General features: G+C 63.1%; 62 protein-coding genes, 1 tRNA gene and 8 pseudogenes (1 of these 71 running past the window's edge). 20 read left to right on the forward strand and 51 right to left on the reverse strand.

All coding sequences use genetic code 11. The annotated features are described in order from the left end of the window. Both clpA and clpS read right to left on the reverse strand, forming a co-directional pair. A pseudogene (gene clpA / locus NVV79_RS09435) lies at window positions 1–2,199 on the reverse strand (ATP-dependent Clp protease ATP-binding subunit ClpA); the annotation flags it as partial. A gap of 9 nt (window positions 2,200–2,208) precedes the next feature. Beyond that, complete coding sequence (gene clpS, locus NVV79_RS09440; protein WP_303988586.1) at window positions 2,209–2,559, reverse strand: ATP-dependent Clp protease adapter ClpS; 351 nt, start codon at window positions 2,557–2,559, stop codon at window positions 2,209–2,211. Window positions 2,560–3,020: 461 nt separating this feature from the next. Between clpS and NVV79_RS09445 the strand changes: the two genes are divergently transcribed. Both NVV79_RS09445 and NVV79_RS09450 read left to right on the forward strand, forming a co-directional pair. Then, window positions 3,021–4,616, forward strand: coding sequence for a serine hydrolase (locus NVV79_RS09445; RefSeq protein WP_303988410.1), 1,596 nt, complete (start codon window positions 3,021–3,023; stop codon window positions 4,614–4,616). Between the two features lie 82 nt (window positions 4,617–4,698). Beyond that, window positions 4,699–4,968: a hypothetical protein gene (locus NVV79_RS09450; protein ID WP_303988412.1), complete on the forward strand. Its 270-nt coding sequence runs from the start codon at window positions 4,699–4,701 to the stop codon at window positions 4,966–4,968. Between the two features lie 126 nt (window positions 4,969–5,094). Here NVV79_RS09450 and NVV79_RS09455 read toward each other — a convergent pair whose 3' ends face one another. Then, window positions 5,095–5,997 carry a division plane positioning ATPase MipZ gene (locus NVV79_RS09455; protein WP_303988414.1) on the reverse strand — a complete coding sequence of 301 codons (903 nt, stop codon included), beginning with the start codon at window positions 5,995–5,997 and terminating at the stop codon, window positions 5,095–5,097. Window positions 5,998–6,241: 244 nt separating this feature from the next. Here NVV79_RS09455 and NVV79_RS09460 point away from each other — a divergent pair, with 244 nt between their 5' ends. Beyond that, the gene (locus NVV79_RS09460; RefSeq protein ID WP_303988416.1) at window positions 6,242–7,501 is read left to right on the forward strand and encodes a hypothetical protein; all 1,260 of its coding nucleotides are present in this window, start codon (window positions 6,242–6,244) and stop codon (window positions 7,499–7,501) included. Between the two features lie 47 nt (window positions 7,502–7,548). Here the strand turns inward: NVV79_RS09460 and NVV79_RS09465 are convergent, their stop codons facing one another. The 7 genes from NVV79_RS09465 to mgtE form a co-directional block, all read right to left on the reverse strand. Beyond that, window positions 7,549–7,683: a hypothetical protein gene (locus NVV79_RS09465; protein ID WP_303988418.1), complete on the reverse strand. Its 135-nt coding sequence runs from the start codon at window positions 7,681–7,683 to the stop codon at window positions 7,549–7,551. Then, complete coding sequence (locus NVV79_RS09470) at window positions 7,655–8,386, reverse strand: division plane positioning ATPase MipZ (RefSeq protein ID WP_303988420.1); 732 nt, start codon at window positions 8,384–8,386, stop codon at window positions 7,655–7,657. Before NVV79_RS09470 ends, NVV79_RS09465 begins: the two co-directional genes overlap by 29 nt. A gap of 107 nt (window positions 8,387–8,493) precedes the next feature. Beyond that, the gene (locus NVV79_RS09475; protein ID WP_303988422.1) at window positions 8,494–9,084 is read right to left on the reverse strand and encodes a DnaJ domain-containing protein; all 591 of its coding nucleotides are present in this window, start codon (window positions 9,082–9,084) and stop codon (window positions 8,494–8,496) included. Between the two features lie 103 nt (window positions 9,085–9,187). Next, entirely contained in the window at window positions 9,188–9,907 is a 720-nt protein-coding gene (locus NVV79_RS09480) for a VWA domain-containing protein (RefSeq protein WP_303988424.1), read from the reverse strand. Between the two features lie 113 nt (window positions 9,908–10,020). Then, complete coding sequence (locus tag NVV79_RS09485; RefSeq protein WP_303988426.1) at window positions 10,021–10,446, reverse strand: DUF1489 family protein; 426 nt, start codon at window positions 10,444–10,446, stop codon at window positions 10,021–10,023. Beyond that, entirely contained in the window at window positions 10,443–11,120 is a 678-nt protein-coding gene (locus tag NVV79_RS09490) for a glutathione S-transferase family protein (RefSeq protein ID WP_303988428.1), read from the reverse strand. Before NVV79_RS09490 ends, NVV79_RS09485 begins: the two co-directional genes overlap by 4 nt. A 406-nt stretch (window positions 11,121–11,526) precedes the next feature. Then, on the reverse strand, window positions 11,527–12,942 hold the full coding sequence (gene mgtE / locus NVV79_RS09495; protein WP_303988431.1) for a magnesium transporter: 1,416 nt from the start codon (window positions 12,940–12,942) through the stop codon (window positions 11,527–11,529). 107 nt (window positions 12,943–13,049) lie between these two features. Between mgtE and NVV79_RS09500 the strand changes: the two genes are divergently transcribed. Beyond that, a complete protein-coding gene (locus NVV79_RS09500) occupies window positions 13,050–13,421 on the forward strand; it encodes an MmcQ/YjbR family DNA-binding protein (RefSeq protein WP_303988433.1) in 372 nt (123 codons plus the stop codon). 88 nt (window positions 13,422–13,509) lie between these two features. Continuing rightward, window positions 13,510–13,668, forward strand: a complete 159-nt coding sequence (locus NVV79_RS09505) for a hypothetical protein (protein WP_303988435.1) — start codon at window positions 13,510–13,512, stop codon at window positions 13,666–13,668. Window positions 13,669–13,740: 72 nt separating this feature from the next. On the opposite strand, the gene NVV79_RS09510 is transcribed toward NVV79_RS09505, so the two are convergent. Together NVV79_RS09510 and NVV79_RS09515 are read right to left on the reverse strand one after the other, a co-directional pair. Continuing rightward, a tRNA-Leu gene (locus NVV79_RS09510) sits at window positions 13,741–13,825 on the reverse strand. Window positions 13,826–13,959: 134 nt separating this feature from the next. Further along, window positions 13,960–14,193, reverse strand: a complete 234-nt coding sequence (locus NVV79_RS09515) for a FliM/FliN family flagellar motor switch protein (protein WP_146289219.1) — start codon at window positions 14,191–14,193, stop codon at window positions 13,960–13,962. A 78-nt stretch (window positions 14,194–14,271) separates the two neighbouring features. Between NVV79_RS09515 and lipB the strand changes: the two genes are divergently transcribed. Both lipB and NVV79_RS09525 read left to right on the forward strand, forming a co-directional pair. After that, window positions 14,272–15,021 (forward strand): lipoyl(octanoyl) transferase LipB, encoded by a 750-nt coding sequence (lipB, locus tag NVV79_RS09520; RefSeq protein WP_303988439.1) that lies wholly within the window; start codon window positions 14,272–14,274, stop codon window positions 15,019–15,021. Window positions 15,022–15,056: 35 nt separating this feature from the next. Continuing rightward, window positions 15,057–15,611 carry a DUF4282 domain-containing protein gene (locus NVV79_RS09525; RefSeq protein WP_303988441.1) on the forward strand — a complete coding sequence of 185 codons (555 nt, stop codon included), beginning with the start codon at window positions 15,057–15,059 and terminating at the stop codon, window positions 15,609–15,611. Between the two features lie 60 nt (window positions 15,612–15,671). Here NVV79_RS09525 and NVV79_RS09530 read toward each other — a convergent pair whose 3' ends face one another. After that, window positions 15,672–16,049: a DoxX family protein gene (locus NVV79_RS09530; RefSeq protein ID WP_303988443.1), complete on the reverse strand. Its 378-nt coding sequence runs from the start codon at window positions 16,047–16,049 to the stop codon at window positions 15,672–15,674. A gap of 158 nt (window positions 16,050–16,207) precedes the next feature. Continuing rightward, window positions 16,208–16,585: a DoxX family protein gene (locus NVV79_RS09535; protein ID WP_303988445.1), complete on the reverse strand. Its 378-nt coding sequence runs from the start codon at window positions 16,583–16,585 to the stop codon at window positions 16,208–16,210. A gap of 255 nt (window positions 16,586–16,840) precedes the next feature. Between NVV79_RS09535 and rimO the strand changes: the two genes are divergently transcribed. From rimO to cysW, 5 genes are all read left to right on the forward strand, one after another. Beyond that, window positions 16,841–18,172 carry a 30S ribosomal protein S12 methylthiotransferase RimO gene (gene rimO, locus NVV79_RS09540; RefSeq protein ID WP_303988447.1) on the forward strand — a complete coding sequence of 444 codons (1,332 nt, stop codon included), beginning with the start codon at window positions 16,841–16,843 and terminating at the stop codon, window positions 18,170–18,172. Window positions 18,173–18,320: 148 nt separating this feature from the next. Continuing rightward, window positions 18,321–18,572: a GlsB/YeaQ/YmgE family stress response membrane protein gene (locus NVV79_RS09545; RefSeq protein WP_303988449.1), complete on the forward strand. Its 252-nt coding sequence runs from the start codon at window positions 18,321–18,323 to the stop codon at window positions 18,570–18,572. A 205-nt stretch (window positions 18,573–18,777) separates the two neighbouring features. Further along, window positions 18,778–19,761 (forward strand): sulfate ABC transporter substrate-binding protein, encoded by a 984-nt coding sequence (locus NVV79_RS09550; protein ID WP_303988451.1) that lies wholly within the window; start codon window positions 18,778–18,780, stop codon window positions 19,759–19,761. A 64-nt stretch (window positions 19,762–19,825) separates the two neighbouring features. After that, a complete protein-coding gene (gene cysT / locus NVV79_RS09555) occupies window positions 19,826–20,662 on the forward strand; it encodes a sulfate ABC transporter permease subunit CysT (RefSeq protein ID WP_303988453.1) in 837 nt (278 codons plus the stop codon). Beyond that, entirely contained in the window at window positions 20,659–21,483 is an 825-nt protein-coding gene (cysW, locus tag NVV79_RS09560) for a sulfate ABC transporter permease subunit CysW (protein WP_303988455.1), read from the forward strand. Before cysT ends, cysW begins: the two co-directional genes overlap by 4 nt. Here cysW and NVV79_RS09565 read toward each other — a convergent pair. Next, a complete protein-coding gene (locus NVV79_RS09565) occupies window positions 21,480–22,394 on the reverse strand; it encodes a phosphotriesterase (RefSeq protein ID WP_303988457.1) in 915 nt (304 codons plus the stop codon). The genes cysW and NVV79_RS09565 overlap by 4 nt on opposite strands. Before the next feature lie 166 nt (window positions 22,395–22,560). Here NVV79_RS09565 and NVV79_RS22615 point away from each other — a divergent pair. The 5 genes and pseudogenes from NVV79_RS22615 to folK all read left to right on the forward strand — a co-directional run. Continuing rightward, window positions 22,561–23,190 (forward strand): annotated as a pseudogene (locus tag NVV79_RS22615) (SLC13 family permease); the annotation flags it as partial. A 148-nt stretch (window positions 23,191–23,338) separates the two neighbouring features. Continuing rightward, window positions 23,339–24,289: an SLC13 family permease gene (locus NVV79_RS22620; RefSeq protein WP_369684716.1), complete on the forward strand. Its 951-nt coding sequence runs from the start codon at window positions 23,339–23,341 to the stop codon at window positions 24,287–24,289. 2 nt (window positions 24,290–24,291) lie between these two features. Further along, window positions 24,292–25,143, forward strand: a complete 852-nt coding sequence (folP, locus tag NVV79_RS09575) for a dihydropteroate synthase (RefSeq protein WP_303988459.1) — start codon at window positions 24,292–24,294, stop codon at window positions 25,141–25,143. 3 nt (window positions 25,144–25,146) lie between these two features. Next, entirely contained in the window at window positions 25,147–25,533 is a 387-nt protein-coding gene (gene folB, locus NVV79_RS09580) for a dihydroneopterin aldolase (RefSeq protein WP_303988461.1), read from the forward strand. Beyond that, window positions 25,530–25,967, forward strand: a complete 438-nt coding sequence (gene folK / locus NVV79_RS09585) for a 2-amino-4-hydroxy-6-hydroxymethyldihydropteridine diphosphokinase (protein WP_303988463.1) — start codon at window positions 25,530–25,532, stop codon at window positions 25,965–25,967. Before folB ends, folK begins: the two co-directional genes overlap by 4 nt. 119 nt (window positions 25,968–26,086) lie before the next feature. Here folK and NVV79_RS09590 read toward each other — a convergent pair whose 3' ends face one another. From NVV79_RS09590 to NVV79_RS09615, 6 genes are all read right to left on the reverse strand, one after another. After that, window positions 26,087–26,866: an ATP12 family chaperone protein gene (locus tag NVV79_RS09590; protein WP_303988465.1), complete on the reverse strand. Its 780-nt coding sequence runs from the start codon at window positions 26,864–26,866 to the stop codon at window positions 26,087–26,089. Beyond that, on the reverse strand, window positions 26,850–27,533 hold the full coding sequence (locus NVV79_RS09595; protein ID WP_303988467.1) for an HAD-IA family hydrolase: 684 nt from the start codon (window positions 27,531–27,533) through the stop codon (window positions 26,850–26,852). The genes NVV79_RS09590 and NVV79_RS09595 overlap by 17 nt, the downstream gene beginning before the upstream one ends. Then, on the reverse strand, window positions 27,530–28,516 hold the full coding sequence (locus NVV79_RS09600; protein ID WP_303988469.1) for an RluA family pseudouridine synthase: 987 nt from the start codon (window positions 28,514–28,516) through the stop codon (window positions 27,530–27,532). The genes NVV79_RS09595 and NVV79_RS09600 overlap by 4 nt, the downstream gene beginning before the upstream one ends. After that, window positions 28,513–28,893 (reverse strand): fluoride efflux transporter CrcB, encoded by a 381-nt coding sequence (gene crcB, locus NVV79_RS09605; protein WP_303988471.1) that lies wholly within the window; start codon window positions 28,891–28,893, stop codon window positions 28,513–28,515. Before crcB ends, NVV79_RS09600 begins: the two co-directional genes overlap by 4 nt. Before the next feature lie 229 nt (window positions 28,894–29,122). Next, complete coding sequence (locus NVV79_RS09610) at window positions 29,123–30,436, reverse strand: replication-associated recombination protein A (RefSeq protein ID WP_303988473.1); 1,314 nt, start codon at window positions 30,434–30,436, stop codon at window positions 29,123–29,125. 165 nt (window positions 30,437–30,601) lie between these two features. Further along, the gene (locus NVV79_RS09615) at window positions 30,602–32,062 is read right to left on the reverse strand and encodes a Do family serine endopeptidase (RefSeq protein ID WP_303988474.1); all 1,461 of its coding nucleotides are present in this window, start codon (window positions 32,060–32,062) and stop codon (window positions 30,602–30,604) included. A 178-nt stretch (window positions 32,063–32,240) separates the two neighbouring features. Between NVV79_RS09615 and NVV79_RS09620 the strand changes: the two genes are divergently transcribed. From NVV79_RS09620 to NVV79_RS09630, 3 genes are all read left to right on the forward strand, one after another. Beyond that, window positions 32,241–33,422 carry a hypothetical protein gene (locus NVV79_RS09620; RefSeq protein ID WP_303988476.1) on the forward strand — a complete coding sequence of 394 codons (1,182 nt, stop codon included), beginning with the start codon at window positions 32,241–32,243 and terminating at the stop codon, window positions 33,420–33,422. A 137-nt stretch (window positions 33,423–33,559) separates the two neighbouring features. Beyond that, window positions 33,560–35,821 carry an LLM class flavin-dependent oxidoreductase gene (locus NVV79_RS09625; RefSeq protein WP_303988477.1) on the forward strand — a complete coding sequence of 754 codons (2,262 nt, stop codon included), beginning with the start codon at window positions 33,560–33,562 and terminating at the stop codon, window positions 35,819–35,821. A 13-nt stretch (window positions 35,822–35,834) separates the two neighbouring features. Continuing rightward, window positions 35,835–36,398, forward strand: a complete 564-nt coding sequence (locus tag NVV79_RS09630) for an AAA family ATPase (RefSeq protein ID WP_303988479.1) — start codon at window positions 35,835–35,837, stop codon at window positions 36,396–36,398. Here NVV79_RS09630 and NVV79_RS09635 read toward each other — a convergent pair. The 30 genes and pseudogenes from NVV79_RS09635 to tuf all read right to left on the reverse strand — a co-directional run. Then, the gene (locus NVV79_RS09635) at window positions 36,361–37,401 is read right to left on the reverse strand and encodes an NAD-dependent epimerase/dehydratase family protein (protein WP_303988481.1); all 1,041 of its coding nucleotides are present in this window, start codon (window positions 37,399–37,401) and stop codon (window positions 36,361–36,363) included. The two genes, NVV79_RS09630 and NVV79_RS09635, sit on opposite strands and share 38 nt — an antisense overlap. Window positions 37,402–37,464: 63 nt before the next feature. Next, on the reverse strand, window positions 37,465–38,310 hold the full coding sequence (locus NVV79_RS09640) for an ABC transporter substrate-binding protein (protein WP_303988483.1): 846 nt from the start codon (window positions 38,308–38,310) through the stop codon (window positions 37,465–37,467). Window positions 38,311–38,554: 244 nt separating this feature from the next. Next, entirely contained in the window at window positions 38,555–38,980 is a 426-nt protein-coding gene (gene rplQ, locus NVV79_RS09645; RefSeq protein WP_146289241.1) for a 50S ribosomal protein L17, read from the reverse strand. 30 nt (window positions 38,981–39,010) lie between these two features. Then, a complete protein-coding gene (locus NVV79_RS09650) occupies window positions 39,011–40,036 on the reverse strand; it encodes a DNA-directed RNA polymerase subunit alpha (protein ID WP_303988588.1) in 1,026 nt (341 codons plus the stop codon). A gap of 101 nt (window positions 40,037–40,137) precedes the next feature. Continuing rightward, the gene (gene rpsK, locus NVV79_RS09655) at window positions 40,138–40,530 is read right to left on the reverse strand and encodes a 30S ribosomal protein S11 (protein ID WP_086469598.1); all 393 of its coding nucleotides are present in this window, start codon (window positions 40,528–40,530) and stop codon (window positions 40,138–40,140) included. A gap of 78 nt (window positions 40,531–40,608) precedes the next feature. After that, a complete protein-coding gene (gene rpsM / locus NVV79_RS09660) occupies window positions 40,609–40,977 on the reverse strand; it encodes a 30S ribosomal protein S13 (protein ID WP_056232669.1) in 369 nt (122 codons plus the stop codon). Window positions 40,978–41,155: 178 nt separating this feature from the next. Next, window positions 41,156–41,725, reverse strand: a complete 570-nt coding sequence (locus NVV79_RS09665) for an adenylate kinase (RefSeq protein ID WP_303988491.1) — start codon at window positions 41,723–41,725, stop codon at window positions 41,156–41,158. Next, on the reverse strand, window positions 41,722–43,062 hold the full coding sequence (secY, locus tag NVV79_RS09670; protein WP_303988493.1) for a preprotein translocase subunit SecY: 1,341 nt from the start codon (window positions 43,060–43,062) through the stop codon (window positions 41,722–41,724). The genes NVV79_RS09665 and secY overlap by 4 nt, the downstream gene beginning before the upstream one ends. A 125-nt stretch (window positions 43,063–43,187) precedes the next feature. After that, window positions 43,188–43,689 (reverse strand): annotated as a pseudogene (gene rplO, locus NVV79_RS09675) (50S ribosomal protein L15). A 16-nt stretch (window positions 43,690–43,705) separates the two neighbouring features. After that, entirely contained in the window at window positions 43,706–43,894 is a 189-nt protein-coding gene (gene rpmD, locus NVV79_RS09680; RefSeq protein WP_108459106.1) for a 50S ribosomal protein L30, read from the reverse strand. 21 nt (window positions 43,895–43,915) lie between these two features. Beyond that, a complete protein-coding gene (gene rpsE, locus NVV79_RS09685) occupies window positions 43,916–44,449 on the reverse strand; it encodes a 30S ribosomal protein S5 (RefSeq protein WP_146289247.1) in 534 nt (177 codons plus the stop codon). A 22-nt stretch (window positions 44,450–44,471) separates the two neighbouring features. Continuing rightward, window positions 44,472–44,834: a 50S ribosomal protein L18 gene (rplR, locus tag NVV79_RS09690; RefSeq protein WP_303988499.1), complete on the reverse strand. Its 363-nt coding sequence runs from the start codon at window positions 44,832–44,834 to the stop codon at window positions 44,472–44,474. A 12-nt stretch (window positions 44,835–44,846) separates the two neighbouring features. Beyond that, window positions 44,847–45,380 carry a 50S ribosomal protein L6 gene (rplF, locus tag NVV79_RS09695; RefSeq protein ID WP_303988502.1) on the reverse strand — a complete coding sequence of 178 codons (534 nt, stop codon included), beginning with the start codon at window positions 45,378–45,380 and terminating at the stop codon, window positions 44,847–44,849. Between the two features lie 54 nt (window positions 45,381–45,434). Then, on the reverse strand, window positions 45,435–45,833 hold the full coding sequence (gene rpsH / locus NVV79_RS09700) for a 30S ribosomal protein S8 (protein WP_146289250.1): 399 nt from the start codon (window positions 45,831–45,833) through the stop codon (window positions 45,435–45,437). A gap of 13 nt (window positions 45,834–45,846) precedes the next feature. Then, complete coding sequence (rpsN, locus tag NVV79_RS09705; protein ID WP_303988505.1) at window positions 45,847–46,152, reverse strand: 30S ribosomal protein S14; 306 nt, start codon at window positions 46,150–46,152, stop codon at window positions 45,847–45,849. 30 nt (window positions 46,153–46,182) lie between these two features. Then, entirely contained in the window at window positions 46,183–46,740 is a 558-nt protein-coding gene (gene rplE, locus NVV79_RS09710; RefSeq protein ID WP_303988507.1) for a 50S ribosomal protein L5, read from the reverse strand. After that, on the reverse strand, window positions 46,733–47,044 hold the full coding sequence (gene rplX / locus NVV79_RS09715) for a 50S ribosomal protein L24 (protein ID WP_303988510.1): 312 nt from the start codon (window positions 47,042–47,044) through the stop codon (window positions 46,733–46,735). The genes rplE and rplX overlap by 8 nt, the downstream gene beginning before the upstream one ends. Further along, a complete protein-coding gene (gene rplN / locus NVV79_RS09720) occupies window positions 47,044–47,412 on the reverse strand; it encodes a 50S ribosomal protein L14 (protein ID WP_056251235.1) in 369 nt (122 codons plus the stop codon). The genes rplX and rplN overlap by 1 nt, the downstream gene beginning before the upstream one ends. 67 nt (window positions 47,413–47,479) lie before the next feature. Next, complete coding sequence (rpsQ, locus tag NVV79_RS09725; protein WP_056251234.1) at window positions 47,480–47,728, reverse strand: 30S ribosomal protein S17; 249 nt, start codon at window positions 47,726–47,728, stop codon at window positions 47,480–47,482. 12 nt (window positions 47,729–47,740) lie between these two features. After that, the gene (rpmC, locus tag NVV79_RS09730) at window positions 47,741–47,935 is read right to left on the reverse strand and encodes a 50S ribosomal protein L29 (RefSeq protein ID WP_056232645.1); all 195 of its coding nucleotides are present in this window, start codon (window positions 47,933–47,935) and stop codon (window positions 47,741–47,743) included. Window positions 47,936–47,947: 12 nt separating this feature from the next. Beyond that, on the reverse strand, window positions 47,948–48,361 hold the full coding sequence (rplP, locus tag NVV79_RS09735; RefSeq protein ID WP_146289254.1) for a 50S ribosomal protein L16: 414 nt from the start codon (window positions 48,359–48,361) through the stop codon (window positions 47,948–47,950). Window positions 48,362–48,377: 16 nt separating this feature from the next. Next, window positions 48,378–49,121: a 30S ribosomal protein S3 gene (rpsC, locus tag NVV79_RS09740; protein WP_303988521.1), complete on the reverse strand. Its 744-nt coding sequence runs from the start codon at window positions 49,119–49,121 to the stop codon at window positions 48,378–48,380. Beyond that, complete coding sequence (gene rplV / locus NVV79_RS09745; RefSeq protein WP_303988524.1) at window positions 49,121–49,501, reverse strand: 50S ribosomal protein L22; 381 nt, start codon at window positions 49,499–49,501, stop codon at window positions 49,121–49,123. The genes rpsC and rplV overlap by 1 nt, the downstream gene beginning before the upstream one ends. A gap of 1 nt (window position 49,502) precedes the next feature. After that, window positions 49,503–49,782: pseudogene (rpsS, locus tag NVV79_RS09750) on the reverse strand (30S ribosomal protein S19). 3 nt (window positions 49,783–49,785) lie between these two features. Continuing rightward, a pseudogene (rplB, locus tag NVV79_RS09755) lies at window positions 49,786–50,629 on the reverse strand (50S ribosomal protein L2). A gap of 18 nt (window positions 50,630–50,647) precedes the next feature. Further along, window positions 50,648–50,943: pseudogene (locus NVV79_RS09760) on the reverse strand (50S ribosomal protein L23). Beyond that, window positions 50,940–51,561, reverse strand: a pseudogene (gene rplD / locus NVV79_RS09765) (50S ribosomal protein L4). The pseudogenes NVV79_RS09760 and rplD overlap by 4 nt, the downstream one beginning before the upstream one ends. Then, a pseudogene (gene rplC, locus NVV79_RS09775) lies at window positions 51,562–52,258 on the reverse strand (50S ribosomal protein L3). An 87-nt stretch (window positions 52,259–52,345) separates the two neighbouring features. Then, complete coding sequence (gene rpsJ, locus NVV79_RS09780) at window positions 52,346–52,654, reverse strand: 30S ribosomal protein S10 (protein ID WP_035080820.1); 309 nt, start codon at window positions 52,652–52,654, stop codon at window positions 52,346–52,348. A 67-nt stretch (window positions 52,655–52,721) separates the two neighbouring features. Next, window positions 52,722–53,780, reverse strand: the 3' portion of a protein-coding gene (gene tuf / locus NVV79_RS09785; RefSeq protein WP_303988545.1) for an elongation factor Tu. It continues 132 nt past the right edge of the window; the window shows 1,059 of its 1,191 coding nt (coding positions 133–1,191); its start codon lies beyond the right edge, outside the window; the stop codon is at window positions 52,722–52,724.

Raw genomic sequence — 53,780 nt, forward strand, 5'->3', positions numbered from 1 at the left:
AGTTCGCCGAACAGCACCTGGTCGGCCAGGGGCTTCTTGATGTGTTCCTGGATCACGCGGCCCAGCGGGCGGGCGCCCATGCGTTCGTCATAGCCGTGCTCGGCCAGCCAGTCGGCGGCTTCGGGCGGTCAGGTTGATCGTGACGCCGCGCTCGGCCAGCTGGCCTTCGAGCTGCAGCACGAACTTTTCGACCACGCGGCGGACCACTTCGCGCGCGGCAGCGGCGCGAAGGAGATGATCGCGTCGAGACGGTTGCGGAATTCGGGCGAGAAGGTGCGGTTGATCGCCTCTTCGTCGTCGCCCTGCTCGCGCTTGCGGCCGAAGCCGATCGGGCGCGCGAGCAGTTCGATGGCGCCCACATTGGACGTCATGATCAGGATGACATTGCGGAAATCCACCGACTTGCCATTGTGGTCGGTCAGCTTGCCGTGATCCATGACCTGCAACAGGATATTGTAGAGGTCCGGATGGGCCTTCTCGATTTCGTCGAGCAGCACCACGCAATGCGGATGCTGGTCGACGCCATCGGTCAGCAGACCGCCCTGGTCGAAGCCGACATAGCCCGGCGGCGCGCCGATCAGGCGGCTGACCGTATGGCGCTCCATATATTCGGACATGTCGAAGCGCAGCAGTTCCACGCCGAGCGTATCGGCGAGTTGCTTGGCCACTTCGGTCTTGCCGACGCCAGTCGGGCCGGTGAAGAGGTAGGAGCCGATGGGCTTTTCCGGTTCGCGCAAGCCGGCACGGGCCAGCTTGATGGCCGACGACAAAGCCGTGATCGCCTGCGTCCTGGCCGAACACCACGGTCTTGAGGCTCTGTTCGAGGCTCGACAGCAGTTCGGCATCGGACTTGGAGACCGATTTGGGCGGAATGCGCGCAATGGTGGCGATGGTCGCCTCGATATCTTCCACGTCGATGATCTTCTTGCGCTTGTCCTCGGGCACCAGCATCTGGCTGGCGCCGGTTTCGTCGATCACGTCGATGGCCTTGTCGGGAAGCTTGCGGTCGTTGATGTAGCGCGCGCTCAATTCCACGGCGGCCTTGAGGGCGTCATCGGTGTACTTGATCTTGTGGAAGTCCTCGAAATAGGGCCGCAGGCCCTTCACGATCTCGATCGCGTCGGGAACGGACGGCTCATTGACGTCGATCTTCTGGAAGCGACGGACCAGAGCCCGGTCCTTCTCGAAGAACTGGCGGTATTCCTTGTAGGTGGTCGAGCCGATACAGCGGATCGCGCCGGAAGCCAGGGCGGGCTTCAGCAGGTTGGATGCATCGAGCGCGCCACCCGACGTGGCGCCGGCGCCGATCATGGTGTGGATCTCGTCGATGAACAGCACCGAATTGGGGAGCTTTTCCAGTTCCTTCATCACGGCCTTGAGGCGTTCCTCGAAGTCGCCGCGATAGCGGGTGCCGGCCAGCAGCGAGCCCATGTCGAGCGCATAGATGACCGCTTCCTTGAGCACTTCGGGCACGTCGCCCTCGACGATCTTGCGGGCCAGGCCCTCGGCAATCGCCGTCTTGCCCACGCCGGCATCGCCGACATAGATCGGGTTGTTCTTGGAGCGACGGCACAGCACCTGGATGGTGCGGCGCAGTTCGGCATCGCGGCCGATCAGCGGATCGATCTTGCCGGCCCGGGCCTTCTCGTTGAGGTTGACGCAGAAATCGGCCAGAGCCGAGCTCTTCTTGGCCTCGGCGCCGCCTTCGCCATGGTTCTCGCCGTCCTCGGCACCGCGCACCTTGCGCTCCTCGCTGGGACCGGACTTGGTGATCCCGTGGCTGATGAAATTGACCGCGTCCAGCCGGCTCATGTCCTGCTGTTCGAGGAAATAGGCGGCATGGCTCTCGCGCTCGGCGAAGATGGCGACGAGCACATTGGCACCCGTGACCTCTTCTCTACCGGATGACTGGACGTGGATCACGGCGCGCTGGATCACGCGCTGGAAGGCGGCGGTGGGCCGCGCATCCTGGCCGCTGGCCACGATCAGGCTGTCCAGTTCTTCATTGATGAAATCTTCGAGGTCGCTCCTGAGCGCGTCGATATCGACATCGCAGCCGGTGAGCACGGCGATCGTTTCACGGTCGTCGGTCAGGGCCAGCAGCAGGTGCTCGAGCGTAGCGAACTCATGGTTGCGCTCGCGCGCCAGGTTCATCGCCTGATGCAGAGCCTTTTCAAGTCCGCGGGAAAATGAGGGCATATGATGTTCCTATTGCTTTTCCATCACGCATTGCAGCGGATGCTGGTTCTTGCGTGCCGTATCCATGACCCGTGTGACCTTGGTCTCGGCCACTTCGTATGGATATACGCCGCACTCACCCACCCCCTTTTGGTGAACGTGCAGCATGATCTGCATGGCTTCTTCACGCGATTTGTTGAAGACATCCTGCAGGACCAGAACGACGAATTCCATCGGCGTGTAGTCGTCGTTGAGTAGTAGCACCCGATAAAGGCTCGGGCGCTTGGTTTTGGGACGGGTCTTGGTGATCGTCCCGGTTTCGGTGCCGCCTTTGCCGCCCTTGTCGGAATCGTCCCCGTCTGGCCCGGCATGGGCAGGCATGGCCACCAGACGCAACGCGGCTGGGGCCTCATCGGTCAGAACGAGGAGGTCATTGAGATTCATGGCAGTACATCTGTCGCAGAGAAAACGAAGCAGCATGGTGAGGACCATTATGTAGGCAAAAGATCGCCGGTGTTAAGGGGCATGATGTCTCGAATTCGTGACCGGCAAAAATAGCGCCACGCCGTCGTGGTTCGAGGCGCTGAAGAAGCGCACCTCACCATGAGCTACTGGGGGTGCTGAGTTTATAGTGGCCCTCATGGCCTTCTCCCCCTCACCCATCCGTGACCGCTCTTCCACACCTGCGCCAAATTCGTTCGCATTTTACGGAATGGTAACGGCAGGTGGCTATCTTCCTCCAATAATGGACTTTTCGGGGGCGTGGGGCTCACCCGGGATCATCCAGCCAGTTGTGTTGCGTACGGACGCAGAAGCGTCCGGGAGTAAAGTTGGAGTAACGGGTGGCTTCCCAGGCGAAAACCCCATGGCGCGTCGTGTTCGTTCGCGCCTTTGCCGCAGTTCTTGTCGCCCTCGCGGTCAGCGCCCATACGGTGGCGCCCGCCCAGGCCATTGAAAACCTGCGCAAATATGCCGGCATCGTGGTCGACGCCAAGTCTGGCCAGGTGATGTATGAGGAAGCTGCGGACAGCAAGCGCTATCCCGCCTCCGTCGCCAAGGTGATGACGCTCTATATCCTGTTCCAGGAGTTGAGCGCGGGCAATATCAAGCTCTCCACCAAGATGAACGTCTCGGCCCATGCCGCGGCCGCCGTGCCCACCAAGCTGGGCCTGCGCGCCGGCGCCACCATCACGGTGGAAGATGCCATCAAGTCGCTGGTGACGCTGTCGGCCAATGACATGGCCCGCGTCATCGCCGAGCACATTTCGGGCACCGAATCCAAATTCGCCGAGCGCATGACGGCCACGGCCCGGGCGCTTGGCATGCGCAACACCACCTATCGCAACGCTTCGGGCCTGCCAGATGGCGGCCAGTTGACCACGGTGCGCGACCAGGCGATCCTGGGTATCGCCATCTACCAGCACTTCCCCAGCTATTACGAATTCTTCCAGACCAAGAGCTTCAGCTACGGCAAATCCACCTATGGCAACCATAACCGCGTGCTCGGCTATATGGGCGCCGTGGACGGCATCAAGACCGGCTATATCAATGCTGCCGGCTCCAACCTGCTGACCGCCGCCCGCAAGGACGGCCGCCATATCGTGGTCGTCGCCTTCGGCTTCAACACTGCCGGTGCCCGTGACCAGAAGGTGCGCGATCTCGTGGCCACCTACCTGCCCAAGGGGCGTCGCGGCGATTATCTGCAGACCGCCATGATCCCGGTGCCCGGCCGCCAGGGCAATGTGCAGGTGGCCGTGGCCCAGCCCAGCCAGCCGGTCTTCGTCATGCCCATGCCCCTGCCCGGCTTCCGCCTGGCGCAGCTCGTCGCTGCCAATGGCGCCCAGCCCCAGGCGCCGGCCATCCAGCCCATGCCCGACGTGGCCGTGGCCAGCGCACCGGTGCCCGCCCCCATGCCGGCCGATCTTGGTCTGCAGCCGGCCGTGCAGGCCGCCAATATTCTCGCCGCGCCCAGCCAGGCGCCGCAGCCCGCTTATCCCAGCCAGGACATTATCGGCGCTTGGCTGAGCGAAAGCTACAATCTCGGCGCGCCGCCGGCCGCCCTCGGCCAGACCGTGCCGTCTGCCCCGCTCGGTTTCCAGCCCCCGCCGGCCGATATCGGCACGCAGCAAGGCGGCCAGCCGGTGGACCTGCTGACTTCGGGCGCTGTGGACACCGCCGATACCGGCGTGACGCCGGGCGGCTGGGTGGTGCAGATCGGCGCCGGCCCCTCGGAAGACAGCGCCCGCGCCATGCTGGCCGATGCCGCCGGCAAGGTCGGTACGCTGGGCGATTTCCGCTCCTATGTGGAACGCTTCGAAAAGAACGGCCAGATCTTCTTCCGCGCCCGCTTCATCGGCTTTGGCGGACGCGACGATGCGACGGCCATGTGCAACCAGCTCAAGCAGCAGGATATGAGCTGCCTGGCCATGCAGAGCTGACGACGCAAAGAAGAACGAGCTGGCGCCGCAAGAGCGCCGGCCATCCGGGGAAGCAAATTGGTGCCTGTGTTGGAGTAGCCCAATGAGCGAAAATACTGCCCTTACCGAGCTGGCCAATTTCGTCGGCCGCTCCAGCCTTGCCTCGGAAGACATGGCCGTGCGCAACCGCGCTTTGGCCGGCATGACCCAGCGCATGCTGCCGAAGAAGCGCGGCGTCGGCGACCTGCTGGGCGTGGTGCTGGCCCTGTCGTCCCGCACGCGGCGCATGGTGCAGGAGCCCGTGCGCATCGACCTCGACGTCTTCGCCCCCGGCGGCAGCCGCGCGGTGGACCTGATCTTCGGGGATCGCTAGGCCACTTCTGCAGTAGCCCTCATGGTGAGCCTGCCGAACCACGAGAGCGTGGCACGATGCTCCACTCGCCCAACCTCGTGGTTCGACAAGCTCACCACGAGGTTTCCCTGACATTCCCACGGCCGCCTACGGATCGATCTGCATCATGTGAATGAAGCGGCGGACGGGGTCGTCGTCATCGGGACCGGCCACCGCCTGGCGGGCCGCCATGATCTCGTTGGTCGGCAGATGCAGGGCGGCCACCAGATTGCGGTATTCCTGCCGCGCGCTCATATGCGACATGGACGGCAGCCCGCCCAGCAGGTCCTCGTCCAGCGGATCGAACACCGTCATGCCTGACGGAAACAGCGAGCGGAAGATCACGCGCTCGGCAATGCCGTCGGCGACCCGGCAGCCCAGCCGCAGGGCGATACGCTCCAGCATGGTCTGCACCTGCCGCATATTGCGCGAGGACAGCATGGAAATGCGGTTGCGCACCAATATCCAGTCAATGGTCCTGCCATCGATGGAGAGGCGCTCGGACCGGGCGCGCTGCACCAGACGGGCATAATGGCTCATCTCGCGCGGCTCGCCGGTCACCGGATCGAACTGCGCCATGACATTGAGGTCGATCAGGCTGTCATTGACCGGGGTGACCAGCGTATCGGCCAGCGAATGGGCGAGGCGCGTGAGGTTGGTGTCGAAGCCTGGCGTGTCGATGACGAGGAAATCGGCATCATGCTCCACCTCGGCCACCGCCTGCCGGAACAGGTCGAACTCGGCCCGGTGGTTCTCCTTGACGGAGTCGCCGCGCGACAAAAGCAGGTGGAAATGGGTGGTGTGGGGAATGCGCAAGCCGCGGTTGCGCGCCCAGTCGCGGCGGTTGCGCACATACCAGGTCAGCGTCTGCTGGCGGCTGTCCACATCGATGGACGCCACCTTGAAGCCCTCGTAGAGCAGGTAGATGGCCAGATGGAAGGCCGTGGTCGACTTGCCTGACCCGCCCTTCTCATTGCCGACAACGATGACATGCACACCCTGCCGAGCCATCGCCCCACCCGTTTACGCCTGCGCGCGATTCTCGGGGCTCGGGCAGACACTGGCAAGGGTACTTATGGTGAATAATTGTTAAAGGCTTAATGCCAGAATTAATATGAGAATCTTACTCATATATTCTTGAGCGACGTTACGCAAGGCACTGCCGGGCGATAAATCATGATAATCAGACTCAACTTTTGTGCCCCGAAGGTCCATGGGGAGGAGGTCAACTCCTTCCTGTCTTGGGGCAATAATAATGCGACTACCAATCATCCTGATGGCGACGACAGTCCTGGCGCTGCCGGCCGCCGGCGCAGATCTCGGCGTACTGAGCGCGCTCGATGTCTGCGACGAACTGGGGCTCAGCGGCCTGACCGTTTCATCGACCACCAACTGCCTGCAGGTCTCGGCCGAGCTCTATTACGAGTTCCATTACGGCGACTACAAGGGCGACCTGCCGGTGCTCCGCTCCGGCTATAGCGGCACGATCGACTGGACCGACGATGATGGCGGTGCCACCGATTGGGACAGCTGGGTCGACGCCTATCTGATCATGGTCGGCACCGCGCCCAGCGATTTCGGCCCGGCCAAGGTCGCCATGGAGCTCTATGGCTATGACTATGCCGAGGCGCAGAACGGCGTCGGCGTGCCGGAGCGGAGCCTGGGCTTCGACTATGCCTATATTTCCGTGGGCGACAGCACCGTGCTGACGGCAGGTCTGGTGGAAGAGTCCATCTTCAACGAGGATGACGACGAGGCCTTTGGCTGGCTCGAGAGCTTCATCTCGGACGAAACCGACGGCGTGGCCTTCGACGGCGGCGCGGGCAATTACGGTTATGAGGGCCACGCGATCCAACTGACCCACAAATTCGGCAATGGCCTGTCGGCCGGCATCGCGCTGGAAAATCTCGAAGCCGATGGCTCGCTGATCGGCGTGGTCAACTATGCCAGCGACAACCTGACGGCCCATGTGTCGCTGCTGGCCGGCGACATCCTCGACGGCAGCTTCGACGACATCGCCCTGCATAGCGGCCTGACGGCGACCTTCGACATCTTCAAGCTGCGCGGCGCCTTCGCGGCCAACAATAGCGGCTGGTGGAATGCGCTGGCCAGCGCCGAGGCCACATTCGACATGTTCACCCTGGCGGCCACCATCGACGGCACGTCGGAACGCGAACTGGGCCTGCTCGGCTCGGCCACGGCCAAGCTCAATGACAGCTTCACCGTCAAGCTCGCGGCGCGCTATCTCGATGCCGACGTCAACCTGGCCAATGACGAGGGTACGGAAGTGCGCGGACGGGTGGAATATGCCGCCAGCGAGACCCTGACGCTGGCCGCCGAGGCCGGTTACCTGTGGGCCGGGGCCGCGGCGCCCAGCGGCACGCAGACGATTGCCGACGGCTTGCTGGAGCTAACCTGGGAACCGGGCGGCGGCTTCGAATCCACGGCCGCCATCGCGGCCAATTCCATTGGCGCCTACAAGGTGTCGTTCACGGCCTCCAAGACCTACGAGTAAGGTCAGTCAGCCGAGGGAGGTCGCCCAAGGGCGGCCTCCTGATACGTTCAGGCCGAGAGCCGCTCGGGCTCGGCGCCGCGCAGCGGCAGGTTCAGGGCCGCGACCAGATTGCGATATTCCTGCCGGGCGCTGACATGAGATACCGAGGCAGCCTCACCCTCCTCGTCCAGCGGATCGAACACGGTGGTTCCCGAGGGGGAACAGCGAGCGGAAGATGACGCGTTCGGCAATGCCATCGGCAATGCGGCAGCCGAAGCGAGTGGCGATGCCTTCCAGCGTCGTATGAACCTGCCGCGCATTGCGCGAGGCCAGCATGGATATGCGGTTGCGCACCAGGACCCAGTCGATGGTTTCGCCATCGACACCCATGCGCTCGGAGCGGGCGCGCTGCACGAGGCGGGCATAGTGGCTGGTTTCGATCGGCAGGCCGGTTTCGGGATCGGTGCGCGCCAGGACGTTGATGTCGATCAGGCTATCATTGACCGGGGTGATCAGCGTATCGGCCAGCGAATGGGCCAGGCGTGTGAGGTTGGTATCGAAGCCAGGCGTGTCGATGACAAGGAAATCGACGCTGTTCTCCACCTCGCCCACGGCGCGGCGGAACACCTCGAATTCAGCCTTCTGGTTTTCCCTGACCGAGTCGCCCCAGGCCGATGGCAGGTGGAAATGCAGCGGATTGAGCAGGCTGCGCCCGGTTTCCTTGCAATGGGCGCGGCGATTGCGGGCGTAGTGGGTCAGCGTCTGCTGGCGGCTGTCCACATCGATAGTGGCCACGCGATGGCCGGCATAGAGCAGATAGATGGCCAGGTGAAAGGCCGTGGTCGATTTGCCCGACCCACCCTTCTCATTGCCCACTACAATGACATGCGCACCATCACGCGCCATCGCTGCCCCCCAAATCAGTGCTTGCACCACTTGGGATGCTAGAGAGGGCCGCTATGGTTAACAGGGCATTAACGAGGACGGCGGTGCGCCGCCTACACCCACCGCCCCTATTGCTTCAGCAGCAAATCCCGCGCCGCGTTGATCTTGGAGGCGAGGTAGCTCGAACCGCCGTGATCAGGGTGGACGCCTTTCATCAGCTCGCGATGCGCGGCGCGGATGTCGTCGTCGCTTGCACCAGGCTTGAGGCCGAGCACTGCATAAGCCTCGGCCACCGGATCACCCGCCGGCTCGGTGCGCGGCGCTTCGCCGCTATCCTGGGCGGCGAAATATTCGCGCCAACCGGAGCGATTGGCGTCGAGCCAGCTTTCGAGCAGGCTCATGCTGTCGGCGTCGCCTTCGACTTCGGCCAGCAGCAGGCGCGTCTCGACCTCGCCGAGGTCCATCAGGTCAGCCCCGGCATATTGACCAGCCACGACATTGCCGGTGACGGCGCCGGTATCGTGATCGAGCTCCATGGAGAAATAGTAGCTGCGCACCGCCGAGACATTGCCCTTGTCCACCGATGCCGCATCGAAGGAGAACGGCCCCAGCCGCCCCATGCGCAGCACCTGTACGGCGCCAGCACCGACAAAGAGGGCAATGTCGAACCGCCGCACCAGTACCAGGAGCGCGGCGATCAGCGCCAGCAGGCCGCCCACCCCCAGCGCAAGCCGCGCATCAGGCGACGGCGATCCATTTTGCGGAGATATTGGTAGAGGGCGGCGAGGGCGAGGAGTGCGGCGGCGCCGAGGAAGAACCAGCTCATCGCGGCAATTGCGCCAGCAGTGCCTGCGCCTGGCCGCTGCCTTGCAGCTTGAGCAGGTCCCTGCCCCCGCTGGCATAGGCCGCCACCGCCTTGAGCAGGGCTGCCAGCTCCTGCGGGGCCGAGGCGTCGAACCGGGCATAGGCGCCCTTGGTCAAGCGCGCGAATTCGCGGAAAGCCGCCTCGACGCGACTGTCCTGGCCCTCCTGGAATACGAAGATCGGGCAGTTCAACAGGCCGAGCTGGCCGGCTTTCTCGGAAAGATCGTCCACATTTTCCTCGATGGCGTCGCCGACATAGACCACCGCATTGATACGGCGCTTGGCATGTTCGGCCCGGGCATGGGCGAAGACCTTGCCGATCTGGGTATTGCCGCCGCGGCAGTCGATGCCGGTCATCAACCGGGCCAGAGCTGTGGCGTCCACCACCCATTTGGAGGCGCGGCACTCGCCAAAACCGCGAAAATAGAGCAGTTGCACCTGCAGGGCGCTATCCTTGGGGATCGCCTTGAACATTTCGGCCTGCAGGGAACAGGCCAGGTCCCAGGTGGGCTGGCGGCTCATCGTGGCATCGAGCGCGAAGAGCAGACGGCCATCCTGCGCCGCATTGGGCCGCGCCATAGTGCCGACCTTCTTAACGAAAGCGGCGACGTCGCTGCTGACCTCGCCTTGTTGGGGCAGGCCAGTGGTTTTTCGGGCAATCGGGTCTTTGTCCGCCATGGATGCAATATGTGGGCGGGCGGGCGGTAGGGCAAGGGTGGTGATGGCCGCATGCCAACGTTCGGCGCATGCAGCTCACCCGGAGTGAGGGTGGGGGTTGGGAGCCCCGATGCCTAAATCAGCCCCAGCTTCGCCAGGTCGGCCGCCAGCGCCAGCGATTCCGCATTTTCGTTGGCGCCGACGTCGGGTGGCGCATCCTCGGGGCGCAGGTAGCGCCAGCCCTGGAAGGGGCGCTTGGGATAGGGCACGGTGCGGACCATGTCCGGCGCCATGATGATATCGCAATAGTCGATACCCTCGGGATTGGTGTAGCGGGCCAGCCGCAGGATCGGCTGCCGGCACACGACCTGCCCTGATATCACCCAGTAGATCGAGGCCTTGCCTTCCATCTCCGCGGCGCGCTTGGGCATCATGCGGGTGCGGTGGACATGCACATCCTCGCCATAGTCGGCATCCCACCAATGGGCGCGCTCGTCACGATAGGATTCGAGTTCGGCGAGGCTGGAAACGCCCACGCACAGCTTGATCATGTGGATCATGCCAATGTCCCCGGCTTGACGCGCCCCTGGATGACGTCGATTTCGTCCTCATCCACGATCCAGGGCTCGTGCAGGGCCATGCCCAGCCAATCCTGGAAGGCCGGCAGGCTGTAGATGGCCTCGACATAGCCAGTGGCAATATCCGACACGGGCAGCGCATAGGTGCGCAGCCGCGTCGCCACGGGCGCAAACATGGCGTCGGCGGCCGTGAAGGCACCGAACAGGAACGGGCCGCCCGAACGGGCCAGCAGGCCGCCCCAGAGGGTTTCCAAGCGATGCAGGTCCCTAGCCACCGCATCCACGCTGACCTTGCCGGGATGGGACGCCCGCAGGTTCATCGGCGCATGGCTGCGCAGGGCGGTGAAGGCGGAATGCATCTCGGCCGCAGCGGCGCGGGCCAGCGCCCTATCGCCGATATCGGCGGGCCAGATGGCTTTGTCGGGAAAACGGTCGGCCAGATATTCGATGATGGCGATGGTCTCGACGACGACGAGGTCGCCATCCTGCAGGACCGGCACCTTGCCGGTGGGCGAGCGCTTGGCCAGCACATCGCGGAAACCCTCGCCCTGCAATTGCAGCACTTCATCTTCGAAGGGGATGTCGAAATGCCTGAGCACCAGCCAGGGCCGCAGCGACCAGGTGGAATAGTTGCGATTGCCAATCAACAGCTTCAAAAGTCGCCTCCAGCGAAGAAAGAAGGGCGCCCCAGTGGCCCGGGCGCCCTTCCGAATTGCCGTTAGTGAAGAACTCTAGCGTTTCAAACTAAACGCCAGCAACGACGGAGAAAACCAGTCCCATTGAGAGCAGGCAGACCAGGGTCCAGGTCGCTGCTCGCCACAGTGTGGCGGTGGTCTTCGGTTGACTTCGCATGATCGCTCCTTGTCAGCCGTTCACTCCGGATGTCGGCGGTGTGGTCCACCTGCCGCAACCGGTAGCAAATCGTTAACCCCGTCATAAATGCTTTGCAAGCGGCGAAGTTGCCACACTCCACAGGCGCACAGGGTGGTTGGTTAAGGGGTGGAAAGCAAAGTCATTGGCATTTGAACGCCCTATCCACGACGTCATTCCCGCGACGCCGCCTCAGAACAGCCCGAACCACAGACCCGCGATCCCCAGAAACGCGAAAAAACCCACCATGTCGGTGATCGTGGTCACGAATACCGCCGACGCAATGGCTGGGTCGGCCTTGAACCTATCGAGCAGGATGGGGATCAGGATGCCCGCCGTGCCGGCCACGACCAGGTTGATGACCATGGCCAGCGCGATGACGACGCCCAGTTGCAGATCGTTGAAGCGCAGCCAGGTGACCAGCCCGATCAATATGGCGAAGATGACGCCATTGGCGCAGCCGACCACCATTTCGCGGGTGATGAGGCGGCGCAGGCGCGGCCCGTCCAGCTCGCGCATGGCCAGCGCCCGCACGGTCACCGTCATGGTCTGCGTGCCGGCATTGCCGCCCATGGAGGCGACGATGGGCATCAGCACGGCCAGAGCCACCATCTGGTCGATCGTGGCGCCGAACAGGCCGATGACGAAGGATACGGCCACCGCCGTGACCAGGTTGACGGCCAGCCACGGGGCGCGGCTGCGCACCGTATCCACGGTGGCATCGGAAATATCCTCGTCGCCCACACCGGCCAGCAGCTTGATATCCTCGTCGGCTTCCTCGTGGATCACGTCCACGATGTCGTCGATGGTCAGCACGCCAACCAGCCGCTTGCTCTCGTCGATGACGCCGACTTCCACCAGGTCATAGCGCTCGAAGTCGCGCGCCGCCTCTTCCTGGTCCTCATTGGCATCGACCAGCACCAGATTGGTGTTCATCAGTGCTTCGATGGAGGTGGCGCGCTTGGCACGCAGGAACTTGTCGAGTGGAATGGTGCCCAGCACCTGATAGGACGCATCCACCACATAGATCTGGTAGAATTCGTCGGGCAGGTCAGGCTCGCTACGCAGATAGTCGATGGTCTGGCCCACCGTCCAGAAGGGTGGGATGGCGATGAAATCGGTCTGCATCCGCCTCCCGGCGGAATCCTCGGGGAAATCCAGGCTGCGCTTGAGGCTGAGCCGCTCGAAAGTGGGGAGCTTGGCCAGGACCTCATCGCGGTCCTCCTGCTCCATGTCCTCGAGGATGGCCACGGCGTCGTCATTGTCGAGGCCGCTGACGCCGCGCGCGATTTCGGCGTTGGGCAGCTCTTCCATGAGTTCGACGCGGACGCTCTCGTCCACCTCGGTCAGCGCCGAATAGTCGAAGCGGTCACCCAGCAGTCGCACCAGATGCAGGCGCTCGTCGGCATCGAGGGATTCCAGCACGTCACCGACATCGGAGGCGTGCAGCGGCTCCATTACCGTGGCGACATCGTCATCCCTGGCAGCAGCCAAATAGGCGCGCAGGCGTTCAAGCCACAGCGGACTGATGTGGTCATCGGCGTCGCGCAGCGCATTATGGTCGATCCCGGCCTCTTGGCCGGGCATGGTCTCGGGATCTGTGCTCATTGGAGGCCCTTTGTGTGTCCGGGGTTTCGGGGGCATGCAAAGCTGTAGCCAATCGAGTTGGGATGCGCCAGACTTTAGAAGAGGGATTTGAGATGGTTACGCATAAAATGGCTGATGATCTCGATCAGATTTTCGCGCGCGTCGAACAACTGGCCCAGGCTCGCGGCCTGCCCGGCGTGGCGCGCGGCACCAGTTACGGCACGCCGGCCCTCAAAGTGCGCGACAAGAGCTTCGTGCGACTCAAGGATGCGGGCACTTTGGTCCTGCTCTGCCCCGCCGAGCAGAAGACGCTGCTGATGGAAATTTCGCCCGAAATCTATTTCGAGACCGACCATTATGTGGGCTATCCCGCCGTGCTGATCCGGCTGGCGGCCATTTCCGACGAGGAACTGTCGCTGCGGCTGGAAGACGCCTGGCGTTTCAAGGCGCCGCAGAAGCTGGCGGCCGAACGGCCGACCACGGCACCGCTGGACGACTGACCAGCCCCATCTTTGCCCCATTGGGGCTCTTAGCTCACCGATGTGTGAAGACCAAGATCAATCAATGGCTCGATCCAAAGGAGACCCCATGTCCCGAAAACTGCTCGCACCGCTGGCTGTCATGCTGGCACTCGCCCTGGCCGCTTGCGATTCCCCGCCCGCGGACGGCGGCACGGCACCCCCGGCCGATGCGGCCCCCACCGACACCATGGCCCCCGCCGACCCGGCGGCGCCACCTCCGGCATAAGACAAAAGGCCGTCCCGAGGGACGGCCTTTTTCTGTCTCATCCAGAGGATGATTTCATCCTCGAGGGATGAATGGTGCGGTCGAGAAGACTCGAACTTCCACGTCTTGCGACACAGCGACCTCAACGCTGCGCGTCTACCAATTCCGCCACGACCGCACACTTTGGTAGAGCAACGCCCCAGGGGCGAAGCGAGTGGGGATGTAGCAAAGGTCTCTGCCAACCTCAAGCGGTTAAATCGCGATTTGCGCGCAGCCTGTGGAGACGGGTGGTTCTCGGTGCTCTGGTGGAGCTCAGCCCCTGCGGAAAATCTTCTCGGAGATCAGCACGCGCAGATGCCCGTCCTCGACGCTGACTTCGCCATGGGCGATGAGTGTGCTGTTGGCATAGATGTTGAGCGGGTCGTTTTCGGTGGCGTCGAGTTCGATCACCGCGCCGCGGCCCATGCGCAGCAAATGGTGGACTGGCATCGTGGTTGCGCCGAGCTCAACCGTGATGTCCACTTCAATATTGTCTAATGTGCTCATAGATAGATAGCGAACCCCGACCCGGCCGACAGCATGCGGCCGCTGAATCTCTTAGGTAACTCTCTGGCAAGCATGGTTATGGAAGCGTTAACGGCAACAGCGGAAGCGTGCGAAATCGGGAATAAACTGGCCCGACCGGACGGCCGGCCGGTGCAATGGATCATTTCACCCGAGCCGGTGCCCTACCCGCTCGCGCTGGAAACCATGCGCGCCCGCGCCGCCGCCATCGCCGCCGGCGAGGCCGAGGAAGCCATCTGGCTGCTCGAACACCCCCCGCTCTATACGGCCGGGACGTCGGCCCGTTCAGAGGACCTGCTGTCGGACCGCTTCCCGGTCTATGATGCCGGGCGCGGCGGGCAATATACCTATCACGGCCCCGGGCAGCGCGTGGCCTATGTCATGCTCGACCTGACGCAGCGGGGGCGCGATATCAGGTGCCTGGTAAAAGGGTTGGAAAGCTGGGTGATCGACACGCTGGCGGCGCATAATATCACCGGCGAGCGCCGCAAGGGGCGTATCGGCGTCTGGGTGCAGCGGCCGGACAAGGGCGCATTCAAGGAGGACAAGATCGCCGCCATCGGCGTGCGGGTGTCCAAATGGGTGACCTTTCATGGCATTTCGCTCAATGTCATGCCCGATCTCGCCCATTACGACGGCATCGTGCCCTGCGGCATCTCCGACCAGGGAGTCACCAGCTTCGAGGATCTCGGGCAACTCGTTTCCATGCCGGAAGTCGATTCCGTGCTGCGCGCGGCCTTCGAAAAACAGTTCGGGCCGACCCGCGCCGCAGCCGAGGAAAGCCTTGTAGCGCGGACTGTGATGGCCTAGTTGCGTAACGATCCAATCGCGCCCTGGAGGACGAGATGACGCTGGACGATCTGAAACGCCTGTTCACCCGCCAGACCTTGTTCCGGCTCGACGCGATATTGTCGCCCAAGCTGGTGCCCATCCTCTATGCGCTCGGCCTTGCCGGCATCCTGCTCTGGGCCGTCGGTCATCTGTTCTGGACCTTCGGTTTCGGCTTCGGCAACGGACTGTGGGGGCTGCTGGAGATTGCGGTTTTCGGCCTCTTGCTGCTGGTCGGCCTGCGCATTGCCTGCGAGGCGCTGCTGGTGTGGTTCAAGGCGCATGAGCAGAGCGGCGAGACGGTCAATCGCTCGCGCTATTCGGCCTCGCTGCTCGACGAAGTGCGTGACGCCATCCGCGACCTGGCCGAGGAAGGCGAGGATGTGGATTACGCCGAGGCCGACGAATATATCACCCCGGCCACCGAGCCCGCGCCCTATGTGCCGCCGGTGCCGCCCACCCCGCCCGAACCTCCGGCTGCGCCGCGCGGCCCGGCAACCACTTCGGGGGAGACGCACAAGGCCCCTCGCCGCACGGCCAAGCGCACGCCGCCGCCGAAGAATGTGAGCTGAGACGCCCATTTACCGCGAGTCACCCTCGGGCCTGACCCGAGGGTGACGATCCAGTCAGACCTACTGCTTGTTGAAGCTCCATGCCCCCGGCCCTGCAAAGACCAGGTAGCCGAAGATGAAGCAGTAGAGGATGGCGCCGCCGCCCATATTGACGGTCGGGAAGAAGCCGCCTGTCGAGACGTGGCCCATGAAGTAGGCGACGGCCATGAAGCCGCAGAGGATGAAGGCGACCGGGCGGGTGAAAAAACCCACCAGGATCAGCAGGCCGCCAACGAATTCGAGAATGCCGGCGACGAGCAACAGCCCCTCGACCGGAAACGGGAACGGCGTGGGGAAGCCGAACAGCTTCATCGAGCCGCTTTCGATAAACAGCAAGGCAGTGACGATGCGCAACACGGCAAGGGCCTGCGGCGCGTAGGCGGAAAGACGGTCGAACATGGCGGTGCTCCTGTAGCGATCTCTGGCCAGCCGGGCTGGCTCATATCAGCTAGACGGCCGATGCGACCGATTCCCGACACAAGTCCGGCGTTTCTCCAAACGCAAAAAACCCGCGGATCGCTCCGCGGGTTTCCGTATATGTCGCCAGGGAGCGAGGGCTATTGCTTGTTGATGCTCCACGAGCCGGGGCCGGAAAAGACCAGATAGAGGAAAACGAAGCAGAAGAGGATTGCCGCATCCCCGCCATTCATGGCGGGGAAGAGGTTGGCCGGAGCATGCGCCATCCAATAGGCGACAGCCATTTCGCCAGCGGCGATAAAGGCGGCGGGACGCGTGAAGAAACCGAGCAGCACCATGATGCCGGCGACGATTTCGATAATGCCGGCCAGGCCGAACAGGCTGAACAACGGCGGGGCCATGTCGGAAGCCGGGAAGCCGATGATTTTCTGCGTGCCGTGGAGAATGAACAGCAGGGCGGTGACGATGCGCAGCACGGCGAGGGCCTGCGGCGCATAGGCGGAGAGACGGTCGAACATGTGTGGCTCCTTGAGCATCGGGATGCTGCGCCACCCAACCGGCGCATCTGACAAAAACTCAACTAGAGCAATCGCTTGTATCGCAAAACCGGCCTGCTGACGGACGCACTGTTCGCAAAAAAGGTTGTTCAAGGCCATGTGCCCGCCAGAATCGGAAGCCCTGCCCCGCGCGGCGCGGGAGGCAGTCACATTGCGTAACCGCCCAAGTTTCTGTATGACGCGCCCAACAATTCCCACATCGGAACCACCGCTCACATGAGCCAAGCGCCAAAAATTGGCCTCGTCAGCCTCGGCTGCCCCAAAGCCCTCGTCGATAGCGAACGCATCATGTCGACGCTCCGCTCGCAGGGCTATTCGTTCAGCCGCGACTATGCGGGGGCCGATATCGTCCTCGTCAACACCTGCGGATTCCTCGATTCCGCCAAGCAGGAATCGCTCGAAGCGATCGGCGAAGCCCTCAACGAAAACGGCCGCGTCATCGTCACCGGGTGCCTCGGCGTCGAGGAAGAACTGATCCGCCAGACCCATCCCTCGGTGCTCGCCATTTCCGGCCCGCATCAATACGAGAATGTGGTCTCGGCCGTGCATGAGCACCTGCCGCCGGTGCCGAACAAGTTCGTCGACCTGGTGCCGGAAACCGGGCTGAAGCTGACGCCGCGCCACTATGCGTATCTCAAGATTTCCGAAGGTTGCAACAACCGTTGCTCCTTCTGCATCATCCCCCAGATTCGTGGTGACCTGGCCTCGCGCCCGGCTGCTGGCATTCTGGGCGAGGCCGAGGGTCTGATCCGCTCGGGCGTCAAGGAATTGCTCGTGATCAGCCAGGATACCAGCGCCTATGGCGTCGATATCAAATATGCCGAGAGCAATTATCGCGGCCGGCCGGTCAAGGCGAAGTTCTATGACCTCGCCAAGGAACTGGGCCAGCTCGGCGCCTGGGTGCGGCTGCATTATGTCTACCCCTACCCGCATGTCGATGCGGTGATGGAGTTGATGGCCGACGGGCTGGTGCTGCCCTATCTCGACATTCCCTTCCAGCACGCCTCGCCCAAGGTGCTCAAGGCCATGCGCCGCCCGGCGCATCAGGAAAAGACGCTGAATCGCATTCTCGACTGGCGCCGCCAAGTCCCTGATCTGACTGTACGATCCAATTTCATCGTCGGCTTCCCCGGCGAGACGGAAGAGGATTTCGAGATGATGCTCGACTTCATCGAGGAAGCCGAGATCGACCGCGCCGGCTGCTTCAAATACGAGCCGGTGACCGGCGCCCCCGCCAATGAACTCGAGGGCATCGTGCCCGACGAGATCGCCCAGGACCGCTTCGAGCGGCTGATGGAAGTGGCGCAGCACGTTTCGACCGGCCAACTGGCCAAGAAGGTCGGCCGCACCATCCAGGTGCTGGTGGACGACGTGCAGCCCGAAGCCAACCAGGCCATTGCCCGTTCCAAATGGGATGCGCCTGATATCGACGGCCAGGTGATCATCGCCAAGGCCACCGGCATCAAGCCGGGTGACATGGTCGATGTGCTGGTTACCGACAGCGACGAATATGACCTGTTCGCCGAACCGGTGAAGGCGCTGAACTAAGCGCTTTCAAGGACTTGCGACCCAAATCGGACTCATTTTGCCAAGGCGCCGTTCGCGGCGCCTTTTGCATGCGCGGCGGAGCATTTTGCAATCTCACGGACCTGTGACAGGCTCGTCATGTTGCGAGTCCATTTCAGGAGAGAACTAAATGGCTTTTGACGGCGTAGGTTGGCTGGCAGCCATCATCATCGGCGGCATAGCCGGGTGGTTGGCCAGCATGTTCATGAATGCCGGCGGCGGCGTGCTCAAGAATGTCATTCTGGGTATTGTCGGCGCCATTCTGGCGAGTTTGGTCTTCGGTCTGCTGGGCATCTCGTTTGGCGGCTGGATCGGCTACCTCATCGCCGGATTTATCGGCGCCTGCATCATCATTTTGATCGGACGCTCCGTAGCACGCTGAATTGTCGGGCGGCTGCCACAGGGGCGGCCGCCCGTCTCCAGAAACGAAATCGCGCCGCCGGGTCACTTTCGGCAATGCCATTGCGGCCACCCTGCCCGATCGTAAATTACTCATCCGAACCAGTGCTTTACCGCTGGACTGCCCGGCGAGCGCCATTGCATCTGGCCACCAACGACTTCTCTCAATCGTTGGAAAACAGCGCCAGATGAACAAACTCCTCGCCACCGCCCTTGCCGCTATCGCCCTTGGCAGCACCCCTGCCCTTGCCCAGCCGACCGACATCCTCAACGCCTCCTATGACATCGGCCGCGAAGTGTTCGAGGCCGAGAACGCGGCCTATGCCGCCTCGGGCGCGACGGTCACGATCAACCAGTCCCATGCTGGCTCCTCAGCGCAGGCCCGCGCGATTCTCGAAGGCCTACCGGCCGACGTCGTCACCTTCAACCAGGTGACCGATATCGCCCGGCTGGTGGAAGGCGGCTTCGTCTCGGACGACTGGGCCAGCGAATTCCCCAACAATGCCTCGCCCTTCTATTCCTTCCCGTCCTTCCTGGTACGATCAGGCAACCCCAAGGACATCAATGACTGGGGCGACCTGGCCGAAGACGGCGTGCAGGTGATCTTCCCGAACCCGAAGACCTCGGGCAATGGCCGCTATACCTATCTGGCCGCCCGCGCGTGGGCCGTCGAGGAATATGCCGGCGACGAAGCGCAGATCGAGGAATTCCTCACCAAGCTCTTCAACAACGTGCCGGTATTCGAGACCGGCGGCCGCGCCGCCACCACCGCCTTTACCGAGCGCCAGTTGGGCGACGTGCTGATCACCTTTGAGGCCGAAACCCTGGCCGTGGCCAACCAGCTCGGCACCGACAAGTACCTGCCGGTCACCCCTTCGGTGAGCTTCCTGTCCGAATTCCCGGTCGCCATCGTCGACAAGGTCGTCGATAACCGGGGCAGCCGTGACCTTGCCAAGGCCTATCTCGATTTCCTCTTCACCCCGGAAGGCCAGGAAGTGGCGGCCAGCAACTTCCACCGCCCCAATGACGAGGCCGTTGCCGCCGCCCATGCCGGCACGTTCCCGGAAATCCGGCTGGTGACAGCCGAGGAAGCCTTTGGTGGCTGGGATGCGATTTCGGCCGAGCACTTCGCTGATGGCGGCCTGCTCGACAACGTGTTCCTCAATCAGTAAGCAGCACTGACATTCTTTTGCGGCGCGACTTCGGTCGCGCCGCTTTCCCATTGGCAGGACTCTTATGGCGCAGAAACGCAGCAAGCATCTATTGCCCGGCTTCGGGCTGACGCTTGGCGTGTCCATGCTCTACCTGACCATCATCATCGTGCTGCCGCTGCTGGCCATGCTGCTCAAGGTCGGCGGCATGGGCTGGGAAGATTTCTGGCGCATCGTGGCCTCCAACCGCTCGCTGGCCGCCTATCGCATCACCTTCACCTCGGCGCTAGCAGCCACCGTGTTCAACGGCGCCTTCGGCCTGCTGCTGGCCTGGGTGCTGACGCGCTACAGCTTTCCCGGCAAGCGCATGCTCGATGCGCTGGTCGACCTGCCCTTCGCCCTGCCCACCGCCGTTGCCGGCCTCGTGCTGGTGACGCTGTTCGCCAATACCGGCTGGTATGGGCAGTTTCTCGAACCCAACGGGTTCAAGGTCAACTACACCCAGGCCGGCATCATCGTGGCCATGACCTTCACCTCGATCCCCTTCGTGGTGCGCACCGTGCAACCCGTGCTGGAGGAGTTGCAGACCGACCTCGAGGAGGTGGCCCGCACGCTCGGCGCCACCCGCTGGCAAATTTTCGCCCGTGTCATCTGGCCCACCATCCTGCCCGCCTTCATGGCCGGATGCGTATTGTCCTTCGCCCGCTCGCTGGGTGAATTCGGCGCTGTGGTCTTCATCGCCGGCAACCTGCCAGGCCTCACCGAAATCGTCTCGCTGCTGATCTTCATCCGGCTCGATGAGTATAATTATGAGGGCGCGGCGGCGCTGGCCTTCGTGCTGCTGCTCGCCGCCTTCCTGACCCTGCTGCTGACCAATGCGCTGCAGGCCTGGCAAGTGCGCTATGCGGAGCGGAGCCGATGATGGAGGTCATTCGTCCAGCCCAACGCTCCACCGGCGAAATCGCGCTGATCGCCCTCGCTTTCGTCTTCTCGGCCGTGCTGCTGGTGGTGCCGTTGGCCCTGATCTTCAGCTTCGCGCTGCGTGAGGGGCTGGGCGTCTATCTCGCCAATATCGCCGAGCCGAATACGCTGCATTCCATTGGCCTTACGGTGCTGACCGCCGTGGTGGTGGTGCCGATCAATATCGTCATCGGCGTCTGCGTCGCCTGGCTGGTGAGCCGCTTCAATTTCCGCGGAAGACAATTGCTGATCACCGTGATCGAGCTGCCCGCTGCCGTCAGCCCCATCGTGGCCGGTACGGTGTACCTGTTCCTCTATGGCGGCCAGGGACTGCTGGGCCCGACGCTGCAGGGCGCCGGCATCCAGTTGATGTTCACCGTTACCGCCATCATCCTGGTGAGCCTTTTCGTCACGGCCCCCTTCGTGGCACGCGAACTGATCCCGCTGATGCAGCAGCAGGGCTCCGAGGACGAGGAAGCCGCACTTTCGCTCGGCGCCAATGGCTGGCAGATGTTCTGGTTCGTCACCCTGCCCAATATCCGCTGGGCCATTCTCTATGGCGCCATCCTGACCAATGCCCGCGTCATGGGCGAATTCGGCGCGGTTTCGGTGGTGTCCGGCTCCATTCGGGGCCAGACCAATACCCTGCCGCTACAGATCAGTCAGTTGTTCAACGACTTCAACGTCACCGGCGCCTTTGCCGCCTCCTCGACGCTGGCGCTCATGGCAGTGCTGACCCTGGTGCTGAAATCCATGCTCGAAGCCAAGGGCGGCTGGCGCTAACGCGCAAATGCCTCGAAGGGGTTGATCTCGATCAGTTGGACGATCGTGGCCTCATCCACCCCTGCCGCCCGCAGCTTGGGCAGCACGCTGTCGACCAAGTGCGTATAGGGCCGCGGAACGCCGCCGCCGGGCTTTGCGGGATCGAACCAGCCCATGTCATGGCTAAGCAGAAGCCGGTTGGCAAGGCCAGCCTCGAGCGCCCTCAGGATGCGGGCAACCGTCTCCTCGTCCGGCACATACCCGATATTGTCGTATTCGATCCACGCGCCGCGCGCCGCCACCGCCTGGTGCAGCACGAAGTCCGGCTCGGCCTGGGTGTGAATGGAAATGAAGCGGGCCGCCGTGTAGCCCTCTGCCTCAATGATATCGAGCTGGTCCATCACCACCCGCCCCCTGATGGTGTGCGAACCGATGACTGCGTTGGTTGCCCTGGCGGCACGGGCGGCCGCCCGCAGGATGCGCGCTTCGAGCGGGGTGATGCCGTCATCGCCGGCGCTGAGCTTGATCCAGCCTGCCCTGACGCCAGTATCATCGATCCCCTCGGTCAGCTCCTTCAGCATCCAGGCTTCCAGCTCGGCCTCGCTGGCCTTGCCGACCCACGCGGGAATCCACGGCTCGCGATAATTCCCGGTGGGCACGACGATGGGAAAATCCGTGGCCTGCGACACCGCGAGGTCCATATCCGCCCGCCGGCCCACGCCGCCGGTAGAACATTCGACCAGCGCGGTGATTCCCTGCGCCTTGATCGCCTCGATCTGCGGCGCCATCAGCGCCACCACCTCGGCCGCATCGGCCTCGGCATAGCCCGGCTGGTCGGGCGTTCGCAGGTCCACGAAAACATGCTCGTGCGGCAGGATAGCGCCGAGCTGGTCCTTGCGCAGCGGCCCAAGCGTGGTGATCAGGTGTTTCATCGCAGTCCCCCTGCCTCGGAATGGTGGTTCCACACTTATAGACCATCAAGCGACGATTTTGCCTCTTGTCTGATCGCGCCGCTTGGTTTGAGTTAGGGCGGACGCAGGCGACGATGGAGCTGCAATGACCCTTCCGCAAGCTCTCGCCTTCCTCATCATCGCCGGCATGGTGGTCGCCTTCGTCTGGGGACGCTGGCGCTACGATGTGGTGGCCGTGGGCGCCCTGCTCATCGCCATGGCGCTGGGGGTCGTATCACCCACCGCCGCCTTCGAGGGCTTTTCCGACGACATCGTGATCATCGTGGGCAGCGCGCTGGTGGTGAGCGCCGCGGTGTCGCGCTCCGGCATCATGGAAATCGTGGTGCGGCGCTTCGCCCCCAATATCAGCACGCCAAGTGCGCAGCTGATATTGCTGGTGACTGTCGTGACCGTGCTCAGCGCCTTCGTCAAGAATATCGGCGCCCTGGCGATCATGATGCCCATCGCCTTCCAGATGGCGCGGCGCTCGGGCGTTTCGCCCTCGATGTTCCTCATGCCAATGTCGTTTGGCGCGCTGCTGGGCGGCCTGATGACCCAGATCGGCACCTCGCCCAATATCATCGTCTCCCGCGTCCGCCAGGACATGACGGGCGTGGCCTTCAACATGTTCGACTATACCCCGGTGGGGCTGGCGCTGGCCGTGGTGGGCATCGTCTATCTGGCCGTCTGCTACCGGCTGTTGCCCGAGCGCAAGCGCGAAACCGGCGGGCTCGACAGCGCCATCGACATCAAGAACTACACGACCGAAGCCCGCGCCACCGACGATTCCCCCGCCATCGGCAACACCGTCTCCGAAGTGCAGGCTTTGGCCGATGGGCGCGCCATGATCACGCGCATCCTCGGCGCCAACGGGCACTCGCGCACCCCCCCTGCCCGACGCCAAGCTGCGGGCCGGCGATATCCTGATGATCTCGGGCGAACCCGAAGCGCTCGACCGGATGGTGTCGCAGGCCGGGCTGGTCTTCTCCGAGCGCCGCGGCGCCGCCACGCGGGACGCCGCCGATTTCGGCATCATCGAAGCCGTGATCGGGGAAGCCTCGGGACTCATCGGCGCCACGGCACAGGAATTGACCCTGTTCGACCGCACCGGGCTCAACCTGCTGGCCATCAGCCGGCGCGAGCAGCGCTTTACCGAGCGGCTGGGGCAGATACGCTTCCAGAATGGCGATGTGATCCTGCTGCAGGGCCATATCAAGCGCCTGCCCGAACTGCTGCGCGAATGGGACTGCCTGCCGCTGGTCGAACGCGGATTGCGGCTGGGCAGTGTACGTAATTCCATCCTGCCGCTCATCATCCTGCTGATCGCCATGGCGGCCACGGCCATCGGCCTCGTGCCGGTGGCGCCGGCCTTCTTCGCCGCGGCCGTCGCCATGGTGCTGACCCGCAGCATACCGATCCGAGACGTCTATGGACATCTCGATGCACCCATCCTGGTGATGCTCGCCTGCCTCATTCCGGTGTCGGATTCGCTGCGCACCACCGGCGGCACTGACCTCATCGCCAATTTCCTGTCGATGACCGCCACCACCCTGCCCGGCTGGGGCGCGCTGGCGCTTATCATGGTCGCCGCCATGGCGGTGACGCCATTTCTCAACAATGCCGCCACCGTGCTGGTCATGGCCCCCATCGCCGCCACTTTCGCGACTGACCTGGGCTATGCGCCCGAGGCCTTCCTGCTGGCAGTCGCCATCGGCGCGGGCTGCGACTTCCTCACGCCCATCGGGCATCAATGCAATACGCTGGTCATGGGGCCGGGCGGCTATAAATTCGGTGATTATTGGCGATTGGGATTACCGCTTTCGATCCTGGTCGTCCTCGTCGCCGTTCCCATGCTCATGCTGGTCTGGCCGTTCTAACAATGCACACAAGTCATTCCATTCCCCTGCCCAACCGCCCGCCGCTCCTGCTTGGCCCTAAGCCGGTCATCATGGGCATTCTCAATGTCACACCGGACAGCTTTTCCGATGGCGGCCAGCATGACCGGCTGGCGAGCGCCGTGGCCCATGCCCATCAGATGCTGGCTGAAGGCGCTGACATCATCGATATCGGCGGGGAGAGCACACGCCCCGGCGCAGCGCCGGTCGGTGTGCAGGGGGAACTGGATCGCGTCATGCCCGTCATCGACGCGCTGGTTGCCGAGGGCATTACTGCGCCGATTTCCATCGACACCTACAAGCCGCTGGTGGCCGACCAGGCCATTCAGGCTGGCGCTTCCATTATCAATGACGTGCATGGTTTGCAGGGCGCGCCTGAGATGGCCGAGGTCGCGGCCTTGCATGACGTGCCTGTTATCGCGATGCATTGGGACAAGGACCGCGATCCCGGCGCCCCGTTTATGGGCGCGGTCGCGAACTATCTGGCACGCAGTATAGCGATTGCGGAGCAGGCGGGGATAAGTCGCGACCGCATCATTCTCGATCCCGGCTTTGGCTTCGCCAAGTCATTGGCAGACAACTATGAATTGCTCGACAAGCTGGACGAGCTGGCAGCGCTCGACTTGCCGCTGCTGGTCGGGACGTCGCGCAAATCGATGATCGGCAAGCTGCTCGGCAACCAACCCGAGGAGCGGCTGGCCGGCACCATCGCCACCAATGTGCTGGGCTATCGCAATGGCGGCCATATTTTCCGCGTTCATGATGTGCGCGCTGTCAGCGACGCTCTTCGCGTGGCGCAGGCAACGCTGTATGGTCCGCCCGAAACCTTGGGGTAGCAAATGGCCGACAGCTTCACGGGCGACCGCATCATCCTGAAAGACCTGGGCTTTTACGGCTACCACGGCGTCTTTGCCGAGGAAGAACGGCTCGGCCAGCGATTCTTCATCGACCTCGAAATCGGGCTCGACCTGTCCGTGCCGGCCATGACGGACCGGCTCAGCACCGGCACGTCCTATGGCGATGTCTACGACGTGGTGAAGGCCGCGTTCGAGGGCAAGCGCACCAAATTGCTGGAAGCACTGGGCCAGAATATTATCGACGCGCTGTTCGAGGCCTTCCCGACCGTCGACTGGGCGATCATCCGCATCCGCAAGCCGGAAGCGCCAATTGCGATGGTGCGCGGCGAGGCGGCAGTGGAGCTGCATCGGCAGCGGAACAGCCCATGACATCAAAGGCCTGGCTGAGCCTCGGGGCCAATCTGGGCGATCCGCCAGCGCAGCTCGCCGAGGCAATCCGGCGCATAGAGGCCCACCCGGCCATCAGCGTCACCAGGCAGTCTTCGGTGCTGACCACCAAGCCCTGGGGCAAGACCGACCAGCCGGACTTCGCCAATCAGGCGGTGGAGCTGGAGACCAGCCTGGATCCCATTGAATTGCTGGATGTCATTCTCGGCATCGAGCTGGATATGGGGCGCGTGCGCGAGGAGGTCTGGGGGCCGCGGGTGATCGATATCGACATGATCGCCTATGACCGTGTGGTGATGCAGACGCCGCGCCTGACCCTGCCGCACCCTTACGCGCATGAGCGCGATTTCGTGCTCGATCCGCTGCGGGAGATCGATGGGGATGTGGTGGAGTGGCTGCTGGAGCGCCCCCTCTGAGACCTCATGGTGAGCTTGTCGAACCACGAGGGCGGGCGAGTGGAGCTACCGTGCCACGCCCTCGTGGTTCGACAGGCTCACCATGAGGGCTACTGGGGCTGCTGGGGCGACTGCCGCCTTCAGGCGCGAAAAGCGTCGAGCACCGCCACGGCGGTATCGAACTCGATCCGGCGTCTCGCCCGCCGGTCGGCGGCTTCCTCGTCCTGGCCCCATTGGGAAATCTGGTAATCCTCGTCGACATGGGCGGCCTTCCACACCTGATCGGGTGAAAAGAGCTTGTTCCAAAGGCCGATGGCCAGAAGTCCTGAACCGGTCAGCCCGGTGATGGACACAAGCGCCGTCATCGTCAGCAGATTTTCGTTGGTCAGCGATTCCGCCAGCCGGTCGAGCGTCGCCTTGGGCTGGGACTGGTGGATGATGCCCATGGTCGGCTGGAAGCTGATGCCGAAATGGCGGGCCAGCGTGGTCAGCGCATTGTCCCAGGCCAGTTCCTGCTCGGAGACCAGCTCCTGCGGGCTTTCGGCGCGGTAAAGCAGCAGGTCGCTGCCGGCGAACTTGATGACTTCCTCGCGGAAGGCGGGGATCATCTCCTCGCCGCTTTCGATCGCCGAATTGACGAGGCGCACCATGGGCATGGTGGCCGGATCGATGAACTCGCCCTGCCCGGCCCACTCTTCGGCCATGGCGGTGGCGATGGAGGCAGCGGGCACGACGACCGGCAGCTTCTTGCCCGGCGTGCGGACCGGGCGGCCATCGAGCGTGACGACGAAGCCACCATCCACGGGGCCGGCGGCCACATCCTTGTAGAAGCGCTTGGGCAGCTCGACCTTGTTGAGATGCTGGGCGCGGCCATAGCCGTCGTTCAGGTGCTTCTGGATATCGTCAAGCTGGTCGCGCATGGTCCTGGTCCAGAAGTTGGTCGATCGCACCGGCAAGTTGGTCGTAGCGATCGATCATGGTGGTGGCGCCGGCAGCGATGAGTTCGCGCGGCTCGTGATAGCCCCAGGTGACGCCCACACTCTTGCAGCCGGCCGCCACGCCCATTTCGATATCGAATGTGGTGTCGCCGATCATGACAGTTTCGGCCGGCGTGGCGCCGGTTTCGCGCATGGCGGTTTCGAGCATGCCGGGATGAGGCTTGGAAGGATTGTGGTCGGGTGTCTGCAGGGTGACGAAGTGATCGCCTAGCCCGTGCAGCGCCAGGATGCGGTGCACGCCGGCCAATCCCTTGCCCGTGGCGATGCCCAGCAGCATATCGGGCCGGGCGCGCAGGGCATTGAGCGCATCGAGCGCGCCGGGAAAGAGGCCCTCGCGATTGGCTTCGGTGACCAGCGAGGCGCGATAATGCGCCCGATAGTCTTCGACCAACTGGCCGACCAGGACCTCGTCGTCACTATGGGCCAGCCGGGCCATGGCCTGGGGCAGCGACAGGCCGATGACGCGACGGGACTGGGCCGGGCTCGGGGCATCGAGCCCACGACCGGCAAAGGTGGTGGCCATATGCTCCGCGATCAGCGCCTGCGTGTCGATCAGCGTGCCATCCATGTCGAAGACGACGAGTTTCATGCGCCATCCTCTGGATCGCCGCTGACATCGTAGCGGTCGGGGTCGAAGCCGAGGGTCTCGAAACTCGCCCGCATATGCGGCGGCAGGGGCGCCGAAATATCGAGGCGCTTGCCGCTGCGCAGCGGAATGGCGATGCGGCGGGCATGCAGGTGCAGGCCCTCGCTGAGGCCGGGCGCGCCCTGCCAGTTCTCGATGTTGAAATAGCGCGGATCACCGATGATCGGGGTGCCGAGCTGGGCCATGTGGACGCGCAACTGGTGGGTGCGGCCGGTGACCGGCTTGAGCGTGACCCAGGCAAAGCGGCGGCTGGCCGTGTCAGTGGTCGAATAATAGCTCATCGAATGCTGCGCGCCGGGCGTGCCGTTCTTCACCACCACCATCTGCTCGCCATCGGCAGTGCTCTGGCGGGCGAGGAAACAGGAAATCTCGCCCTGCTGCGGATGCGGGTTGCCGGCGACCACGGCCCAATAGATCTTGCGGGCCGAGCGTGAGCGGAACACCGTGCCGAAATGGCTGGCGGCCGCCTTGGTCTTGGCGACGACGAGGCAACCGGAGGTGTCGCGGTCGAGCCGGTGGACCAGGCGCGGCGCCTCGCCCTTCTTGTTGGGCAGGCTCTTGAGCAGGCCATCCATGTGGCGCTTGGTGCCGCTGCCGCCCTGCACGGCCAGGCCATGCGGCTTGTTGAAGACGTAGATATCATCGTCTTCGTAGATGATCAGGTCGCGCAGGAACTGGGCATCGGCCTCGTTGAGCTTGATGGGCTTGACCACATCGGGGTCGTCAATGGGCGGGATGCGCACGGTCTGGCCGGGGGCCAGGCGCGTGCTCGTGGTCACCTTGGCCTTGTCGACCTTGACCTCGCCATTGCGGATCAGCTTCTGCAACCGGCCGAAACCGAGCTGGGGGAAGTGATGGGCAAACCAGCGATCCAGACGCATCCCGTCTTCATCGTTTTCTACCTGTCGCTGTTGAACGCCACTCATGCCACGCCTCGGGTCACCAAAAGCCCGAGATAAAGCCCAATGAGGCAGAGCACAACCGACAACAGCACATACCCAATAGCCTGCAGCATCTCGCCGCGCTCGATCAGCACGATGGCATCGAGCGAGAAGGACGAGAAGGTGGTGAAGCCACCGAGAATGCCGACAGCGACGAAGAGGCGGGCCTCGTTCTGCCAGGTGGGCAGGAGGCGGGCCATGAGGCCGACAAAGAGGCCCATGGCGAGAGAGCCGATGATATTGATCAGCAGCGTGGCCAGCGGAAAGGACATCGGCCAGAACCGACCGACAAGCACGGAAAAACCGTAGCGGGACATGGCGCCCAGGGCGCCACCAGCGCCGACGAGGAGGAAGGATTGCATGAGGCTGCTATACCGCATCTGGCGAAGAGTGGCTATGTGGTGCTCTTCCCTTCTCCCCTTGCGGGAGAAGGTGCCCGAAGGGCGGATGAGGGGGCGCCGAGTTATCCATTGGCATTGAAGCATGGGATAGCGCAGGACCCCTCACCCGATTTTCCGGCTGAACGCCGCAAAAATCACCCTCTCCCACGAGGGGCGAGGGGTGGCTCCACTTGCCGGGCTGGATCGTGGATCATTCCTCCCCTCGCTTCGCTGCGCGCAGCCGTTCGAAATAGTCGATGCGCTTTTTCAGATCCCGCTCGAAGCCGCGTTCGACCGGTTCGTAGAATTTCTGGCGGCCGATCTTTTCGGGGAAATATTCCTGGCCGGAGAACGCTTCGGGCGTGTCGTGGTCGTAGACATAACCCTCACCATAGCCAGAGCCCTTCATGAGCTTGGTGGGCGCGTTGAGGATGACCATGGGTGGCATCGGTGAGCCGGTGGATTTGGCAACGCTCACGGCGCCCTTATAGGCGGTGTAGACGGCGTTCGACTTGGGCGCGAGCGCCAGATAGACCACAACCTGGGCCAGCGACAGTTCGCCCTCGGGAGAGCCGAGCATCTGGTAGGCGTCGCGCGCCGCCACGGCCATCTGCAGCGCCTGCGGATCGGCCAGGCCGATATCTTCGGAGGCCATGCGGATGAGACGGCGGGCGAGGAACAGCGGATCCTCGCCGGCATCGAGCATGCGGGCGAAATAGTAGAGCGCCGCATCGGGGTCGGAGCCGCGGATGGTCTTGTGCAGGGCCGAAATCAGATTGTAGTGGCCGTCCTGCGCCTTGTCATAGATCGGCGCGCGGCGCTGCACCACGGTGAGCAGACCAGCCGCGTCGAGAACTTCGCCCTCCTTGGCAGAGGCCAGCACTTCCTCGACCAGCCCCAGCAGTGCCCGGCCGTCGCCATCGGCGAGGGTGAGCAGGGTCTGGCGGGCCTCGGCATCGAGCGGCAGGGCGGCGCCGGTCAATTCCTCGGCGCGCTGCACCAGCTTTTCGAGATCGTCGAGGCCGAGCGATTCAAAGCGCAGGACCTGGCTGCGGGAGAGCAGAGCCGCATTGAGCTCGAAGGACGGGTTTTCGGTAGTGGCGCCGACCAGCACGACCGTGCCGTCTTCCATGACCGGCAGGAAGCCATCCTGCTGGGCGCGATTGAAGCGGTGGATTTCGTCGACGAAAAGCAGGGTACGATGGCCGGAGAGACGCTCGAAGCGGGCTTTCTCGAACACTTTCTTGAGATCGGCCACGCCGGAAAACACCGCCGAAATCTGCTCGAACGTATAGCCGATCTGGTCGGCCAGCAGCCGCGCCACCGTGGTCTTGCCGGTGCCGGGTGGGCCCCACAGGATAAGCGAGCCGAGCCGGCCGCTGGCGATCATGCGGCGGAGCGTACCGTCGGGGCCGAGCAGATGCGTCTGGCCGATGACCTCGTCGAGCGAGCGCGGGCGCAACTGGTCGGCCAGCGGACGGGCGCTATCGGTTTCGGACGAGTCGGCGGCGAAGAGATCGGACATGGTGGAGTTCTAGCGGATTGGGGGAGAGCGTGCCACGCCCTCGTGGGTTCGAGGCGCTGAAGAAGCGCACCTCACCATGAGGGCTACTTTGAACTCAGCGCTAACAGTAGCCCTCATGGTGAGGCGGGAGCGCAGCGACCCTCGAACCACGAGGGCGTGGCACCCCTAGCCGCTGACAATACTCCGCGTCACCCGCCCATCGCGCTGCAGGATGATCTGCCAGGTGCGGACGCGCTGGTTGGCGGTCTGGCTGAAGGCGCCGGCCGTGTCCATGGGGATGTCGTTGAGCGCCAGGATGACGTCATCGACGCGCAGGCCCATCCGATCGGCGGGCGAGCCGGGCTTGATGGCGGTGATGATGACGCCCTTGGCGTCGTAGGGCAGGCCCTTGGCCTCGGCAAGGGCTGCATCGAGCTGGCGGACGCTGGTGCCGGCGAAGCGGGAATTGCCGCTGATGGTCGCCAGCATGTCGTCGCTGGCTACTGGCGCGGGCTCCACTGTGAAGGCAACGGTCTCGCTGGCGCCACCGCGCAGGCGTTCCAGCTGGGTGGCCTGGCCGATGGGCTTGGTGGCCAGGCGGAAATTGAAGGCGCTGGGGTCGTCCACCGCCACGCCATCGACGCTGAGGATCACGTCACCAGCCATAAAGCCCGCGCGGGCGGCGGGGCCATCGGGCGCCACTTCGGCGATCAGCGCGCCATGCGGCGCAGTCATGCCCAGGCTCGCGGCGATGTCCGACGTCACCGCCTGCATCTTGGCGCCGAACCAGGGCCGCACGATCTCGCCACCGGTTACGCCGGCATCGGCCACCAGCCGCGCCATATTGGCCGGGATGGCGAAGCCGATGCCCACCGAACCCCCACTCTGCGAATAGATGGCGGTATTGATGCCGACCAGTTGCCCGTCGAGATCGACCAGCGCGCCGCCGGAATTGCCCGGATTGATCGCCGCATCGGTCTGGATGAAGAATTCGTAGTCGGAGCTTTCGACCCCGGTGCGGGCCAGGGCCGAGACGATGCCTGACGTGACGGTCTGGCCGACGCCGAAGGGATTGCCGATGGCCAGCACCAGGTCGCCAACCAGCAGGGCATCGGAATCGGCGAAGGTGATGGCGGGGAAAGTGGTATCGCCCGGCTGGCGGACGCGCAGCACGGCAAGGTCGGTCTGGGCATCCTCGATGACCACGTCGACGGCGAATTCGCGCCCATCGGCCAGGGCGATACGGACATCGGTCGCCCCTTCGATGACGTGCCTGTTCGTGAGGATCACCCCGCCGGCATCGACGATGACGCCCGAACCGAGCGCACGGGATTCCCGCGGGCGGCTCTGGAACTGACCTTCGCCGAAGAAGCGGGAAAAGAACGGGTCGCTGGCAAAGGGCGAGACGGCCTGCTGCTCGACGCGGGTGGCATAGACATTGACCACCGAGGGCGCCACCTCGCGCACGACAGGGGCGAAGCTGAGCTTGATCTGCGCATCGCTTTCGGGGACCTGGCGCGGCGCGGCCGGGGCGGCGAGTTCGGCCTGGGCTACGCTGGGGGCGTTCCAGGGAGAAAATGCCAGCGTGCCACCGATGGCCAGAACCATCACCGCGCCGGCTGCGAACCATAGTGTGCGCATTGTCATCGAACCAACCTCGCCCCAGCTTCGTTGGGGTCAGGCAAACGCCCGGAATCTGTCATGAAAATGGCATTGTATGCGGGTGACAAATTGCGACCAAATATTCGTTTGCGCCTGATGGTGCATGGTCCTATATGCAGCGCTCGATTCACCGGTATTCCCCAGCCCGAAAGGCCAGTCGTCAATGACCACCGAGCCGAAACACGTTTACCCGAACACCTCCGCGCTGATCGCAGCGGAAGCGCCGGATTTTCCGGCTTTCCTGTTCTCCGAACGTGAGTTCCACAGGGCCGTGAAGGTGTTCAAGAAGGGTTTTGACGGGCTACTGACCTATGCGGTCAAGTGCAACCCCTCCCCGCATGTCATCGCGCAACTGCACCAGGAAGGCCTCAAGGCTTTCGACGTGGCCTCCAATACCGAGATGGAACTGGTGCGCGACCATGCGCCCGGCGCGGTGATGCATTACAACAACCCGATCAAGAACAAGCGCGAGATCGAACGCGCCTATGAGGAATTCGGCGTCCGCAGCTTCACCATCGACCATCCCCAGCAGCTCGATCAGCTCGCCGCCGTGGTGTCGCCCAGCCGCGACGTGGAAGTCACCACCCGCTTCAAGGCCGGCAAGGCGCTCAAGTCCTATGACTTCGGCATCAAGTTCGGCGTGATGGAACAGGGCGCGGCCGAAATCGTGACGGCAGTCGAGAAGATGGGCTATACGCCCAGCCTCTGCTTCCATGTCGGCAGCCAGTGCGAAGACGCCTATGCCTATGAGCGCCATATCGCGGCTGCCGCGCGCATCGTGGAAGAGAGCGGCATCGAGTTGAAGCGCCTCAATATCGGCGGTGGCTATCCGGCCCCCTACCCGACCAGCGAAGCGCCGCCGATGGACTATTATTTCGAAACCATCTCAACGGCCGTGAACGACCATTTCGGCGAGAAGCGCAAGCCCGAGCTGATCATCGAGCCCGGCCGCGCCCTGGTGACGTCATCGACGTCGCTGCTGCTGCGGGTCAAGCATCAGCGCGGCGGCCAGTCGGTCTATGTCAATGACGGCGCCTATGGCAGCCTGATGGAAGTCAAGTTCATGCATTTCACGCCGCCGGTGCGCGTGTGGCGCGGCCCGCGCATACATGACAATGACGCCCAATTCTCCGAATTCACCATCTGGGGCCCCACCTGCGACAGCTATGACGTGCTGCCCCAGGTCTTCACCCTGCCATCAGATATCGATGAGGACGACTGGATCGAGTTCGGGCTGATGGGCGCCTATACCCAGGCCTCGCTGACCCCGTTCAACGGCTTCGACCGCCGCGACCAGTACTGGGTCGAGGAAGTCTATACCGGCAAGGACCAGCAGCCGGAATAATCCGCATGCCGGATGCTATCAGGCCACCTGCCCCGGCAGGTGGCCTTTGCTTTCCCGGTTACACGCATGTGCCGTCTTGCGTGGCCCGCAGGCTCGCCTAAGTGCTAGGTTACGAAACGTAACCTTTGAGGCATGCGATGACTGATTATGGCCATGAGCTGAAATTCGGGAGCTTCATCACGCCGGTGGCGCAGCAGGCCGATGCCGTCGTCGCACTGGCGCAGATCAGCGAGGCGGCCGATCTCGACCTGGTGACCTTCCAGGACCATCCCTACCAGTCCGATTTTCTCGATACCTGGACGCTGCTGTCATTCGTGGCCGCCAGGACCAGCAGGATCGCCCTTGCCGGCAATGTGCTGAACCTGCCGCTGCGACCGCCCTCCGTCCTGGCGCGGGCCGTGGCGAGCCTGGATCTGCTGTCGCATGGCCGCGCCGAGCTGGGCCTGGGCGCCGGCGCCTTCTGGGATGGCGTCGAGGCGATGGGTGGCGACAAGCTGACCCCCGGCGAGGCCGTGACGGCGCTCGAAGAGGGCATGGACATCATCCGGGGCATCTGGGACGCCGGCGAGCCCGGCGGCGTGCGCTTCGAAGGCAAGCACTATCATGCCCGCGGCGCGCGACGTGGCCCCCTGCCCGAGCACCGCATCAATATCTGGCTGGGCGCCCTCAAGCCCCGCATGCTGTCGCTGGTCGGTCGCAAGGCCGATGGCTGGCTGCCGTCGCTGAGCTACATCAAGTCGCCGACGATTGCCGAATCCAACGCCATCATCGATGGCGCCGCGACCGAGGCTGGCCGCGAGCCGCGCGAAATCCGCCGCATGATCAACCTGCTGGGGTCGCGGCTGGGTCCGGACGACAAGGCCGCGATGATCGACCAGATCACCGAGCTGGCGCTGGAGCATGGTTTTTCGACCTTCATCCTGCCCGGTGACTCGCCTGCTGGCATCAATATCTTCGGCAAGGAGGTCGCGCCTGCGGTTCGCGAGGCGGTGGCCAAGGCGCGCAAGGCAGCCGGCACGCCTGCGGGTGACGTGCGCAGCGCCGCAGCTTTGGCCTTGCGCAGTCCCGGCATCGATTATGAGAGCGTGCCCGACGGTCTCGCGGTGGTCGAGCCGGGCGACCATGGCTATTCCAAGGTGCGCTCGAGCTACATCTATCGCGGCGCGCCGGGGCTGGTGATCAATGCCAAATCCGTCGACGACGTCACCTCGGCTATCGCCTATGCCCGCAAGCAGGACGTGCCGCTGGCCGTGCGCAGCGGCGGCCATGGCATATCCGGGCGCTCGACCAATGATGGCGGCATCGTGCTCGACGTCTCGGCACTGAACGAGATCAAGCTGCTCGACGCGGCCAGCAAGCGCGTGCGCCTCGGCCCCGGGGCGCGCTGGGCCGACGTGGCCGAACAACTGGCGCCGCACGGGCTGGGCATGAGTTCGGGCGATTACGGCAATGTCGGCGTGGGCGGCCTCGCCACGGCCGGCGGCATCGGCTGGCTGTCGCGCAAGCATGGGCTGACCATCGACCATGTGGTGGCGGCCGAGATCGCGCTGACCGATGGCCGTCACCTGCGGACCGACAAGGACAATCATGCCGACCTGTTCTGGGCCATCCGAGGCGCGGGCGGCAATTTCGGCGTCGTCACGGCGCTGGAGCTGGAAGCCTATGACGTGGGCGACGTGGTCTTCGCGCAGATCACCTATGACCTGACCGACGCCGATACGGTGATCCCGCGCTGGGCCGATGCGGTCATCAACGCCCCCCGTGATCTCACCAGCTTCATGAGCATGGTGCCTGCGCGCAGCGGCAATCCGGCTATCGGCCAGGCCAGCATCGTGATCGCCAATCCCGATCCCGCCGTGGCGCAGCCCATGCTGCAGCCGTTTCTCGGCGTCGGACCGATCCTGGGTAGCCAGGCCTTTATCATCCCCTACCCGACTCTGGTGGATTCCCAATATTCCGGCCATGACGGCCAGGGCGGCTATACTTCGCATAGCGGCTTGCTGACCACTGTGACGCCGGCCATCGCCCAAGGGATGGGCGATATCCTGCGCAGCCGCGCCACCAATTTCATGCAGTTGCGTGCCGTTGGCGGGGCGGTCAACGACGTAGCGCCCGACACCATGGCCTATGCCCATCGGCATCAGAACTTCGCCCTGAGCGTCGGCGCCCATGGATCGGCGACCGAGCGGCTGGAGAGCCTGTGGCCGGCCTTGCAGAACGAGCTGGATGGCCTTTATATCAGCTTCGAAACCGCCACCGGACGTGAGCATCTCGAACGCGCCTTCCCCGGCCGGACGCTACAGCGTCTGCGTGGGCTGAAGGCACAATACGACCCCACCGAGTTGTTCAACGCAAACTTCAACATCCCGCCGCAGGAGCGTGCTCTGGCGGCCGAATAGCCGGAGACCGCCCGTGTCCGATATTCCGCCGCTGGCCGCACTGGGCCGGCGCATCATGGTTCTTGGCCTGACCAATTCCGGCAAGTCGACGCTGGCGGTAGCCCTGTCCGACAAGCTGGGCATTCCCGCTGTTCACCTCGACCAGTTGCAGCACCGGCCCAACACCAATTGGGAGCAGCGCCCGGAGGCCGAGTTCGTCGCCTTGCATGACGCCGCCATAGAGGCGCCGGACTGGATCATCGACGGGGCCTATTCCCGGGTCATGCCGCAGCGTCTCGCGCGGGCAACCGGTATCATCGTGGTAACGGACAGCCTCCTCACACGCTATCGGCGCTATTTTGCGAGAACCCTGTTCCAGAAAGTGCGGGCCGGAGCGCTCGAAGGCGGACAGGATAGCCTCAACTGGAAGATGCTGGGCTGGCTCTGGAAGACACGCAACTCGATCGGCAAGTACCAGCAACTGGCGATCAACTCCGGGTTGCCGCATGCCTTCGCCAGCAACAAGCGGGAGCTTGACGCGCTCTACGCCGAATGGGGGCTCACGCGCCCTTCGGCTTCAACAGGCCAAGCCGGATAAGGCTTTCAGCGGCGCTCAGCACGGCGTCTTCGGCCGAAATATAGGGCCGGCCCAGCAAAAGCGCGCCCTTGCTGCCGTCGAAATGCTTCTCGTTGCCGATATCGTTGATGATCTGGCGCGTCGGCCCGCCGAAGCGGGCCAATAGCTTGATGATCCAGTCGGGCACATGCTTGCTCGTAATTGCCCAATCGGGATAGGCCCGACGCAGGATATCGGCGACTGCGGGGAATGGCAGGTAGCTGGCGGTGGCCAGGTAGCGCTGCCCCGCGGTTTCCGGCTGCTGCAAGGCCGCGACATGCATGGCGGCGACATCGCGCACATCGACCACCGAAAAGCCGTTCGACGGCATGGCTGGGGTGGTACCTTCCAAGAGACCCGACACCATCTGCAGCGAAATGCTGGCATCGGCATCGAGCGCCGGACCCAGAATGGCGCCGGGATGAATGGTGGTGAGCAGCAGGCCCTCGGAACGCGCATAGGCCCAGGCCGCCTGCTCGGCGCGGGTCTTGCCGACGCAATAGGCCCAGGTGAATTTCATGGCGTCGAGATCGGTGAAATCGGCCTCGCTATAGGTGCGCCTGCCGCTGGTATGGCCATGGCCATAGCCCACGGTGGCGATAGACGAGGTCATTACCACCCGCCTGACGTCGGCCGCCACGGCAAAGCGCAGCACGCGCTCGGTCCCCTCGAGCGCCGGGCCGATGACCACCTGCATGTCCCGGGGTTCCTCGGCGAGAATTTGCGCCGCCACATGGGCCACGGCGTCGATCCCTTCCATGGCCTGGGCCCAGCCCTTGTCCCGCATCAGGTCGAGCCGGACGAAATCGAGCCGCGACAGCGCCGCTTCGCCAAGCTGGCTCGCCACGGCCTGCCGCACCGCTTCCGCCTTGTTTTCGGACCGCACCGTGCCGCGTACGCTGAAACCGGCCCGTAGCAGCTCGAGCACGGTCCATTTGCCGACAAAGCCATTGGCACCGGTAACCAGAACCTGACCAGTCTGCATCACGATCCCCCAAGCAAACCCCACGAATGAACGGTAGCTGCCCGGCAAGCGAAAGCCAACGGATCAGATCAGCGCGTAGAGCTTGTCCCACTCGCCAATGAGACGCTTGGCGGCATAACCGCCGCCATAATAGATGCCCTCGGTCCACAGCACCTTGCCGGCGGCAACAGCGGGAATGCGTCCCCAGAGCTCATGGGCCTCGATGGCCTCGCGCCGGGAATTGCCATCGCTGAGGTCGAACATGATGGCATCGACATCGGCCAGGATCGTGCCGGCATTCTCCATGCTGACCAGCCCGTATTCCCCCAGCGGCGTCTCATCGATGCTCCTGCCGCCTAGATCGGCGAGCACCTGCCCGGCCAGCGTGACATTCTTGGTCCCAGTTCCCATGAGGAACTGCAACTGACCATCTTCCGGCTCGTACCAGACCGCGGCCACCAAGCGGTTCCCGATGGCATCGGTATGGCGGGTGCGAACCGCCTGCAGCGCTTGATCATAGTCGGCAAGGAACGCCGCAGCCCGTGGCTCGCGGCCCAGCCAGCCGGCCATTCGCTCCAGATTGGCCTTCCAGTCCATTTCGTAGTCCACCGGCAGGACGGGCGCGATATCCTTGAGCTTGTCGATCGGCCAGTATTCGGTGCCTGGCAGGTCCGTACAAATGATGAGGTCGGGATTCTGGGCCAGCACGGCCTCGCGCGTGGGCGGCACCCCGATATAGACAATGCCCTCCGGCGCCGGCACCCAGGGCTGGATATCCTCGCTGAGGCTGTGGGCGATAACCGGCAGCCCAAGGGCAAGCGCCGGCTCCAGATCGAGACGGTGATCGATCGCCACGACACGCTGTGGGTCCGTGGGGATATCGTAGGTCCCAAGCGAGGTGGTGATGGTCCGGGAGGTGCTCTGCGCCATGGCCGGCCCGCCAAGCGCGCCGGCACCAAGGACAAGGGCGGAAAAGGTTGAACTGCCGGCGGGTCAGGTTGGTCATGGGAGCACCTCATTGAGCGCTCCGTTGCTCGCAAACCTGAGCCGCCAAGTCAATAAATATGATAACAATAATCATATTTACTGCGCGGGGGGTAGCAACCTGCCCCGCAAACGAAAAGGGCGGCTACGAATGTCGCAACCGCCCTTTGAATGTCGATGAAGCCTGCGCCTACGCGGCTTCGAACTCTTCGTCGTCGCGCGCCTGTACCGGGCCGCTGTCGAGGCCCTTGGCGTTAACGTCGCGGTCAACGAATTCGATCACGGCCATCGGGGCATTGTCGCCATAGCGGAAGCCAGCCTTGAGGATGCGGATATAGCCGCCCTGGCGTTCCTTGTAGCGCGGGCCAAGCACGGCAAAGAGCTTGGCAACCTGGCCTTCGTCGCGGATCTGGGCGATGGCCTGGCGGCGGGCATGCAGGTCGCCGCGCTTGCCGAGCGTGATCAGCTTCTCGACGATCGGACGCAGGTCCTTCGCCTTGGGCAGGGTGGTGACGATCTGCTCGTGCTTGATCAGCGCGGCGGACATGTTGGCGAACATAGCCTTGCGGTGGCTGGCGGTTCGGCTGAGCTTGCGGCCGGAATTACCGTGGCGCATGGTTATCTCCTAAAGTGCTTGGCAGCGCGATCAGTAGTGATCTTCGTAGCGCTTGGCGAGGTCATCGATATTCTCGGGTGGCCAGTTGGCAACGTCCATTCCGAGATGAAGCCCCATCTGTGCCAGGACTTCCTTGATTTCGTTGAGCGACTTGCGGCCGAAGTTCGGGGTCCGCAGCATCTCGGCTTCCGTCTTCTGGATGAGGTCGCCGATATAGACGATGTTGTCGTTCTTGAGGCAGTTGGCCGAGCGGACCGAAAGTTCGAGCTCGTCGACCTTCTTGAGCAGGGCCGGATTGAAGGCCAGCTCGGGAACGGCATCCTGTGCCTTTTCCTTGCTGGGCTCTTCGAAATTCACGAAGACCGACAGCTGGTCCTGGAGGATACGGGCGGCATAGGCCACGGCATCTTCCGGCGTCACCGCACCATTGGTCTCGACCTGCAGGGTCAGCTTGTCCTTGTCGAGGCTTTCACCCGCACGGGTGGCATCGACCTTGTAGCTGACGCGACGCACCGGGGAGAACAGCGAGTCGACCGGGATATAGCCGATCGGCGCGTCTTCGGGACGGTTCTTGTCAGCCGCGACATAGCCCTTGCCGGTGTCGACGGTGAATTCGATGTTGATCTCGGCGCCGTCGTCGAGATGGCAGATGACCAGCTCGGGATTCAGCACTTCGATATCGCCGGTGACCTTGATGTCGCCGGCGGTGACGGCGCCCGGGCCCTGGCGGGAGAGAGCGAGGCGCTTGGGGCCTTCGCCACCCATCTTCAACGCGATTTCCTTCACGTTGAGAACCAGGTCGGTAATGTCTTCCCGCACGCCCGGAAGCGAGGAGAATTCATGCAGGATGCCGTCAATCTGGATTGCGGTAACTGCCGCGCCCTGGAGCGACGACAGCAGCACGCGACGCAGGGCATTCCCGAGGGTAAGCCCGTAACCGCGCTCAAGCGGCTCGGCAACTACCGAGGCCACGCGCGCGTTGTCGCTGCCCGAAACAATCTCCAGCTTGGTCGGCTTGATCAGTTCTTGCCAGTTCCTCTGGATCGTCACGGTTATGTCCTTTCAAAATCGCGGCCCCAGCCCCGGAGCCGCACCGCCGCAAACGCAATAAGACTCCCGGCCCATTCAATCGGCCGGGAGCTCTTCAATCGGTCTATTTAGACGCGGCGCCGCTTGCGCGGGCGGCAGCCATTGTGCGGGATCGAGGTCACGTCACGGATCGAGGTGACGTTGAAACCAGCGGCCTGCAGCGCACGAAGCGCCGATTCACGGCCCGAACCGGGACCACGAACCTCGACTTCGAGGGTCTTCATGCCGTGTTCCTGCGCCTTCTTGGCAGCATCTTCAGCGGCAACCTGGGCAGCATAGGGGGTCGACTTGCGCGAGCCCTTGAAGCCCATCACGCCCGAAGAGGACCACGAAATCGTGTTGCCCTGCATGTCGGCGATGGTGATCATGGTGTTGTTGAACGAGGCATTCACGTGGGCAACACCCGACGTGATATTCTTGCGCTCCTTGCGACGGACGCGCGCGACTTCAGCTTTAGCCATTTAATTCCTCTAGACGATATCAGCGCTGCCGTTAGCCAAGTGCCCCGGCAGCTACATCGAAGAACCCGGTATGGGTTCTTACTTCTTCTTGCCGGCGATCGGCTTGGCCGGACCCTTGCGGGTACGGGCATTGGTGTGGGTGCGCTGGCCGCGCACCGGCAGGCCACGACGATGACGCAGGCCACGATAGTTGCCCAGGTCCATCAGCCGCTTGATGTTCATCGCCACGTTGCGGCGAAGGTCACCTTCCACGACATAGTCACGGTCGATAGCTTCACGGATCTGGATGACTTCGGCGTCAGTGAGCTCGTTCACACGGCGCTCAGCCGGAATGCCAACCTTGGTGCAGATATCCTCGGCGAACTTGTCGCCGATCCCGTGGATATACTGCAGCGCGATGACAACGCGCTTATTCGTCGGGATATTGACGCCAGCAATACGAGCCACGTCTGCTCTCCTTCATTCAGCGCGAACCATCACGGCTGGCGCCCTTATAACAACAAGGGACCGGACTTCGACCCCCAACCATGTGGAGAACCGAATCCAGCCCAATAATCCATGAGACTGACGCGGTTCTTTAAGGGCTCGATTCCGCAGAGTCAACTGCCAAACCCAGCCCCGTAATTCAGTGAGCGATCGCCGCACTGATGGCAGCCGTCACCTGTTCGACCGGCTCCATGCCGTTGACGGTCTTCAGCAGACCCTCTTCGGCATAATAGGCGACCAGCGGAGCGGTCTGCTCCTGGTAGACGCCGAGGCGCTTGCGCAGCACTTCCTCATTGTCGTCGGCACGGGCCCCGCCCGATTCCTTGGCGCGCTGGATCACCCGGCGCACCAGCTCATCGGCATCGGCCTTGATCTCGATGACCGCATCGAGCTTGACGCCCTTGTCGATCAGCATCTGGTCGAGCGCTTCGGCCTGCGCGATGGTGCGCGGGAAGCCGTCGAGGATGAAGCCCGGCTTGCAATCCTCGGCATCGAGACGTTCAGAGACGATGCCATTGACGATAGCGTCGGAGACGAGGTCACCGCGATCCACGATGGCCTTGGCTTCGAGCCCCAGCGGGGTCTTGGCAGCGATGGCCGAGCGGAGGATGTCGCCGGTCGAGAGCTGGGGGATGCCGTAGGTATCGACAAGAACCTTGGCCTGCGTCCCCTTCCCCGCTCCCGGCGGTCCGAGCAGTATCAACCTCATCGACGCTTGCCTCCTCCAAGACGGGACTTCTTGACCAGCCCCTCATATTGCTGGGCGATCAGATGGCTCTGCACCTGGCTGATCGTATCCAGGGTCACCGTCACCATGATCAGCAGCGAGGTGCCGCCGATGAACTGGCTGATGGCCAGTTGGCTGAACAGGACTTCCGGGATCAGCGCCACGACGGTCAGATAGATCGCCCCGATGACCGTGATACGCGTCAGCACATAGTCGATATGGGCAGCGGTGCGTTCGCCCGGGCGGATACCCGGAATGAAGCCGCCGGAGCGCTTGAGGTTGTCGGCCGTCTCGGTCGGATTGAACACGATGGCGGTGTAGAAGAAGGTGAAGAAGATGATGAAGAAGGCAAAGAGCGCAAGATAGAGCGGCTGTCCGCGGCCCAGCATCGCCGTCACCACCTGCAGCCATTGCGGGGCATTACCCTGCGCCGCGAAGGACGCAATGGTGGCCGGCAGTAGCAGCAACGACGAACCGAAAATAACCGGGATAACACCCGACGTGTTGAGCTTGAGCGGCAGATGTGAGCTGTCGCCCTGGAACATCTTGTTGCCGACCTGGCGCTTCGGATACTGGATCAAGAGGCGCCGCTGAGCGCGTTCGAAGAACACGATGACGCCAATGACCACCAAAGCCAGCACCAGCATGCCGGCGGCGGCAAGGCCCGGAATGGCGCCGGTGCGGCTCAGTTCCAGGGTCTGCGCGATGGTCGTGGGCAGGTTGGCCACGATACCGGCGAAGATGATCAGCGAAATGCCGTTGCCGACGCCGCGCGCGGTGATCTGCTCACCCAGCCACATCAGGAACATGGTGCCGCCGACCAGGGTGATGACGGTCGAGATGCGGAAGAACCAGCCCGGATTGAGCACGACGCCCTGGCTCGCCTCGAGGCCGACGGCAATGCCATAGGCCTGCACGGCGCAGAATACCACGGTGAGGTAGCGGGTATACTGGTTCATCTTGCGACGGCCAGCTTCGCCACCTTCCTTCTTCAGGGCCTCCAGTCGCGGCGAAGCGGTGGAGATCACCTGGATCACGATCGAGGCGGTGATGTAGGGAATGAGGTTGAGGGCAAAGATCGCCATGCGCTCGACGGCACCGCCGGCGAACATGTTGAACATGCCGATAATGCCCTGCTGGCTCTGTTCGAACGTCGCGCGGAAGGCATCGGGATCGATGCCCGGCACCGGAATGAACGTCCCCAGACGATAGACGAGCAGCGCGCCCAGTGTGAACCAGATGCGCTGCTGCAGAGCCTTCGCCTTGGAAAAGGTCGAAAAATTGAGATTACGTGCCAGCTGTTCGGCTGCGGACGCCATATATCGCTCCTATGGCTTCAAGGCCAGGTGCGCTCGGAGCGCTTCGGGAGCATATGGATCTACGTCCCTAACGCAACAAACCAAAAGAGCGCACCCGAACCATGTCGGGTGCGCCATGCCAGTGATCAACCGGCGTATGGGGTCTTTTTCCACGGCGCCTTGGCCGGGATCACCTCAACCTTGCCACCGGCCGCCTCAATGGCAGCGGTCGCACCGGCAGTCGCATAATTGACCTTGAAGGTGGCCTTCTTGGCGGTGAAGCCGGCCGAGCCGATCAGACGGACACCGTCCTTGGCGCGGCGGATCACGCGGGCAGCGATCAGCGCTTCAGCGTCGATCACGGCCTTGGCGTCGAGCTTGCCGGAGTCGATATAGGCCTGGATGCGGTCGATGCGGACTTCGTTCCAATCCTTGGGATTCAGCGGATTGAAGCCGCGCTTCGGCATACGCATGTGAAGGGGCATCTGGCCGCCTTCGAAGCCGTTGATCGCCACGCCGGAACGGGCAGTTCTGCCCCTTGCCGCCGCGACCACCGGTCTTGCCCTTGCCCGAGCCGATACCACGGCCGATGCGGACACGGACCTTGTTGGCGCCGGGATTGTCACGAAGTTCGTTCAAACGGGTCATGTGATCGTGCTCCCTCTTACTCGCCGACGACGCGGACGAGGTGCGGAAGCTTGTTGATCATGCCGCGAACTTCGGGCGTATCGATCAGCTCGCGCTGCTTGTTCATCTTGTTGAGCCCGAGACCGATCAGGGTCGCGCGCTGCACCTTGTCGCGGCGGATCGGCGAACCGATCTGCTGCACGGTGATCATCTTCTTCTCAGCCATGATTTATCTCCTGACCGACAATCAAGCTTCGACGGCAGTTTCGCCGCGGCGAGCCTGCAGTTCGGAAACCTTGAGGCCGCGGCGGGCTGCAACCGAGCGGGGGCTGTCGACGCGCTTCAGCGCATCGAAGGTGGCCCGCACCATGTTGTAGGGGTTCGCGGTGCCCTGCGACTTGGCGACGATGTCGTTGATACCAAGGGTCTCGAACACGGCGCGCATCGGACCACCGGCAATGATACCGGTACCCGGAACGGCGGCGCGCAGGATCACCTTGCCGGCGCCGTGGCGGCCAGCAACGTCATGGTGAAGCGTACGGGCATCGCGCAGCGGCACGCGGATCATCTGGCGCTTGGCCTGTTCGGTAGCCTTGCGGATCGCCTCGGGAACTTCACGGGCCTTGCCGTGACCGAACCCAACGCGGCCCTTCTGGTCGCCGACGACAACCAGAGCGGCGAAGCCGAAGCGACGGCCACCCTTGACCACCTTGGCCACGCGGTTGATGTGGACCAGGCGATCGACGAATTCGCTTTCGCGCTCTTGAACGTCTCTGCTCATAATTCTCTTTCCTCGCCGTGTTCTAGAACTGCAGACCGCCCTCACGGGCAGCGTCTGCAAGGGCCTTCACACGGCCATGATAGATGTACGCGCCGCGGTCAAACACGACTTCGGCGATGCCGGCCTTGGTGCCGCGCTCCGCGATCAGCTTGCCGATCGTGGCAGCGGCCTCGGCGGTAGCGCCGTTCTTGACCTTGGCCTTGATGTCCTTGTCGAGCGTCGAAGCGGCAGCCAGCGTACGGCCGGTCGCGTCGTCGATGATCTGGGCGTAGATATTCTTGTCCGAGCGGAAAACGCTGAGACGGGGACGACCGAAGGCACGAGCCTTGAGCGCCTTGCGGACACGAGCCTTGCGGCGCTCCGCACCCTTTGCACTGATAGCCATTGCAGGCGCTCCTTACTTCTTCTTGCCTTCTTTGCGGAACACGAACTCGTTCGCATACCGCACGCCCTTGCCCTTGTAGGGCTCCGGCTTGCGCCAGGCGCGAATATTCGCCGCAACCTGGCCGACCTGCTGCTTGTCGATACCGGTGACGACGATTTCCGTCGGCGTCGGGACAGCCAGCGTAATACCCTTGGGGGCTTCGTAGATCACTTCGTGACTGAAACCAAGCGAGAGCTTGATATCCTTGCCCTGCATGGCAGCGCGGTAACCAACGCCCTGGATCGCCAGCTTCTTCTCGAAGCCGGCCGAAACACCGGTGACGATGTTCTGCAGCAGCGCACGGGTGGTACCCCATGCAGCGCGCGCAAACCGGGAATCATTGGTGGGCGAAACCACCAGGCCATCGGCCGTCTGCTCGACATTGACGGATTCCATCAGGTCGATGCTCAGTTCGCCCTTCGGGCCCTTGGCAGAGACGGTACGACCATTGATCGTGACCGTGACCCCGCTTACCGGTGCGACCGGTTGCTTGCCAGTACGTGACATTCTAGTTCAATCCTTGAGTAATCGTCTTACCCCGGATCCCAAGGCCATCAGGCCTTAGAATACGCGGCAGAGTACCTCGCCACCAACATTGGCAGCCTTGGCTTCGTGGTCGGCCATCACACCCTTGGGGGTGGAGAGGATCGACACGCCGAGACCGTTGGCCACCTGCGGAATATTCTTCACCGAGGCGTAGACGCGACGGCCGGGACGCGAAACGCGCTCGATCGTGCGGATGACGCCTTCATTGTCCGAGTACTTGAGTTCGATTTCGTACTCGGCGGCACCGTTCTCGAACTTGGTCTCCGAATAGCCGCGGATGAAACCCTCGGACTGGAGCACATCCAGCACGCGGCCACGCAGGGTCGATGCCGGAGTCGAAACGGAATTCTTGCGACGCTGCTGGGCGTTGCGGATGCGGGTCAGCATGTCGCCGATGGGATCGGAAAAGCTCATCTGATGGTTCTCCTTACCAGCTCGACTTCACGAGACCCGGGATCTGGCCCAGGTTGCCCAGCTGACGCAGAGCGATACGGCTCAGCTTCAGCTTGCGATAGAAGCCACGGGGACGACCCGAGACTTCGCAGCGGTTGCGGACGCGGACCTTGGCCGAATTGCGCGGCAGCTCGGCCAGCTTGAGCTGGGCTGCGAAACGCTCGTCCATCGGAATGGACGCGTCCTTGGTCTTTGCCTTGAGAGCGGCACGCTTGGCAGCAAACTGCTTGGCGAGCGCAGCGCGCTTGTTGTTCTTAACGATGGAGCTGGTCTTTGCCATATCCTGATCCTTTTTCCCTTCCCTGTCCGCTTACTGGCGGAAGGGGAAGTTGAACGCCTTGAGCAGCGCGCGAGCTTCGTCATCGGACTTCGCGGTCGTGGCGATCACGATGTCCATGCCCCAGACCTGATCAACCTGGTCGTAGTTGATTTCCGGGAAAATGATATGTTCCTTGATGCCCATGGCATAGTTGCCACGACCGTCGAAGGAGTTCGGGTTCAGCCCGCGGAAGTCACGAACGCGCGGCAGCGCGATGTTCACCAGGCGGTCGAGAAACTCGTACATGCGGGTCTTGCGCAGCGTCACCTTCACACCGAGCGGCATGTCTTCGCGGACCTTGAAGCCGGCGATGGACTTGCGCGCATGGGTGATGACCGGCTTCTGGCCGGCGATCTTCTCGAGATCGGCCGCAGCGGTCTTGACCTTCTTGGTGTCGTTGACGGCTTCGCCAACGCCCATGTTCAGCACGATCTTGTCGAGCTTGGGCATTTCCATGACGTTCTTGTAGGAGAACTGCTCCTGCAGAACCTTGCGGATGTTCTCTTCGTACTCGGTACGAAGACGCGGAACGTAAGCTGTCTCAGCCATCGATCGTATCTCCGGTCGACTTGGCGACGCGCGTCTTCACGCCGTCCTTGATCTGGAAACCGACGCGGCTGGGCTTGCCATCCTTGTCGGCGATCGCGAGGTTCGACAGGTGAATCGGCGCTTCCTTGGTGAAGATGCCGGCATCGGTCGACGCGGTCTGCTTGGTGTGGCGGCGCACCAGGTTGATGCCCTGGACGGTCGCGCGGGTCTCGGTCGGGAAAACCTGGAGGACCTGGCCAGTCTTGCCCTTGTCCTTGCCAGCCAGGACGATGACCTTATCGCCCTTCTTGATCTTGGCAGCCATTACAGCACCTCGGGTGCGAGCGAAATGATCTTCATGTGGTTCTTGGCGCGGAGCTCGCGCGGAACCGGCCCGAAGATACGAGTGCCGATCGGCTCTTTCTGATTGTTGATCAGAACCGCGGCGTTCTTGTCGAAACGGATGACGGTGCCATCGGGGCGGCGAATGTCGTAGGCGGTGCGAACCACCACGGCCTTCATAACCTGGCCCTTCTTAACGCGGCCACGCGGAATAGCGTCCTTGACCGAAACGACGATGATGTCGCCGATCGAGGCGTATTTACGATGCGAACCGCCCAGCACCTTGATGCACATGACGCGACGCGCGCCGGAATTATCCGCGACGTCGAGATTGGATTGCATCTGGATCATGACTGGATGCCTTCTTGTTGAACCGGCTTGACCGTCATCCGGTTCGCCGACCTAAATCTAAATTCTCTTACGCGGACGGAGCCGAAGCATCCTGAACGAGCGTCCAGCGCTTGTTCTTGGAAATCGGCGCGCACTCTTCGATCCAGACCACCTGGCCCACCTTGGCCACATTGGCCTCGTCATGAGCATGGTACTTCTTGGACCGGCGCACGGTCTTCTTCATCACCGGATGCGTGAAGCGGCGCTCGACGCGCACCACGACCGTCTTATCATTGGCGTCGGAGACCACAGTCCCCTGCAAAACGCGCTTTGGCATGGTCGCGGCTCCTTACTTCGCTGCGTTCTTTTCGCCGAGGATCGTCTTGATCCGCGCGATGTCGCGGCGGACCTTCTTGACCTGGGCGGGCTTTTCCAGCTGCTGGGTAGCGCGCTGGAAACGCAGGTTGAACTGTTCTTTCTTGAGGTCGACGAGCTGATCCTTCAGTTCGTCTGCGGTCTTGGCCCGCACATCACTGGCTTTCATGCTCGTTGTTCCTTAGTCGGCAATGCGGGTGACAACCCGCGTCATGATCGGAAGCTTCATCGCGCCGAGGCGCAGGGCTTCCTTGGCAACGTCCTCGGGGACGCCGTCGATTTCGAATACGATACGGCCGGGCTTCACGCGGGCCGCCCAGTATTCCACCGAGCCCTTGCCCTTACCCATACGCACTTCGGTCGGCTTCTTGGAAACCGGCACGTCCGGGAAAATGCGGATCCACACACGGCCCTGGCGCTTCATCTCGCGGGTGATCGCGCGGCGGGCCGCTTCGATCTGGCGAGCAGTGACACGCTCGGGTTCGGTCGCCTTGAGGGCATACTGGCCGAAAGCCAGCTCGGTACCGCCCTTGGCAACGCCATGGATACGGCCCTTGTGAGCCTTGCGGAACTTGGTCTTCTTAGGTTGCAGCATAATCGATCTAACCTTCTTATGCGCGTTCGCGGTCACGGTCGCCGCGTTCACGGCGCGGTTCGCGTTCAGCGCGCTGGCCGCCCTGGTCGGCGCCTTCGGTGGCGCGACGCTCATGGGCAGTGGGATCATGCTCGAGGACTTCGCCCTTGAAGACCCAGACCTTGATACCGATGATGCCATAGGTGGTCTTGGCTTCGGCCGTGCCGTAGTCGATATCCGCACGCAGCGTGTGCAGCGGAACGCGACCTTCGCGGTACCATTCGGTACGGGCGATATCGGCACCACCGAGACGGCCACCAACGTTCACGCGGATGCCGCCGGCGCCCATGCGGATCGCCGTTTGCACGGCGCGCTTCATGGCGCGACGGAAAGCCACGCGGCGTTCGAGCTGCTGGGCGATGCCCTGGGCAACCAGCGTCGCATCGGTTTCGGGCTTCCGCACTTCAACGATGTTGATGTGCACTTCGCTGTCGGTGAACTTCTTCACCTTGGCGCGGATCTTGTCGATGTCAGCGCCCTTCTTGCCGATCACGATGCCCGGACGAGCGGTGTGGATCGACACGCGGCACTTGCGGTGCGGGCGCTCGATGACGATCTTGGAGACCGCGGCGGCCTTGAGGTCCTTCTCGAGAAGGGTCTCGCGGATCTTCAGGTCTTCCTGCAGCAGCGTTCCGTATTCGCCCTTGTTGGCGAACCAGCGGCTGTCCCAGGTGCGGTTGATGCCGAGGCGGAAGCCGATTGGATTGATCTTCTGGCCCATTATGCGGCCTCCTCAACTTGCCGGACGATGATCGTCAGATGCGAGAACGGCTTTTCGATGCGCGACGACCGGCCACGGCCACGAGCGGTGAAACGCTTCATGACGAGCGAATTACCAACAAAGGCTTCCGCAACGACGAGCGCGTCGGTGTCGAGGCCATGGTTGTTCTCGGCATTGGCGATGGCGCTCTCGAGCACCTTCTTCACCTGGCCGGAGATGCGCTTGTGGCTGAATTCGAGTTCGGCCAGGGCCTTCTCGACCTTCTTGCCACGGATCAACTGCGCGACGAGGTTGAGCTTCTGAGGGCTGATGCGCAGCATGCGCAGGACAGCCTTGGCCTCGTTGTCTTTGAGCGCGCGCTCGGTCTTTGGCTTGCTCATCTTACTTCCTCTTGGCCTTCTTGTCGGCCGCGTGACCGTAATAGGTACGGGTCGGGGCGAACTCGCCGAACTTGTGGCCGATCATGTCTTCGGTGACGGTCACCGGAACATGCTTCTGGCCGTTGTGCACACCGAACGTGATGCCGACAAACTGCGGCAGGATCGTCGAACGGCGCGTCCAGATCTTGATCACGTCGTTGCGGCCGGACGCTCAGGGCCTTCTCGGCCTTCTTGAGCATGTAGCCGTCGACAAACGGCCCCTTCCAGACTGAACGGGTCATGACTTACCTGCCCTTCTTCACGTGACGGCTGCGAACGATAAACTGGTCCGTTGCCTTGTTGCTGAACGCGTACGCTTGCCCTTGGTCGGCTTGCCCCACGGAGTAACCGGGTGACGGCCACCAGAGGTACGGCCTTCACCACCACCATGCGGGTGGTCGATCGGGTTCATGGTCACGCCGCGGTTGACCGGCTTCTTGCCGAGCCAACGGTTGCGACCGGCCTTGCCGAGCGAGGTGTTGGCGTGGTCCTGGTTGGACACGGCACCAACGGTGGCCAGGCACGAACCATGGACACGGCGCTGTTCGCCCGAGTTGAGGCGCGAAGGATCGCCCAGCCCTGGTCACGGCCGACATACTGGGCATAGGCACCGGCAGAACGGGCGACCTGGCCACCCTTGCGGGGCTTCAGTTCGACGTTGTGCACGATGGTACCGACCGGCATGCGCTCCAGCGGCATGGCATTGCCCGGCTTCACGTCGACGGTGTTCATCGAGGAGATGACCTTGTCGCCGGCGGCCAGACGCTGGGGAGCAACGATGTAGGCCAGTTCGCCGTCTTCGTATTTGACGAGAGCGATCCATGCGGTGCGGTTCGGATCGTATTCGAGACGTTCAATCGTCCCGACTGCGTCGAACTTCACGCGCTTGAAGTCGATCATGCGATAAGAGCGCTTGTGACCACCACCACGGTGGTAGGCGGTGATGCGACCGGTGTTGTTACGGCCGCCGCTCTTGTTCAGGCCTTCGGTCAACGACTTGACCGGGGAGCCCTTCCAGAGTTCCGAACGGTCGGTCGTGATAAGGGTACGACGGCCTTCGGAGGTGGGATTATAAGTCTTTAGAGCCATTTTGCTGTCTCTTGTCCCTTAGAGGCCGGTCGAAATATCGATCGACTGGCCGTCGACGAGGGTCACGATGGCCTTCTTAACGTCATTGCGGACGTACCAACCTTGCCACGGAAGCGCTTCACCTTGCCCTTGCGGACGAGGGTGTTCACTGCCTTGACCTTGACCGAGAAGAGCTGCTCGACGGCGGCCTTGATCTCGGTCTTGCTGGCATCAATCGCCACGTCGAAAACGACCTGGTTGTATTCCGAAGCCATCGTCGACTTTTCGGTCACGACGGGGTTACGGACGATATCGTAAGCGGCAAGCTTGTTCATGCGAACCTCGCTTCGAGCGCTTCGAGCGCTGCCTTGGTCAGGACGAGCTTGTCGCGCTTCAGGATCGAAACAACGTTGATCCCCTGGATCGGCAGCACGTCGATGTTCGGGATGTTGCGGGCGGCCAGAGCAAAGTTCTGGTCGACGTTTGCGCCATCGATGATCAGCGCGCTTGCCCATTCCAGCTTACCGAAGGTGGTACGCAGGGCAGCCGTCTTGGCTTCAGCTTCTGAGCAACGCTGTCGAGAACGATCAGCGAGCCAGCCTTGGCCTTGGACGAGAGAGCGTGCTTGAGAGCGAGAACGCGGACCTTCTTGGGAAGATCGATCGCGTGGCTACGCGGGGTCGGACCGAATGCACGGCCACCACCACGGAACTGGGGAGCCTTGCGATCGCCGTGACGAGCGCCGCCCGGCCCTTCTGCTTCTTGAACTTCTTGCCCGTGCGCACGCCTTCGGAACGGTTCTTCACGTCGTGCGTGCCGGCCATTGCCTTGAGCTGCTGGTAGCGAACCATACGGTGCAGGATGTCGGCGCGGACTTCGAGACCAAAGACATCGTCCTTGAGATCGACCGTACCGGCGGACTTACCGTCGAGAGTGGTTACCTTGAGTTCCATTTACTTCGCTTCTCCCGCAGCAGCGGCCTCGAACGAACCCGGCAGGGCAACGTTCGCGGGAGCCGGCTTCTTGACGGCGTCCTTGACCATGATCCAAGCGCCCTTGGCGCCCGGAACCGAACCCTGGATCAGCAGCAGACCACGTTCCACGTCGGTCTTGACGACCTTGACGTTCTGCGTGGTGATGCGACGATCGCCCATGTGGCCCGGCATCTTCTTGTTCTTGAAGGTCTTACCCGGGTCCTGACGGCCACCGGTCGAACCGATCGAGCGGTGCGAAACCGACACACCGTGGGAAGCACGCAGACCACCGAAGTTCCAGCGCTTCATACCACCGGCAAAACCCTTACCGATCGACGTACCAGTGACGTCGACAAGCTGGCCCTCGGCGAAGTGATCCGCCTTGAGGGTGGCGCCAACCTCGATGAGGTTTTCAGCATCAACGCGGAATTCCGCGACGTGACGCTTCGGCTCGACCTTGGCAACGGCGTAGTGGCCGCGCTCAGCTTTTCGAGACATTCTTGGCCTTGGCCTGGCCTGCGCCGAGCTGCAGAGCAACGTAGCCGTCCTTCTCGACGGTGCGCTGTGCTACCACCTGGCAGTTCTGCAGGGCCAGCACCGTGACCGGAACGTGCGAGCCGTCCTCGGCGAAGATGCGGGTCATCCCCAGCTTCTGTGCGATCAATCCAGAACGCATCGGTTATACCTTCTTGTTGGCGCTCTGCCGGGTCATGGCTTCAGAGGACCCTTTTTGCGGCAGGCGCGGAAACTTATTGTCGTATTCTTAGAGCTTGATTTCGACGTCGACGCCGGCGGCGAGATCGAGCTTCATCAGTGCATCGACCGTCTGAGGGGTCGGGTCCACAATGTCAAGCAGACGCTTGTGGGTCCGGATCTCAAACTGCTCACGCGCCTTCTTGTCGATGTGCGGCGAGCGGTTGACGGTGAACTTGTCGATGCGGGTCGGCAGCGGAATCGGACCGCGAACCTGGGCACCCGTACGCTTTGCGGTGTTGACGATCTCGCGGGTCGAAGTGTCGAGCACGCGATGGTCAAACGCCTTGAGGCGGATGCGGATATTCTGACCGTTCATCTTCTCAAATCCTGACGGAAAAAGATCGCGGCGCGCTTAATCGCGCGCCGCGAATGTCTCAAAAGGCTTACTTCAGGATCGTGGCGACGACGCCCGAACCAACGGTACGGCCACCTTCACGGATAGCGAAGCGGAGCTTCTCTTCCATGGCGATCGGAACGATCAGCTGAACGTTGATGTTCAGGTTGTCGCCCGGCATCACCATTTCGGTGCCTTCGGGAAGGGTCACGATACCGGTCACGTCCGTGGTACGGAAGTAGAACTGGGGACGGTAGTTGCCGAAGAACGGAGTGTGACGGCCGCCTTCTTCCTTGGTGAGGATGTAGACCTCAGCCGTGAAGTCGGTGTGCGGGGTCACGGAACCGGGCTTGCAGAGAACCTGGCCGCGCTCAACCTGAGTGCGGTCGATACCACGGATCAGAGCGCCGATGTTGTCGCCAGCTTCACCCGAATCGAGCAGCTTGCGGAACATTTCGACACCGGTAACGGTGGTCTTCTGGGTTGCCTTGATGCCGACGATTTCGACTTCTTCGCCAACCTTGACGATGCCGCGTTCGACGCGACCGGTAACCACGGTACCACGACCCGAGATCGAGAACACGTCTTCGATCGGGAGGAGGAACGGCTGGTCAACCGGACGTTCCGGCTGCGGGATGTATTCGTCAACAGCAGCCATCAGCTCGAGAACGGCGTCGTGGCCGAGCTTCTGGTCCGAGTTTTCGAGAGCGGCGAGAGCCGAGCCCTTGATGATCGGAATGTCGTCGCCCGGGAATTCGTAGGACGAGAGCAGTTCGCGAACTTCGAGTTCGACGAGCTCGAGCAGTTCCGGATCGTCGACCATGTCGCACTTGTTCAGGAACACGACGAGAGCCGGCACACCGACCTGACGAGCGAGCAGGATGTGCTCACGGGTCTGGGGCATCGGGCCGTCAGCAGCCGACACGACGAGGATCGCGCCGTCCATCTGGGCAGCACCGGTGATCATGTTCTTCACATAGTCAGCGTGGCCGGGGCAGTCGACGTGAGCGTAGTGACGCTTTGCAGTCTCGTACTCGACGTGAGCGGTGTTGATGGTGATGCCGCGGGCCTTCTCTTCAGGGGCCGCGTCGATCTGATCGTACGCCTT

The organism is Devosia ginsengisoli, from assembly GCF_024707105.1.
Classification (GTDB): Bacteria; Pseudomonadota; Alphaproteobacteria; order Rhizobiales; family Devosiaceae; genus Devosia; species Devosia ginsengisoli_A.

Excerpts from the sequence above, each read along its gene's own strand:
- clpS (WP_303988586.1), bottom strand. The coding sequence starts at position 2,559 with ATGCCTGCCCATGCCGGGCCAGACGGGGACGATTCCGACAAGGGCGGC.
- NVV79_RS09450 (WP_303988412.1), top strand. The coding sequence starts at position 4,699 with ATGAGCGAAAATACTGCCCTTACCGAGCTGGCCAATTTCGTCGGCCGC.
- NVV79_RS09455 (WP_303988414.1), bottom strand. The coding sequence starts at position 5,997 with ATGGCTCGGCAGGGTGTGCATGTCATCGTTGTCGGCAATGAGAAGGGC.
- NVV79_RS09460 (WP_303988416.1), top strand. The coding sequence starts at position 6,242 with ATGCGACTACCAATCATCCTGATGGCGACGACAGTCCTGGCGCTGCCG.
- NVV79_RS09470 (WP_303988420.1), bottom strand. The coding sequence starts at position 8,386 with ATGGCGCGTGATGGTGCGCATGTCATTGTAGTGGGCAATGAGAAGGGT.
- NVV79_RS09480 (WP_303988424.1), bottom strand. The coding sequence starts at position 9,907 with ATGGCGGACAAAGACCCGATTGCCCGAAAAACCACTGGCCTGCCCCAA.
- NVV79_RS09485 (WP_303988426.1), bottom strand. The coding sequence starts at position 10,446 with ATGATCCACATGATCAAGCTGTGCGTGGGCGTTTCCAGCCTCGCCGAA.
- mgtE (WP_303988431.1), bottom strand. The coding sequence starts at position 12,942 with ATGAGCACAGATCCCGAGACCATGCCCGGCCAAGAGGCCGGGATCGAC.
- NVV79_RS09500 (WP_303988433.1), top strand. The coding sequence starts at position 13,050 with ATGGCTGATGATCTCGATCAGATTTTCGCGCGCGTCGAACAACTGGCC.
- NVV79_RS09505 (WP_303988435.1), top strand. The coding sequence starts at position 13,510 with ATGTCCCGAAAACTGCTCGCACCGCTGGCTGTCATGCTGGCACTCGCC.
- NVV79_RS09515 (WP_146289219.1), bottom strand. The coding sequence starts at position 14,193 with ATGAGCACATTAGACAATATTGAAGTGGACATCACGGTTGAGCTCGGC.
- lipB (WP_303988439.1), top strand. The coding sequence starts at position 14,272 with ATGGAAGCGTTAACGGCAACAGCGGAAGCGTGCGAAATCGGGAATAAA.
- NVV79_RS09525 (WP_303988441.1), top strand. The coding sequence starts at position 15,057 with ATGACGCTGGACGATCTGAAACGCCTGTTCACCCGCCAGACCTTGTTC.
- NVV79_RS09530 (WP_303988443.1), bottom strand. The coding sequence starts at position 16,049 with ATGTTCGACCGTCTTTCCGCCTACGCGCCGCAGGCCCTTGCCGTGTTG.
- NVV79_RS09535 (WP_303988445.1), bottom strand. The coding sequence starts at position 16,585 with ATGTTCGACCGTCTCTCCGCCTATGCGCCGCAGGCCCTCGCCGTGCTG.
- rimO (WP_303988447.1), top strand. The coding sequence starts at position 16,841 with ATGAGCCAAGCGCCAAAAATTGGCCTCGTCAGCCTCGGCTGCCCCAAA.
- NVV79_RS09545 (WP_303988449.1), top strand. The coding sequence starts at position 18,321 with ATGGCTTTTGACGGCGTAGGTTGGCTGGCAGCCATCATCATCGGCGGC.
- NVV79_RS09550 (WP_303988451.1), top strand. The coding sequence starts at position 18,778 with ATGAACAAACTCCTCGCCACCGCCCTTGCCGCTATCGCCCTTGGCAGC.
- cysT (WP_303988453.1), top strand. The coding sequence starts at position 19,826 with ATGGCGCAGAAACGCAGCAAGCATCTATTGCCCGGCTTCGGGCTGACG.
- cysW (WP_303988455.1), top strand. The coding sequence starts at position 20,659 with ATGATGGAGGTCATTCGTCCAGCCCAACGCTCCACCGGCGAAATCGCG.
- NVV79_RS09565 (WP_303988457.1), bottom strand. The coding sequence starts at position 22,394 with ATGAAACACCTGATCACCACGCTTGGGCCGCTGCGCAAGGACCAGCTC.
- NVV79_RS22620 (WP_369684716.1), top strand. The coding sequence starts at position 23,339 with ATGATCTCGGGCGAACCCGAAGCGCTCGACCGGATGGTGTCGCAGGCC.
- folP (WP_303988459.1), top strand. The coding sequence starts at position 24,292 with ATGCACACAAGTCATTCCATTCCCCTGCCCAACCGCCCGCCGCTCCTG.
- folB (WP_303988461.1), top strand. The coding sequence starts at position 25,147 with ATGGCCGACAGCTTCACGGGCGACCGCATCATCCTGAAAGACCTGGGC.
- folK (WP_303988463.1), top strand. The coding sequence starts at position 25,530 with ATGACATCAAAGGCCTGGCTGAGCCTCGGGGCCAATCTGGGCGATCCG.
- NVV79_RS09590 (WP_303988465.1), bottom strand. The coding sequence starts at position 26,866 with ATGCGCGACCAGCTTGACGATATCCAGAAGCACCTGAACGACGGCTAT.
- NVV79_RS09595 (WP_303988467.1), bottom strand. The coding sequence starts at position 27,533 with ATGAAACTCGTCGTCTTCGACATGGATGGCACGCTGATCGACACGCAG.
- NVV79_RS09600 (WP_303988469.1), bottom strand. The coding sequence starts at position 28,516 with ATGAGTGGCGTTCAACAGCGACAGGTAGAAAACGATGAAGACGGGATG.
- crcB (WP_303988471.1), bottom strand. The coding sequence starts at position 28,893 with ATGCAATCCTTCCTCCTCGTCGGCGCTGGTGGCGCCCTGGGCGCCATG.
- NVV79_RS09610 (WP_303988473.1), bottom strand. The coding sequence starts at position 30,436 with ATGTCCGATCTCTTCGCCGCCGACTCGTCCGAAACCGATAGCGCCCGT.
- NVV79_RS09615 (WP_303988474.1), bottom strand. The coding sequence starts at position 32,062 with ATGACAATGCGCACACTATGGTTCGCAGCCGGCGCGGTGATGGTTCTG.
- NVV79_RS09620 (WP_303988476.1), top strand. The coding sequence starts at position 32,241 with ATGACCACCGAGCCGAAACACGTTTACCCGAACACCTCCGCGCTGATC.
- NVV79_RS09625 (WP_303988477.1), top strand. The coding sequence starts at position 33,560 with ATGACTGATTATGGCCATGAGCTGAAATTCGGGAGCTTCATCACGCCG.
- NVV79_RS09635 (WP_303988481.1), bottom strand. The coding sequence starts at position 37,401 with ATGCAGACTGGTCAGGTTCTGGTTACCGGTGCCAATGGCTTTGTCGGC.
- NVV79_RS09640 (WP_303988483.1), bottom strand. The coding sequence starts at position 38,310 with ATGGCGCAGAGCACCTCCCGGACCATCACCACCTCGCTTGGGACCTAC.
- rplQ (WP_146289241.1), bottom strand. The coding sequence starts at position 38,980 with ATGCGCCACGGTAATTCCGGCCGCAAGCTCAGCCGAACCGCCAGCCAC.
- rpsK (WP_086469598.1), bottom strand. The coding sequence starts at position 40,530 with ATGGCTAAAGCTGAAGTCGCGCGCGTCCGTCGCAAGGAGCGCAAGAAT.
- NVV79_RS09665 (WP_303988491.1), bottom strand. The coding sequence starts at position 41,725 with ATGAGGTTGATACTGCTCGGACCGCCGGGAGCGGGGAAGGGGACGCAG.
- secY (WP_303988493.1), bottom strand. The coding sequence starts at position 43,062 with ATGGCGTCCGCAGCCGAACAGCTGGCACGTAATCTCAATTTTTCGACC.
- rpmD (WP_108459106.1), bottom strand. The coding sequence starts at position 43,894 with ATGGCTGAGAAGAAGATGATCACCGTGCAGCAGATCGGTTCGCCGATC.
- rpsE (WP_146289247.1), bottom strand. The coding sequence starts at position 44,449 with ATGAGCAGAGACGTTCAAGAGCGCGAAAGCGAATTCGTCGATCGCCTG.
- rplR (WP_303988499.1), bottom strand. The coding sequence starts at position 44,834 with ATGGCTATCAGTGCAAAGGGTGCGGAGCGCCGCAAGGCTCGTGTCCGC.
- rplF (WP_303988502.1), bottom strand. The coding sequence starts at position 45,380 with ATGTCACGTACTGGCAAGCAACCGGTCGCACCGGTAAGCGGGGTCACG.
- rpsH (WP_146289250.1), bottom strand. The coding sequence starts at position 45,833 with ATGAGCTTTTCCGATCCCATCGGCGACATGCTGACCCGCATCCGCAAC.
- rpsN (WP_303988505.1), bottom strand. The coding sequence starts at position 46,152 with ATGGCAAAGACCAGCTCCATCGTTAAGAACAACAAGCGCGCTGCGCTC.
- rplE (WP_303988507.1), bottom strand. The coding sequence starts at position 46,740 with ATGGCTGAGACAGCTTACGTTCCGCGTCTTCGTACCGAGTACGAAGAG.
- rplX (WP_303988510.1), bottom strand. The coding sequence starts at position 47,044 with ATGGCTGCCAAGATCAAGAAGGGCGATAAGGTCATCGTCCTGGCTGGC.
- rplN (WP_056251235.1), bottom strand. The coding sequence starts at position 47,412 with ATGATCCAGATGCAATCCAATCTCGACGTCGCGGATAATTCCGGCGCG.
- rpsQ (WP_056251234.1), bottom strand. The coding sequence starts at position 47,728 with ATGCCAAAGCGCGTTTTGCAGGGGACTGTGGTCTCCGACGCCAATGAT.
- rpmC (WP_056232645.1), bottom strand. The coding sequence starts at position 47,935 with ATGAAAGCCAGTGATGTGCGGGCCAAGACCGCAGACGAACTGAAGGAT.
- rplP (WP_146289254.1), bottom strand. The coding sequence starts at position 48,361 with ATGCTGCAACCTAAGAAGACCAAGTTCCGCAAGGCTCACAAGGGCCGT.
- rpsC (WP_303988521.1), bottom strand. The coding sequence starts at position 49,121 with ATGGGCCAGAAGATCAATCCAATCGGCTTCCGCCTCGGCATCAACCGC.
- rplV (WP_303988524.1), bottom strand. The coding sequence starts at position 49,501 with ATGAGCAAGCCAAAGACCGAGCGCGCGCTCAAAGACAACGAGGCCAAG.
- rpsJ (WP_035080820.1), bottom strand. The coding sequence starts at position 52,654 with ATGAACGGTCAGAATATCCGCATCCGCCTCAAGGCGTTTGACCATCGC.